Annotated in this window: 56 protein-coding genes and 1 pseudogene (2 of these 57 running past the window's edge); 33 read left to right on the top strand and 24 right to left on the bottom strand. The window is 72.2% G+C overall.

The genetic code is table 11. The features are described 5' to 3' along the window. A protein-coding gene (locus ACZ573_RS14635; protein WP_471303566.1) for a phosphatase PAP2 family protein crosses the window boundary here: on the bottom strand, window positions 1-452 show its 5' portion. 310 nt of this gene lie to the left of the window's left edge; 452 of the gene's 762 nt are visible here — the first part of the coding sequence; the start codon lies at window positions 450-452; the stop codon falls past the left edge of the window. A gap of 133 nt (window positions 453-585) precedes the next feature. Then, a complete protein-coding gene (locus tag ACZ573_RS14630) occupies window positions 586-1,536 on the bottom strand; it encodes an alpha/beta hydrolase fold domain-containing protein (protein WP_471303564.1) in 951 nt (316 codons plus the stop codon). 253 nt (window positions 1,537-1,789) lie between these two features. Between ACZ573_RS14630 and ACZ573_RS14625 the strand changes: the two genes are divergently transcribed. The 8 genes and pseudogenes from ACZ573_RS14625 (at window position 1,790) to ACZ573_RS14590 (ending at window position 10,876) form a co-directional block, all read left to right on the top strand. Continuing rightward, window positions 1,790-2,233, top strand: coding sequence for an ATP-binding protein (locus ACZ573_RS14625; protein ID WP_471303561.1), 444 nt, complete (start codon window positions 1,790-1,792; stop codon window positions 2,231-2,233). Between the two features lie 169 nt (window positions 2,234-2,402). Beyond that, a pseudogene (locus ACZ573_RS14620) lies at window positions 2,403-4,028 on the top strand (AMP-binding protein); the annotation flags it as partial. A 33-nt stretch (window positions 4,029-4,061) separates the two neighbouring features. Then, window positions 4,062-4,541, top strand: coding sequence for an acyl-CoA thioesterase (locus ACZ573_RS14615; protein WP_471304088.1), 480 nt, complete (start codon window positions 4,062-4,064; stop codon window positions 4,539-4,541). Then, the gene (locus ACZ573_RS14610) at window positions 4,523-6,826 is read left to right on the top strand and encodes an oxidoreductase (RefSeq protein ID WP_471303559.1); all 2,304 of its coding nucleotides are present in this window, start codon (window positions 4,523-4,525) and stop codon (window positions 6,824-6,826) included. The genes ACZ573_RS14615 and ACZ573_RS14610 overlap by 19 nt, the downstream gene beginning before the upstream one ends. A 19-nt stretch (window positions 6,827-6,845) precedes the next feature. Next, entirely contained in the window at window positions 6,846-7,886 is a 1,041-nt protein-coding gene (locus ACZ573_RS14605; RefSeq protein WP_471303555.1) for a carbon-nitrogen hydrolase family protein, read from the top strand. Further along, the gene (locus tag ACZ573_RS14600; protein WP_471303552.1) at window positions 7,883-8,995 is read left to right on the top strand and encodes a cupin domain-containing protein; all 1,113 of its coding nucleotides are present in this window, start codon (window positions 7,883-7,885) and stop codon (window positions 8,993-8,995) included. Before ACZ573_RS14605 ends, ACZ573_RS14600 begins: the two co-directional genes overlap by 4 nt. A 170-nt stretch (window positions 8,996-9,165) precedes the next feature. Then, window positions 9,166-10,071: a fumarylacetoacetate hydrolase family protein gene (locus tag ACZ573_RS14595; RefSeq protein WP_471303550.1), complete on the top strand. Its 906-nt coding sequence runs from the start codon at window positions 9,166-9,168 to the stop codon at window positions 10,069-10,071. 79 nt (window positions 10,072-10,150) lie between these two features. Beyond that, window positions 10,151-10,876 carry a maleate cis-trans isomerase family protein gene (locus ACZ573_RS14590; RefSeq protein WP_471304086.1) on the top strand — a complete coding sequence of 242 codons (726 nt, stop codon included), beginning with the start codon at window positions 10,151-10,153 and terminating at the stop codon, window positions 10,874-10,876. 69 nt (window positions 10,877-10,945) lie between these two features. Here the strand turns inward: ACZ573_RS14590 and ACZ573_RS14585 are convergent, their stop codons facing one another. From ACZ573_RS14585 to ACZ573_RS14570, 4 genes are all read right to left on the bottom strand, one after another. Then, complete coding sequence (locus ACZ573_RS14585) at window positions 10,946-12,001, bottom strand: alcohol dehydrogenase catalytic domain-containing protein (protein ID WP_471303547.1); 1,056 nt, start codon at window positions 11,999-12,001, stop codon at window positions 10,946-10,948. Between the two features lie 42 nt (window positions 12,002-12,043). Then, a complete protein-coding gene (locus tag ACZ573_RS14580) occupies window positions 12,044-12,898 on the bottom strand; it encodes a DMT family transporter (RefSeq protein ID WP_471303544.1) in 855 nt (284 codons plus the stop codon). Between the two features lie 110 nt (window positions 12,899-13,008). After that, on the bottom strand, window positions 13,009-13,806 hold the full coding sequence (locus ACZ573_RS14575; protein ID WP_471303541.1) for an ATP-grasp domain-containing protein: 798 nt from the start codon (window positions 13,804-13,806) through the stop codon (window positions 13,009-13,011). After that, entirely contained in the window at window positions 13,803-14,708 is a 906-nt protein-coding gene (locus tag ACZ573_RS14570; RefSeq protein ID WP_471303538.1) for an ATP-grasp domain-containing protein, read from the bottom strand. Before ACZ573_RS14570 ends, ACZ573_RS14575 begins: the two co-directional genes overlap by 4 nt. A gap of 354 nt (window positions 14,709-15,062) precedes the next feature. On the opposite strand from ACZ573_RS14570, the gene ACZ573_RS14565 reads away from it, so the two are divergent. Beyond that, entirely contained in the window at window positions 15,063-15,794 is a 732-nt protein-coding gene (locus ACZ573_RS14565) for a DUF7873 family protein (protein WP_471303536.1), read from the top strand. A gap of 460 nt (window positions 15,795-16,254) precedes the next feature. Here ACZ573_RS14565 and ACZ573_RS14560 read toward each other — a convergent pair whose 3' ends face one another. The 3 genes from ACZ573_RS14560 to ACZ573_RS14550 all read right to left on the bottom strand — a co-directional run bounded on the left by ACZ573_RS14560 (window position 16,255) and on the right by ACZ573_RS14550 (window position 18,673). Beyond that, the gene (locus ACZ573_RS14560; RefSeq protein ID WP_471303534.1) at window positions 16,255-16,980 is read right to left on the bottom strand and encodes an anti-sigma factor family protein; all 726 of its coding nucleotides are present in this window, start codon (window positions 16,978-16,980) and stop codon (window positions 16,255-16,257) included. Next, a complete protein-coding gene (locus ACZ573_RS14555; protein WP_030725819.1) occupies window positions 16,977-17,588 on the bottom strand; it encodes a sigma-70 family RNA polymerase sigma factor in 612 nt (203 codons plus the stop codon). The genes ACZ573_RS14560 and ACZ573_RS14555 overlap by 4 nt, the downstream gene beginning before the upstream one ends. Before the next feature lie 83 nt (window positions 17,589-17,671). Then, window positions 17,672-18,673 carry a DUF1996 domain-containing protein gene (locus ACZ573_RS14550; protein WP_471303531.1) on the bottom strand — a complete coding sequence of 334 codons (1,002 nt, stop codon included), beginning with the start codon at window positions 18,671-18,673 and terminating at the stop codon, window positions 17,672-17,674. 148 nt (window positions 18,674-18,821) lie between these two features. On the opposite strand from ACZ573_RS14550, the gene ACZ573_RS14545 reads away from it, so the two are divergent. The 4 genes from ACZ573_RS14545 (at window position 18,822) to ACZ573_RS14530 (ending at window position 26,128) form a co-directional block, all read left to right on the top strand. Next, window positions 18,822-19,811, top strand: coding sequence for a phosphotransferase family protein (locus ACZ573_RS14545; RefSeq protein WP_471303529.1), 990 nt, complete (start codon window positions 18,822-18,824; stop codon window positions 19,809-19,811). Window positions 19,812-20,174: 363 nt separating this feature from the next. Further along, window positions 20,175-20,924 (top strand): DUF1838 family protein, encoded by a 750-nt coding sequence (locus ACZ573_RS14540; protein ID WP_471303527.1) that lies wholly within the window; start codon window positions 20,175-20,177, stop codon window positions 20,922-20,924. A gap of 448 nt (window positions 20,925-21,372) precedes the next feature. Beyond that, window positions 21,373-23,142 carry a S8 family peptidase gene (locus ACZ573_RS14535; protein WP_471304081.1) on the top strand — a complete coding sequence of 590 codons (1,770 nt, stop codon included), beginning with the start codon at window positions 21,373-21,375 and terminating at the stop codon, window positions 23,140-23,142. A gap of 217 nt (window positions 23,143-23,359) precedes the next feature. Then, window positions 23,360-26,128, top strand: coding sequence for a helix-turn-helix transcriptional regulator (locus ACZ573_RS14530; protein WP_471303524.1), 2,769 nt, complete (start codon window positions 23,360-23,362; stop codon window positions 26,126-26,128). Between the two features lie 11 nt (window positions 26,129-26,139). On the opposite strand, the gene ACZ573_RS14525 is transcribed toward ACZ573_RS14530, so the two are convergent. From ACZ573_RS14525 to ACZ573_RS14515, 3 genes are all read right to left on the bottom strand, one after another. After that, window positions 26,140-27,054, bottom strand: a complete 915-nt coding sequence (locus ACZ573_RS14525; protein WP_471303522.1) for a glycoside hydrolase family 19 protein — start codon at window positions 27,052-27,054, stop codon at window positions 26,140-26,142. 145 nt (window positions 27,055-27,199) lie between these two features. Next, on the bottom strand, window positions 27,200-27,613 hold the full coding sequence (locus tag ACZ573_RS14520) for a rodlin (protein ID WP_471303519.1): 414 nt from the start codon (window positions 27,611-27,613) through the stop codon (window positions 27,200-27,202). A gap of 167 nt (window positions 27,614-27,780) precedes the next feature. Continuing rightward, window positions 27,781-27,972, bottom strand: a complete 192-nt coding sequence (locus ACZ573_RS14515; RefSeq protein WP_030384532.1) for a DUF5302 domain-containing protein — start codon at window positions 27,970-27,972, stop codon at window positions 27,781-27,783. 208 nt (window positions 27,973-28,180) lie between these two features. Here ACZ573_RS14515 and ACZ573_RS14510 point away from each other — a divergent pair, with 208 nt between their 5' ends. Beyond that, window positions 28,181-29,542 (top strand): FAD-dependent oxidoreductase, encoded by a 1,362-nt coding sequence (locus ACZ573_RS14510; protein ID WP_471303518.1) that lies wholly within the window; start codon window positions 28,181-28,183, stop codon window positions 29,540-29,542. A 50-nt stretch (window positions 29,543-29,592) separates the two neighbouring features. On the opposite strand, the gene ACZ573_RS14505 is transcribed toward ACZ573_RS14510, so the two are convergent. Together ACZ573_RS14505 and ACZ573_RS14500 are read right to left on the bottom strand one after the other, a co-directional pair. Further along, window positions 29,593-30,111, bottom strand: a complete 519-nt coding sequence (locus ACZ573_RS14505; RefSeq protein WP_471303516.1) for a mycothiol transferase — start codon at window positions 30,109-30,111, stop codon at window positions 29,593-29,595. A gap of 98 nt (window positions 30,112-30,209) precedes the next feature. Further along, window positions 30,210-31,730 (bottom strand): MFS transporter, encoded by a 1,521-nt coding sequence (locus ACZ573_RS14500; protein ID WP_471303513.1) that lies wholly within the window; start codon window positions 31,728-31,730, stop codon window positions 30,210-30,212. A gap of 154 nt (window positions 31,731-31,884) precedes the next feature. On the opposite strand from ACZ573_RS14500, the gene ACZ573_RS14495 reads away from it, so the two are divergent. From ACZ573_RS14495 to ACZ573_RS14485, 3 genes are read left to right on the top strand one after another with little or no spacing between them, the layout of a single operon-like run. Further along, window positions 31,885-32,325 (top strand): MarR family winged helix-turn-helix transcriptional regulator, encoded by a 441-nt coding sequence (locus ACZ573_RS14495; RefSeq protein WP_382540663.1) that lies wholly within the window; start codon window positions 31,885-31,887, stop codon window positions 32,323-32,325. Between the two features lie 15 nt (window positions 32,326-32,340). Beyond that, entirely contained in the window at window positions 32,341-32,712 is a 372-nt protein-coding gene (locus tag ACZ573_RS14490; RefSeq protein WP_471303511.1) for a DUF4180 domain-containing protein, read from the top strand. Then, entirely contained in the window at window positions 32,709-33,308 is a 600-nt protein-coding gene (locus ACZ573_RS14485; protein ID WP_471303508.1) for a HutD/Ves family protein, read from the top strand. Before ACZ573_RS14490 ends, ACZ573_RS14485 begins: the two co-directional genes overlap by 4 nt. Here ACZ573_RS14485 and ACZ573_RS14480 read toward each other — a convergent pair. Then, window positions 33,305-35,179: a galactose oxidase-like domain-containing protein gene (locus tag ACZ573_RS14480; RefSeq protein ID WP_471303506.1), complete on the bottom strand. Its 1,875-nt coding sequence runs from the start codon at window positions 35,177-35,179 to the stop codon at window positions 33,305-33,307. The genes ACZ573_RS14485 and ACZ573_RS14480 overlap by 4 nt on opposite strands. A 302-nt stretch (window positions 35,180-35,481) precedes the next feature. On the opposite strand from ACZ573_RS14480, the gene ACZ573_RS14475 reads away from it, so the two are divergent. Continuing rightward, on the top strand, window positions 35,482-36,105 hold the full coding sequence (locus ACZ573_RS14475; RefSeq protein WP_471304079.1) for a DUF4360 domain-containing protein: 624 nt from the start codon (window positions 35,482-35,484) through the stop codon (window positions 36,103-36,105). Between the two features lie 85 nt (window positions 36,106-36,190). Here the strand turns inward: ACZ573_RS14475 and ACZ573_RS14470 are convergent, their stop codons facing one another. Then, window positions 36,191-37,249, bottom strand: coding sequence for a LacI family DNA-binding transcriptional regulator (locus tag ACZ573_RS14470; RefSeq protein ID WP_471303503.1), 1,059 nt, complete (start codon window positions 37,247-37,249; stop codon window positions 36,191-36,193). A gap of 89 nt (window positions 37,250-37,338) precedes the next feature. Continuing rightward, window positions 37,339-37,767, bottom strand: a complete 429-nt coding sequence (locus ACZ573_RS14465) for a MarR family winged helix-turn-helix transcriptional regulator (RefSeq protein ID WP_471303501.1) — start codon at window positions 37,765-37,767, stop codon at window positions 37,339-37,341. A 128-nt stretch (window positions 37,768-37,895) separates the two neighbouring features. On the opposite strand from ACZ573_RS14465, the gene ACZ573_RS14460 reads away from it, so the two are divergent. Beyond that, window positions 37,896-38,780: an MBL fold metallo-hydrolase gene (locus ACZ573_RS14460; RefSeq protein WP_471303499.1), complete on the top strand. Its 885-nt coding sequence runs from the start codon at window positions 37,896-37,898 to the stop codon at window positions 38,778-38,780. 19 nt (window positions 38,781-38,799) lie between these two features. Here ACZ573_RS14460 and ACZ573_RS14455 read toward each other — a convergent pair whose 3' ends face one another. The 4 genes from ACZ573_RS14455 to ACZ573_RS14440 form a co-directional block, all read right to left on the bottom strand. Then, a complete protein-coding gene (locus tag ACZ573_RS14455; protein ID WP_471303496.1) occupies window positions 38,800-39,636 on the bottom strand; it encodes a class II glutamine amidotransferase in 837 nt (278 codons plus the stop codon). Between the two features lie 89 nt (window positions 39,637-39,725). Then, a complete protein-coding gene (locus ACZ573_RS14450; protein ID WP_471303494.1) occupies window positions 39,726-40,250 on the bottom strand; it encodes a pyridoxamine 5'-phosphate oxidase family protein in 525 nt (174 codons plus the stop codon). Between the two features lie 135 nt (window positions 40,251-40,385). Beyond that, window positions 40,386-41,816 (bottom strand): glycoside hydrolase family 16 protein, encoded by a 1,431-nt coding sequence (locus tag ACZ573_RS14445; protein WP_471303491.1) that lies wholly within the window; start codon window positions 41,814-41,816, stop codon window positions 40,386-40,388. A 261-nt stretch (window positions 41,817-42,077) separates the two neighbouring features. Next, window positions 42,078-42,296: a hypothetical protein gene (locus tag ACZ573_RS14440; RefSeq protein ID WP_382540634.1), complete on the bottom strand. Its 219-nt coding sequence runs from the start codon at window positions 42,294-42,296 to the stop codon at window positions 42,078-42,080. 221 nt (window positions 42,297-42,517) lie between these two features. On the opposite strand from ACZ573_RS14440, the gene ACZ573_RS14435 reads away from it, so the two are divergent. Continuing rightward, entirely contained in the window at window positions 42,518-42,727 is a 210-nt protein-coding gene (locus ACZ573_RS14435; protein WP_471303489.1) for an acyl-CoA carboxylase epsilon subunit, read from the top strand. Window positions 42,728-42,777: 50 nt separating this feature from the next. On the opposite strand, the gene ACZ573_RS14430 is transcribed toward ACZ573_RS14435, so the two are convergent. Then, window positions 42,778-44,409, bottom strand: a complete 1,632-nt coding sequence (locus tag ACZ573_RS14430; RefSeq protein WP_471303486.1) for an FAD-dependent oxidoreductase — start codon at window positions 44,407-44,409, stop codon at window positions 42,778-42,780. A gap of 276 nt (window positions 44,410-44,685) precedes the next feature. Here ACZ573_RS14430 and ACZ573_RS14425 point away from each other — a divergent pair, with 276 nt between their 5' ends. The 10 genes from ACZ573_RS14425 to ACZ573_RS14380 all read left to right on the top strand — a co-directional run bounded on the left by ACZ573_RS14425 (window position 44,686) and on the right by ACZ573_RS14380 (window position 52,397). Further along, window positions 44,686-45,783, top strand: a complete 1,098-nt coding sequence (locus ACZ573_RS14425; RefSeq protein ID WP_471303484.1) for a SchA/CurD-like domain-containing protein — start codon at window positions 44,686-44,688, stop codon at window positions 45,781-45,783. Window positions 45,784-45,872: 89 nt separating this feature from the next. Beyond that, the gene (locus ACZ573_RS14420; RefSeq protein ID WP_053629578.1) at window positions 45,873-46,316 is read left to right on the top strand and encodes a cupin domain-containing protein; all 444 of its coding nucleotides are present in this window, start codon (window positions 45,873-45,875) and stop codon (window positions 46,314-46,316) included. Beyond that, complete coding sequence (locus ACZ573_RS14415; protein WP_327387297.1) at window positions 46,313-47,584, top strand: beta-ketoacyl-[acyl-carrier-protein] synthase family protein; 1,272 nt, start codon at window positions 46,313-46,315, stop codon at window positions 47,582-47,584. The genes ACZ573_RS14420 and ACZ573_RS14415 overlap by 4 nt, the downstream gene beginning before the upstream one ends. After that, a complete protein-coding gene (locus ACZ573_RS14410; protein WP_471303480.1) occupies window positions 47,581-48,807 on the top strand; it encodes a beta-ketoacyl synthase N-terminal-like domain-containing protein in 1,227 nt (408 codons plus the stop codon). Before ACZ573_RS14415 ends, ACZ573_RS14410 begins: the two co-directional genes overlap by 4 nt. Window positions 48,808-48,825: 18 nt before the next feature. Further along, window positions 48,826-49,080 carry an acyl carrier protein gene (locus tag ACZ573_RS14405; RefSeq protein WP_471303478.1) on the top strand — a complete coding sequence of 85 codons (255 nt, stop codon included), beginning with the start codon at window positions 48,826-48,828 and terminating at the stop codon, window positions 49,078-49,080. 1 nt (window position 49,081) lies between these two features. Then, on the top strand, window positions 49,082-49,561 hold the full coding sequence (locus ACZ573_RS14400) for an SRPBCC family protein (protein ID WP_471303476.1): 480 nt from the start codon (window positions 49,082-49,084) through the stop codon (window positions 49,559-49,561). A 20-nt stretch (window positions 49,562-49,581) separates the two neighbouring features. Further along, window positions 49,582-49,923 carry a TcmI family type II polyketide cyclase gene (locus tag ACZ573_RS14395; protein WP_471303472.1) on the top strand — a complete coding sequence of 114 codons (342 nt, stop codon included), beginning with the start codon at window positions 49,582-49,584 and terminating at the stop codon, window positions 49,921-49,923. 159 nt (window positions 49,924-50,082) lie between these two features. Further along, on the top strand, window positions 50,083-50,715 hold the full coding sequence (locus ACZ573_RS14390) for an NADPH-dependent FMN reductase (protein WP_471304076.1): 633 nt from the start codon (window positions 50,083-50,085) through the stop codon (window positions 50,713-50,715). Between the two features lie 66 nt (window positions 50,716-50,781). After that, window positions 50,782-51,699, top strand: a complete 918-nt coding sequence (locus tag ACZ573_RS14385) for a MurR/RpiR family transcriptional regulator (protein ID WP_471303471.1) — start codon at window positions 50,782-50,784, stop codon at window positions 51,697-51,699. A 311-nt stretch (window positions 51,700-52,010) separates the two neighbouring features. Continuing rightward, window positions 52,011-52,397, top strand: coding sequence for a hypothetical protein (locus ACZ573_RS14380; protein ID WP_030725700.1), 387 nt, complete (start codon window positions 52,011-52,013; stop codon window positions 52,395-52,397). Window positions 52,398-52,408: 11 nt separating this feature from the next. On the opposite strand, the gene ACZ573_RS14375 is transcribed toward ACZ573_RS14380, so the two are convergent. Both ACZ573_RS14375 and ACZ573_RS14370 read right to left on the bottom strand, forming a co-directional pair. Then, window positions 52,409-52,792 (bottom strand): toxin Doc, encoded by a 384-nt coding sequence (locus ACZ573_RS14375; RefSeq protein WP_471303468.1) that lies wholly within the window; start codon window positions 52,790-52,792, stop codon window positions 52,409-52,411. A 68-nt stretch (window positions 52,793-52,860) separates the two neighbouring features. After that, window positions 52,861-53,718, bottom strand: a complete 858-nt coding sequence (locus ACZ573_RS14370) for a S1 family peptidase (RefSeq protein WP_471303466.1) — start codon at window positions 53,716-53,718, stop codon at window positions 52,861-52,863. A 229-nt stretch (window positions 53,719-53,947) separates the two neighbouring features. On the opposite strand from ACZ573_RS14370, the gene ACZ573_RS14365 reads away from it, so the two are divergent. The 3 genes from ACZ573_RS14365 to ACZ573_RS14355 all read left to right on the top strand — a co-directional run. Next, window positions 53,948-54,454, top strand: coding sequence for a hypothetical protein (locus ACZ573_RS14365; RefSeq protein ID WP_471303463.1), 507 nt, complete (start codon window positions 53,948-53,950; stop codon window positions 54,452-54,454). 36 nt (window positions 54,455-54,490) lie between these two features. Further along, window positions 54,491-54,739, top strand: a complete 249-nt coding sequence (locus tag ACZ573_RS14360) for a hypothetical protein (RefSeq protein ID WP_471303461.1) — start codon at window positions 54,491-54,493, stop codon at window positions 54,737-54,739. Window positions 54,740-54,905: 166 nt separating this feature from the next. Then, window positions 54,906-55,164: the 5' end (the start) of a DUF6461 domain-containing protein gene (locus ACZ573_RS14355; protein WP_471303458.1), read on the top strand. Its footprint extends 389 nt past the window's final position; 259 of the gene's 648 nt are visible here — the first part of the coding sequence; its start codon is at window positions 54,906-54,908; its stop codon lies beyond the right edge, outside the window.

The following is a 55,164-nucleotide window of genomic DNA, read 5'->3' as shown; positions in this document are numbered from 1 at the left end:
CGGACCAGCGGGTCGGCCGGGCGAGGCCGGTCCACCAGGTGCTTGAGGCCCTGGACGACCAGCATGTTGCCGCCGAGGCCGGCCGCGAGCAGGAAGACGGCCGAGACCCAGCGCCTGCGGAGGAGCAGCAGGGCCAGCAGGGAGAGCGGGAGGAGGGACCCGACCGGCCCGCCGAACAGGTCCAGGGCCGTGGCGGCGGCCTGGTACGGCCCTTCGTGCGGGCCGCCCATCCATATCAGCCACCGGTCGTCCAGCCCCTGGAAGGGCGGATGCGCGACGTCGGCGCGGACGACGAGTGCGGGTGCCACCGCCGCGCCCAGGAGCAGGAGACCCGCGAGGAGGACGCCGCGGCCGTGCGGCGCCCCGGTCTCGGGGTGCCGGCCGCTCCCACCGGATCGGTGGGGTCCGCGGGGTCTGCCGTGCGGGGCGGTGGTGGTCGGGTTGCCGGACATGGCTGCCTCTCGTGACCGCGGCGGGGGCCCGCGGCCGGGTGTGCTGTGAAGGGAACGCGGGGGCGCGGCCGTGGCCGCGCCCCCGCGGCGGAACAGGCGTGCGGGACCGGCACCGTCGGACTGACCGGCGCCGTCAGGCTCCCGCGCCGAGGTGCCGGGCCAGGAAGGCCACGCCCCCCTCGACGATGGCGGGGATGTCGGAGGAGCCGAGGAAGATGTGGTCGGCGCCCTCCACGGGCTGCAGGGTGACCTCGCCCCCGGCGCTCTTCAGGGCCGCGGCGAGGGCCTCGCTCTGGCTGTACGGGACCAGGCCGTCGTGCGTCCCGTGCACCAGCAGGAACGGCGGCGGATTCGATCCCTCCGCGTACGTCACCGGGCTCGCGGCCCGCGCCAGATCCGGCCGCTCGGCGACGGTGGCGCCGAGCAGGGCCTCGTAGGGATCGGGGAACTCCGTACCGGGCATCGCCGGCATGGGGTGATCGGCCAGGGTGACGAGGTCGCAGACGCCGTACCAGTCGACGACGGCGCGGACCCCGCTCTCGCCGGAGCCGACGCCCTCCGTGCCCTCAAGCGCCGCGCCCTGCGGGCTGTCGGGGCCGACGAGGCCGGCGAGGGCGGCCAGGTGACCGCCCGCGGACTCGCCCCAGACGCCGATCCGGTCCGGGTCGATGCCGAGGTCGCCGGCGAACGCGCGGACGTAGCGGATCGCGGCCTTCACATCGTGCAGCTGAGCCGGGAAAGGCGCTTCGAGGCTGTGCCGGTAGTCGACGGAGACGAGTGCGAGCCCGGCCGCCAGTACCGCCCCGTGCAGCAGGTCGGCGGGGACGGTCGGTGGCGGGTAGCGGCGGTCGCCGTCCAGCCAGCCGCCGCCGTGGATCCAGACGATCGCCGGGAACGGGCCCTCGCCGGCGGGCACCTGGACGTCGAGCAGCCGGGGGCGGTAGCCGGGCGTGGTCGCGTAGGTGATCCCGTCGAAGCGGCGGACGCCGTCCGCGCCCGTCACGGGCGGTACGGGGGACCGGTACGGCGGGGGTGGCCAGGTCATGTCGGCGATGTCGATCTCGGCGGGAGGAGATTGCGTCATTGCGGCCCTTCCAATGTCGGCGGTGTCCCGGTGGAGCGGTTGCTGTGTGGCGGGTGGGGCGGACGCAGGCTTCGCGCCGTTTGTCCGGAATGCTTGCGCGAGCCACCGGGGGCGGCGTAGCGTGTTACACGTGTAATCAAGGACTCTAGCGACGCGTTTCCGCTGACCACAAGCCCAGAAACGATCCAGATTCGGGATCAGTTACACGAGCTACAGCAGTGGCGGCGCCGCCTTCCCCCTCCGGGAGCACCTCATGCTCACCATCGCCGACACCCCTGCGGTTCCCGCGGTCCGCAGCTTCGTCCACTGGGTCTCCGCCCCCGTCGCCGCGAGTGTTCCGCAGGTCAGGTCCCGGGTGCGCGCCACCCTCGACGCCTGGCGGGTCCCCGCCCACGTCATGGACGCCCTGTTGCTTGCCGTCAGTGAACTCGTCGGGAACGTGGTCCGGCATGCCGGCGGCGCCGGGCGGATGCGGGTGGCCGTCGCGGAGGGGGGTGGCTGGCTCCGGCTGGAGGTCGCCGACCGGGGTGCCGGTCTGCCGCGGCTGCCCGCGCCCCGGTCGGAGGTCGACCCCGAGTCCGAGGACGGGCGCGGGCTGCTCATGGTGCAGCTGCTGACCGCCGAACTGGGCGGTGAACTCTCCGTCGTGGCCCATGAGTCCGGCAAGGCGGTCCGGGTGCGCGTCCCTGCCCCCTGAGCCCCGTCGCGGGCGCCCGGAAGCCGCCCGGAAGCCGCCCGGAATGCGTCCGGAAGGCGTCCTGGGAGGCCCCGCATCCCGCTCGATATAGCGAGATGTTGACGGACGCTAAATATTCGACATACGGTGCACCCATCTCCCCGCTGCTCCCTGATCGAGGTGCCGCCCCATGGAGCTCTCCCCTTCCGCGTACGCCGATTCCTTCTGTCGTGATCGGCTTCCGCCCTTCCCTCTCTGGCCCGAACTCCACTTCGAACTACCGGAGTTGGAGTACCCGGACCGGCTCAACTGCGCCCAGCGCCTGCTCGACGATGCCGTCGAACGGCACGGCCCCGACCGCCCCTGTCTGCTCACCCCGACCGAGCGCTGGAGCTACGGCGAACTGCAGCACCGCGCCAACCAGGTCGCCCAGGTCCTCACCGAGGACTTCGGCCTCCGGCCCGGCAACCGCGTCCTGCTGCGCGGCCCCAACAACCCCTGGCTCGTCGCCGCCTGGTTCGGCGTCCTGAAGGCCGGCGGGGTCGCGGTCACCACCATGCCGCTGCTGCGCGCCGGAGAACTCGCCGAGCTCACCGACATCAGCCGGCCCTCGCTCGCCCTGTGCGACCACCGCTACGCCGACGAGCTCGACCCGGGCCGCCGCCCCGGTCTGCCCGACCTGCCGGTCCTCACCTACGGGGGTCCGGCGCCGGAGGACCTGGCCGCGCGCTGCGCCGCCAAGGACGGCCGGTTCACCACCGTGGTCACGGCCGCGGACGACGTGGCGCTGATCGCCTTCACCTCCGGCACCACCGGCCGCCCGAAGGCGACCCTGCACTTCCACCGCGACGTCCTGGCCAACGCCGACACGTTCTCCCGGCACGTCCTCAAACCCCGCCCGGACGACGTCTTCACCGGCACACCGCCGCTCGCCTTCACCTTCGGGCTCGGCGGGCTGGTGGTCTTCCCCCTCCACGCCGGGGCCGCGACCCTGCTGATCGAGCAGGCCGCCCCGCTGCAGCTGGCCGACCTCGTCGCGGAGCACGGTGTGACCGTGCTGTTCACCGCGCCCACGGCCTACCGCGCGATCATGGAGGCGGGGGCGGTGGACCGGCTGGCCGGGCTGCGCCGCTGCGTGTCCGCCGGCGAACCGCTCCCCGCCGCGGTGTGGCACGAGTTCCACGCCGCCACCGGCCTGCGCATCATCGACGGCATCGGCGCCACCGAGATGCTGCACGTCTTCATCTCCGCGGCCGACGAGGACATCCGGCCCGGATCCACCGGCCGCCCCGTTCCGGGCTACCGCGCCGCCGTGGTCGACGAGAACGGCGACCCCGTCCCCGACGGGCAGCCCGGCCTCCTCGCGGTCACCGGTCCCACCGGATGCCGCTACCTGGAGGACCCGCGCCAGGCCTCGTACGTCAGGAACGGCTGGAACATCACCGGCGACACCTACATCCGCGACGCGGAGGGCTACTTCTGGTACGTCGCGCGCAGCGACGACATGATCGTCTCCTCCGGTTACAACATCGCGGGCCCCGAGGTCGAGAAGGCCCTCCTCACCCACCCGCACGTCGAGGAGTGCGCGGTCGTCGGGGCCCCCGACGCCCGGCGCGGCATGCTCGTGAAGGCCTACGTCGTCCTGGGCGCCGGTGTCCCGGCCGACGGGGCCACCGTCCGCGAACTCCAGACCCACGTCAAGCAGACCATCGCCCCGTACAAGTATCCGCGTGCCGTCGAGTTCGTCACCGCGCTCCCGCGCACCGGAACCGGCAAGCTCCGGCGCGGTGAACTGCGGGAACGCGCCCGCACCGAAGCCGCCCCCGCGCCCGGCCCCACCCCCGACGCGGTGCCCGTCCCGGCTCCCGCCGAGCCGGCCCGCATCGTGGTCGAACGCCGCGTCGAGTGGACCGACACCGACGCCGCCGGCCACTACCACCACTCCACCGTCGTGCGCTGGGTCGAGGCGGCCGAGGCCGTCCTGCTCGACCGCCTGGGCCTCTCCCACCTGTTCGGCAGCACGCCCCGGGTCCACTTCGAGGCCGACTACCGGGCCCGCCTCTGGTTCGGGGAAGCCGTGCGCACCGAACTCAAGGTCACCAAGGTCGGCACGGCCTCCCTGCACTACGCCTTCACCGTACGGGGCGCGCAGGGCGGCGACGCGGCCACCGGCCGCATGGTCATCGCCCACTCCGCCGCCCACGCCACCGGGTCGACCCCGTGGCCCGCCGAGGTACGGGACCTGCTCGGCACGGCGGGACTCCAGCAACCGGAACTACTCACCACCGCACCATCGGCAGGAGGCACGCCGTGCGCGTCGCAGTCATAGGAGGAGGGCCCGGCGGACTGTACTTCGCCGCCCTCACCAAGCAGCTCTCCCCGCACTGGGAGGTCACCGTCTGGGAACGCAACGCCCCCGACGACACCTTCGGCTTCGGGGTCGTCTTCTCCGACGAGACGCTCGACGGCATCGCCCAGGCCGACCGCGAGATCTACGAGGCGATGTCGGCCGAGTTCGCCCGCTGGGCCGACATCGACGTCCGCCACCGGGGGAGCACCCTCACCTCGGGCGGCCACGGCTTCGCCGCCCTCGGCCGCCGGCACCTCCTGCGGATCCTCCAGCAGCGCTGCGCCGACCTGGAGGTGGACGTCCGCTACCGCACCCAGTCCCCGCCCGCGGCCGAACTCGCCGCCGACTACGACCTGGTGGTGGCGTGCGACGGCGTACGGTCGGCCACCCGCGCCGCCTACGCCGACACCTTCGCCCCCGACCTCGACGAGCGCTCCGGCCGCTACATGTGGCTCGGCACGGACAAGGTCTTCGAGGCCTTCACCTTCATCGTCGACGAGCAGGACTTCGGCACCCTCCAGGTACACGCCTACCCCTACGACGCCACCCGCTCCACCTTCATCGTGGAGATGACGGAGGACGCGTGGCGGCGCGCCGGCTTCGAGGAGTTCGCCGGCCGCGACCATCCGCCCGGCACCAGCGACGAGGCCAGCATCCGGCGCTGCGAGGAACTCCTCGCGGGCCACCTCGACGGCCACCGCCTCATCCCCAACAACTCCAAGTGGCTGCGCTTCACCACGGTCCGCAACAAGACCTGGCGGCACGAGAACGTCGTCCTGCTCGGCGACGCCGCCCACACCGCGCACTTCTCCATCGGCTCCGGCACCAAGCTCGCCATGGAGGACGCCCTCGTACTGGCAGCCAGCCTCCACGAGCACCCGGACGTGCCGACCGCCCTCGCCGCCTACGAGGACGAGCGCAGGCCCGTGGTGGAATCCACCCAGCGCGCGGCCCAGGCCAGCCTGGAGTGGTTCGAGCACATCGACCGGTACACCGGCCAGGACCCGCACCAGTTCGCGTTCAACCTCCTCACCCGCAGCCGACGTGTCACCTACGACAACCTGCGCGTGCGGGACGAGGGCTTCACCACCGCGGTCAACCGCTCCTCGGCCGTGCCGCCGATGTTCCGCTCCTACCAGCTGGGCGGACTGCTGCTGCGCAACCGGGTCGTCGTACCGCCCACCGCCCTGCACACCGCGCGCGACGGGGTTCCCGGCGACTTCGACCTCGTCCACCTCAGCACGCAGGCCATCGGCGGCGCCGGGCTGGTCCTCGCCGGAATGACGGCCGTCAGCGCCGACGGCCGGGCCACCCCCGGCTGCCCCGGACTGTGGAACGACGAACAGGAGGCGGCCTGGCGGCGCCTCACCGACTTCGTCCACGGCCAGACCGACACCTGCCTCGGCATCCAGCTCACCCACGCCGGCCGCCGCGCGGCCACCCACGGCGGCGGGCAGCCGGTCGCCGCCTCGGCGCTGCCCTGGGACGAGGGCGGTCCGGTGCCGCGCGCGGCCGACCGGGCCGACATGGACGCACTCGTACGGGACTTCGTGGCCGCGGCCGCGCGGGCCGACCGGGCGGGCTTCGACGCCCTGGAACTCCAGTACGGGCACGGGCACCTGCTGTCGGGCTTCCTGTCCCCGCTGACCAACCTGCGCACCGACGAGTACGGCGGCGATCTGGACGGCCGGCTGCGGCTCCCCCTCGAAGTGCTGCGCGCCGTAAGGGAGGTGTGGCCGGCCGGCAAGGCGCTCCTCGTACGGATCTCCGCCGCCGACTGGGCCGAGGGCGGCACCACCGAGGCCGACGCGGTCGCCATCGCCCGCGCGCTCGCCGAGGCCGGCGCCGACGGGATCGACGTCTCCACCGGCGAGGTCGTCGCCCACGAGAAGCCCCGCTACGGCCGCAGCTACCAGACTCCGTACGCCGACCTCATCCGCAACGCCACCGGGCTCCCCACCATCGCCGTCGGCGCGATCTCCACGTACGACGACGTGAACTCGATCATCCTGGCCGGCCGGGCGGACCTGTGCGGCGTCGGCCGCGCCCAGCTCCACGACCCGCTGTGGACCCTGCACGCCGCGGCCGCCCAGGGCTACCAGGGGCCGGCCGCGCCCTGGGCACGCGCCTGGCGGGCGGGCAGCGGGCGGCCCCCGTCGGCGCGGACCGACCGGATCCCGCCGCGCCTCGAACTCCTGCGGCAGCCCGCCGGGTCCGTCCACCGCCGCTGGCTGCCCCGCGCAGCCGTAACCGCCCACCGATGAGCCGGAGGTGTCCACGCACATGAACAGGGACCATCTGCCCCGCTTCACGGCGGCGGCCGTCCAGGCCGCGCCCGTCTACCTCGATCCCGCCGCCACCGTCGACAAGGCCGTCGCCCTGATCGCCGAGGCCGCGGCGGGCGGCGCCGAACTCGTCGTCTTCCCCGAGGTGTTCGTCCCCGGCTACCCCTACTGGAACTGGACGATGAACCCGGTCCAGGGCTCGCCCTGGTTCGAGCGGCTCCAGCGCGCCTCCGTCGACATTCCGGGCCCGCACGTCGACACCCTGCGCGCGGCGGCCCGCCGGCACGGCGTCGTCCTCGTCATCGGGGTCAACGAGCGGGCCGCGCACAGCCTCGGCGTCCTCTACAACACCCTGCTCACCATCGGACCCGACGGCGAACTCCTCGGCGTGCACCGCAAGCTGGTGCCGACCTGGGCCGAGAAGCTCACCTGGACCGGAGGCGACGGCAGCTCGCTGGTCGTCCACGACACCCCCGTCGGCCCGCTCGGCGCGCTGGCCTGCGGCGAGAACACCAATACCCTGGCCCGCTTCGCGCTCCTCGCGCAGGGCGAACTCGTCCACGCCTCCTGCTACATCGCCCTGCCCGTCGCCCCCGCCGACTACGACATGGCCGACGCGATCGCCGTCCGTACCGCCGCCCACAGCTTCGAGGGCAAGGTCTTCTCCGTCGTGGCCTGTTCCACCATCTCCCCGGAGATCGCGGACGCCCTCGCCGGCGACGACGAGGAGCTGCGGAAGCAGTTCACGCGCCCGCGCAGCGCCCTGTCCGGGATCTTCGGCCCCGACGGCCGCCCGGTCACCGAGCCCCTCGTCGACGAGGAGGGCATCGTCTACGGGGAGATCGACCTCGCCCGGTGCATCCAGCCCAAGCAGATGCACGACATCGTCGGCCACTACAACCGCTTCGACGTCTTCCGCCTCGAGGTGGACAACCGCCCCAGGCCGCCGGTCACCTTCACCGCGCCCACCGCGCCCACCGAGGCGTTCACCGCTCCCGCCGCTCCCGCCGCTCCCGCCGCTCCCGAGGAGGACGTATGACCATCGAGCAGGACGACACCATGCTCGGCCGTTCCCGGGTGTCCGACACCCCCGAACTCACCGCGTACTACGAGGAGCTCGGCATCCTCGACGCCGGCGCGCTGTGGACCGTCGCCAACGACATCGAGCCCTGGTACCCGCAGCCCCGGTCCGTGCCCGTGCTGTGGCGTTACGCGGACCTGCGCCCCCTGGTCCACAAGGCCCTCGGCCTCGTCAAGGGCGACGACGCCGGCCGCCGCGTCGTCATGCTCGTCAACCCGGGCCGCAAGGACGTCAGCGCCGCCGCCGGACTCCTCTACACCGGGCTCCAGATCATGGGCCCCGGCGAGGCCATGACCGCCCACCGCCACCAGGCGGCGGCCCTGCGCTTCGTCCACGAGGGCACCGGCGCCTGGACGATCGTCGACGGCCAGAAGCTGAAGGTCGGCCCCCGCGACTTCGCCATCACCCCCAACGGCACCTGGCACGAGCACGGCAACGACGCCGACGACGCCCCCGTCATCTGGCAGGACGGTCTCGACATCCCCCTGGTCAACGCCCTGGACGCCGGGTTCTACGAGGTCCACCCCGAGCTCTACCAGCCCCCCGGAAAGGTCATCAACTCCTCGGTCCTGACCTACGCGGCGAACCTGCTGCCGTACGGGGTGGAGAAGTGGACCCGGCCCTACTCGCCGCTGCTCGCCTATCCCTGGGAGCCCACGTACGAGGCCCTGCGGGGCCTCGCCAAGGCGAGCGAGGGCTCCCCGTACGACGGGGTCATCGCCGAGTACACCAACCCGGTCACGGGCGGCCCGGTCATGCCCACCATGGGCGCGCACATGCAGCTGCTGCGCCCCGGCCAGGCCACCCTCGCCCACCGTCACACCGGCTCGGTGATCTACACGGCGGCCAAGGGCCACGGCGTCTCGGTGATCGCCGGACAGCGCTTCGAGTGGAAGCAGGGCGACATCTTCTGCGTCCCCTCCTGGGCCTGGCACGAGCACCACAACCTCGACGAGTCCGAGGACGCCTGCCTCTTCTCCTTCAACGACTTCCCCGTCATGCGCTCCCTCGGCTTCCACCGGGAAGAGGCGTACGCCGACAACGGCGGCCACCAGCCCACCACCTGAACCGCTCCGCCGTACCGGACGCCGCCGGCCCTGACACCGGCCCCGGCACGGCGGAGCACCGGCCGGGTGCGACGCACCGCACCTCCCGGACCGGGTCGGTGGCGGCACCGGCCGAGTGCCGCCACCGACCCACCCCCGCGAGCCCTCCCCCTCATTCGCAAGGAGCCCCCATGCGGTTGGTCAGCTACACCCTCGACGATGCTTCCGTGCGTCTCGGCGCGCAGGTCGACGACCTCGTCGTGGACCTCACCACCCTGGCCCGGCGGGCCGGCGTGCACCTGCCCCCGGACCTGCTGTCCCTCATCCGGGCCGGCGCTGCCGCCCAGGAGGCCGCGCGCGGACTGCTGGCCGCCGGACCCGCGGCCTGGCCCGCCGAGGCCGTCCACCGCCTCGAAGACGTGACCCTGCGCGCACCCCTGCGCCCCGGCAAGATCATCGGCGTCGGACTCAACTACATCGAGCACGTCGAGGAGTCCAGCCGCAGCCTCGACACCGACAAGGACCTGCCGCCGCGCCCCGTCCTCTTCGGCAAGCCCGCCACCGCCGTCACCGGCCCCGGAGCGCCGATCCTGCACAACGCCGACCTGACCACCCAGCTGGACTGGGAGTGCGAACTCGCCGTCGTCATCGGCCGCCCCGCCTTCCGGGTGAGCGAGGAGGAGGCGTACGACCACATCTTCGGCTTCAGCATCGTCAACGACATCAGCGCCCGCGACCAGCGCCGCTCCGGCCAGTGGTTCTTCTCCAAGGGCCAGGATTCCTACGCCCCCTTCGGCCCGGCGGTCGTCACCCGCGACGCGATCCCCGACCCGATGGCCCTCGACCTCTCGCTGCGCGTCAACGGCGTCACCAAGCAGAAGTCGAACACCCGGCACATGCTCTTCCCCATCGCCCGCCTCATCGCCGACATCAGCTCCGGCATGACCCTGGAGCCCGGCGACGTCATCGCCACGGGCTCACCGTCCGGCGTCGGCGCCGGCATGGTCCCGCCCGAGTTCCTGCGCCCCGGTGACACCGTCGAGGCCACCGTCGAAGGCATCGGCACCCTGACCAACCCCGTCGTCGACGCCCGCTGACCCTCCCCGGCAAGAAGGAGTACCCGTGTCACCCCGCACGTACCGCATCGGCCAGATCGTGCCGAGTTCCAACGTCACCATGGAGACGGAGGTCCCGGCCATCCTCCGGGCCCGCCAGGCCGTCGCACCCGACGAGCGCTTCACCTTCCACTCCAGCCGGATGCGCATGACCCATGTGACGCCGGAGCAGCTGAGGGCCATGGACGCCGACTCCGACCGCTGCGCCGTGGAACTCTCCGACGCCCGGGTCGACGTACTGGGCTACGCCTGCCTGGTCGCCATCATGAGCATGGGCCTCGGCTACCACCGCACCTCTGAGCAGCGCCTGCACGCGCGGACCGCCGAGAACGGCGCGCCCGCCCCGGTCGTCACCAGCGCCGGAGCCCTCGTCCACGGGCTGCACACCATCGGCGCCCGGAAGATCGTGCTGCTGGCCCCCTACATGCGCCCGCTCACACGGACCGTCGTGGACTACCTGACGCACGAGGGCATCGAGGTCCTCGACCACCAGGCCCTCGAAATCCCCGACAACCTCGACGTCGCCGCCCACGACCCCGCCCGGCTGCCGGGTCTCGCGCGGGCACTGGACTACGCCGACGCCGACGCGGTCGTGCTGTCGGCGTGCGTGCAGATGCCCTCGCTCGGCGCCATCGAGGAGGCCGAGCAGCTCCTGGGCAAGCCGGTGGTGTCCGCGGCGGTCTGCACGGCCCACCAGATGCTCCGGGCCCTGGACCTGGACGCGGTGGCCCCGGGCGCGGGCCAGCTGCTGTCGGGCAAGTACGCGCGAACCCCGCTGGCGGGGTAGCCGGTACGGCGCGGGAGCTCCGGCCGCGAGGCCGGCGCTCCCCGGCCACCCGGTCCGGGCGACCGCGGCTCAGCCCCGGCCACCCGATCCCGGGAGGATGATCGTGACCCCGCGCCCGGCCGCCGTGCCCATGGCGGCCAGGGCCGCCGGGGCCGCGTCGAGCGGGATCGTCGAGGTGACCAGCAGGTCCGGCCGCAGCACCCCGCCCCGGACCATCTCCATCATCGGCGGGTAGGCGTGCGCCGCCATGCCGTGGCTCCCGAGGACCTCCAGCTCCCAGCCGATCACCCGGTCCATCGGCAGGGCCGCCGCGCCGGCCGCCGCGGGCAGCAGTCCCACCTGCACGTGCCGCCCGCGCCGGCGAAGCCCGGCCACCGAGGACGCCGCCGTCTCCGGTGATCCCAGCGCGTCGAGCGACAGGTGCGCGCCCCCGCCGGTCGCCTCCCGGACGGCCTGCGCGGTGTCGGCGCCCTCCCGGGCGTCCACGCAGTGCACGGCGCCGAACGTCCGCGCCAGATCCAGCGCCCCCGGCGCCGTGTCCACGGCGACCACCCGGGCCCCGGCCGCCGCCGCGATCACCACGGCGGAGAGCCCCACCCCACCGCAGCCGTAGACGGACACCCACTCGCCCGCCGTCACCCGGCCCCGCGCCACCACCGCCCGGAACGCCGTCGCGAAGCGGCAGCCGAGACCGGCCGCCGTCGCGTACGAGAGCTCCTCGGGCACGGCCACCAGATTCACGTCGGCGTGGTCCAGGGCCACGTACTCGGCGAAGGACCCCCAGTGCGTGAACCCGGGCTGCGTCTGCCGCGCGCACACCTGGTGGTCACCGGCCGCGCAGTCGGCGCAGCTCCCGCAGGCGCACACGAACGGCGCCGTGACGCGGTCGCCGGGCCGCCAGTTCATGACGCCGGTCCCCACGGCCTCGACCACACCCGCGAGTTCGTGCCCGGGGACGTGCGGCAGCACGATGTCCGGATCGTGCCCCATCCAGCCGTGCCAGTCGCTGCGGCACAGCCCGGTGGCCTCCACCCGCACCACCACCCCGCCCGCCGGCACAACCGGCTCCGCCACCTCCCGTACCTCGGCCTGCTCGCCGTACCGCTCGAAGACCACCGCTCGCATGGATCCCGCCCTCCGCTCGACCGACCGTCACGCTACCCGGCCTCAGGGCGCGCCCTCCCCGGCCCGGGCCAGCGCCAGGACACCCGCGCAGATCAAGCCGATGCCCAGCAGCTGGGGGAGCAGCCACCAGCCCGACCGCAGGTGTTCCTCGTACAGCACCACCCCCAGCGCGATGCTGATGCTCGCGTCGCCGAGGGTCAGCGCGGGCTGCGAGGCGACCAGCGGGCCGCCCTGCATGGCGTGTTCCAGCAGGAGCAGGGCGCAGATGCCGCTCGCCCCGAAGGCGTACGTCTCCCAGGTGGTCAGGAAGGCGACGAAGCCGTCGTCGTCGAGGACGTGTACCGCGGACTTCATCAGCGCTGCGGTGAGCGCGTAACAGACGGCGGTGGCGGCGCCGAGGCAGCCGGCCCGGGCGCGGCCGGGCGGGAGCCGCAGCCCGGCCACGGCCAGGGCGGCCACGACGACCGCGCTCGCAGCCAGAGCCACCACCCAGCGCTCGGCCGGCACGTCCGTCCGGTTGCCCATGGGCGAGGCGGCCACGAGCGCGACCCCGAGCCCCGCCACCACCCCCGCCACGGCCAGCCACAGCGCCCGCGGCAGCCGCTGCCGGGACATCAGCGAGGCGATCAGCAGCGCGAGCGGCAGCTCCAGCACGAACAGCGGCTGTACGAGCGCCAGCGCGCCGGTGGCCAGCGCGAGAGCCTGCCCGGCCCCCGCCGCGATCACGGCCAGGATGCCGCCGATCCACAGCGGGCGCCGCAGCAGATCGAGGACCAGGCCGAGGCGGAAGCCGTCGCTCTGCGGCACGGTGAGCGCGGCGCGCCGCTGGAGCACGGTGGCGAGCGCGTTGCTGAACGCCGCGAACAGTGCGAAGAGGACCGGCAGGACGACGCCCATGCCCCGATCCTCACGGCGCCCGCCGCCCCTCCGTGCCACCACACCGGGCCACGGACGTCCTGCCCGGCGCATTCCCCCGTCCGGACCTGCCGGGCAGACCCAGGGGGTGCCTAGCCCCGCCCCGCGGCCCGCCGCAGGGCCAGTGCCGCGAGGGCCTCCGGGGCGCCGGCCTGGCCCCGGACCCCGGGGAAGGCGTTGATGTCCACGATCAGCGGTGTCCCGCCGCCGGTGTCGATGATGTCCACGCCGTAGACGTCCAGCGCGAACACCGCGCCCACCTCGCGCACCAGACCGGCCCAGCCGGACGGCAGTTCCGCCAGGGGCAGGGGACGGGTGGGGCCGCGGCCACCGGGGGAGAGCTCGGACCGGCGCAGGGCCGAGAAGACCTGGTCCCCTATGGCCCACAGCTTGTGGTCCCAGCCGCTGTTGGGCGCGTACTCCTGCACCACGACCGGCTCGTGCGGCCATTCCCTCGCCAGCTCCCGCAGGCGTGCGACGTCGTCGACGCGGGCGACGAGGTCGCCCCGGCGGCTGCGCCGGCTCTTGACCACCACGGGGGTGTCGAGCCGGGCCCCGGCCGCCCAGGCCCCGAGGGAGTCGTGCGTACGGGTCGCGGCGAAGGGCAGCCCGGCCCGCAGGGCGAGCTCGGCCATCTCCGTACGGTCCTGGCACAGCGCGGTGGCCGAGGCGGAGTTCACCACGGCCGCCCCCCGCCGTTCCAGATAGCGGGCGAGCCCCAGCGCGTGCGGTGTCCGCGACTTCAGCAGGTACACCTCGGCGAGCGGCAGCGGCACGTCCCCGAGGGTGAGCGGATCGAGGGCCTCGACCGCGTGTTCCGGGGCCAGCAAGGCCGTCGTGTCCGCCAGCAGCGGGTGCCCCGGATCCGGGGTGATCAGGCCGATCTTCACGCGCCGTCGCCCCCCACGGCCGAGACCTGCGCCGGGATCGACAGGGGCAGCGGGTACGGCTGCGCCATGGGCGCCGGCGGCTGCGCGGAACCGCCCGCCCGTGCCAGCTCCAGGACCGCCCGGGCCACCCGCGCGGCAGCGTCGGGCACTTGACGGAAGCTCGGGAAGTCGTTCACGTCGACGACCACCGGCCCGTCCGGGCCCAGCAGCACGTCCACCCCGTACAGGTCCAGCCCGTAGACCGCCCCCACCTGCGCGGCGATCGCCGCCACCTCGGCCGACAGCGGCACGCGGCGCTCCCGCACCGAGGGGTCCGGGTGCAGCGGCGAGCACCGCTCGGTTGCGAACAGCTCCCCGCCGACCGCGTACACCTTGATGTCCGTCCCCGAGTTGGGCACGTACGGCTGGGCGATGAGCAGCCCCTCGCCCGCGAGCACGGGCAGCAGCGACTCCAGCCGCTCCGGCGAGGACACCAGGTGCACGGCCCGCCCGGAACTGCCGTCGGCGGGCTTGACGACGAGCGGGTACTCCGCCGCCGGGATCTCCCTGAGCAGCTCGGGGCGGGCCACGGCGTACGTCGGCGGCAGCGGGAGCCCCCGGCCGCGCCCGAGGGCGGCGGCCAGCGCCTTGTCCCGTACGCCGCGGATCGACCGGGCGTCGTTGACGGTGGTCGTCCCGGCCGCGGCGGCGGCTTCGAGCAGGGTCAGACCCGGGCCGCCGGACACCGTCTTGAGGACCCAGGCGTCGTGCGCGCCCGCGTCCACCACCTCGGTCATGCGCAGGAGCGAGCCGCCCGGCCGTACGACGTCCACGCTGTGCCCCCACGCCGTCAGCTGCCGGATCACCTCGTTCGGCATGCCGTCGTGGCGGTAGTGCTCCTCCACCAGGAAGCAGAGCCTCATGGACCTTCCCCATATTCCCCGGACGTCCGCCGATACCGTCCGGCGAGTCATGACGTCACAGGATGTCATGGACCGCAATGTGATGATCGGTCCGGCTGTGGGCTTCCTTGTTGCGCTGCCCGCTTCGGATCAGCGGGGGAGGGGCCGGGGCATGGATGACCGGTGGGACAGGGCTGCTGCACGGGCTCGTATGGAACACGATCGCACCGCGGGACGTGCTGATACGGCTGCTCGGCCTGGCTGGTCGGGGAACCGGGCGGCTCGTGGCAGGTGATCGACATCCTGCAGACCGGCCGGCTCACGGTGCCGGAAATCCCGGTGAATGATCGGACAATCGGCTGCTAGGTTGATCACGTGCCGAAGCTGAATCAGATCATCGCAGTGGAAAAGGGCGTCAAGTCCAAGTCCCTCCAGGAGCTCACCCAGGCTCACCACGACGTCCAGAAGCCCGCCCTGCTGGCCGGAATCTCCCGGACCTACCAGCCCAAGGACGAGGAGGGCGAGCAACTGCCGCCCGAGTCCACCCGGGTGCAGGTCAAGGCCGAGGACGTACTGCGGGCGACGGCGGGGACCCTGACGCGGCTGTTCGACGTGACGGCCACCAAGGACTGGGCCAACCGCACCGCGGCCGCCGATGTCGTCGTGGACGGGACGGTCCTGCTGGCGCAGGTGCCCGTGCCGTACCTGCTCTTCCTGGAGAAGCAGCTCACCGACATGCACACCTTCGTCCGGAAGCTGCCGGTGCTGGACGCCTCCGAATCCTGGAACCTGGACCCGTCCACGGACTCCTGGAAGACGGACCCGGTGCGCACCATCCGTACCAAGAAGGTGCCGCGCAACCACGTGAAGGCCGAGGCCACCGAGAAGCACCCGGCGCAGGTCGAGGTGTACTACGAGGACGTTCCGGTCGGGTACTGGACGACCGTGAAGTTCTCCGGTGCGCTGCCCGCCCGCCGGGTCAACGAGCTGCTCGACCGCGTGGAAAAGCTCCAGCAGGCCGTCAAGTTCGCCCGCGAGGAGGCCAACAGCGCCGAGGTCACCGACCAGCGGGTCGGCGACGCGGTGTTCGGCTACTTGTTCAAGTAGCCCCTAAGACTCCCTCTGTATGTCTGCAGGGGGTGCGCGAGAGCGCAAGCTGAAACTGATGTTGAAGCTGAACGAGGGTGTCAGTTGGGGGTTCGAATCCCTCCCCCGGCATTACGAGCCGGGGTGGCCCAAGCTGGTAGAGGCGGCCCTTCAATCTCAGATTATCGCTCCAGTCTCAGTATTCGCCGCCGAACACCGGATCGACCGAGCGTGGACGATCATCGATGGATAGGGGTTCAAGTCCCTTCTGCGCCTCTCCTCGTGGCGCGGTAGTTCAAAGGTAGAACACGTCGATCTCAGAATGATCCGCGACTCTTAAACGTGCCGGTGTGCGCAATTGGGTGGCACACAGGAGCCCGGGAGCTGGATATGCTCCCGGGCTCCGTCACGTTCCCGTCCCGACCGGTCCGTCCCGACCGGTCCGGTCCGGTCCGACCGGACCGGACCGGGGGCGGGACGGTCAGACCGGTACGGACACGAACGTCCGGCCCGACTCGTTCTCGACCAGGATCGCCTTCACGTCCGCCGGGTCCACGGCCGCCGAACCGTCCAGCGACGCGCCCTTGGCCTCGCCGTTCTCCTGGCTGCCCGTGACCCAGCCGGCGGCGGTGGTGCGCGTCCCGTTCCTGGAGACCACGACCAGCCGGCACCGCTCGCCCGGCGGCACTCCCGTGACCGCCGCGTGCACCCGCACCCACTTGGTGGCGGGCGTCATCTGTACGGTCATCCGCGCACCCGTGGCCTTGTCGGTCGCGGAGAGCACCTTGGTCCCGGCGGGCGGCGGGGAAGGGTTCGCCGTGGCCGTCGGGGACGGCGGCACAGGCAGCGCGACGGCGTCCGAATCACCCGTACCCAGCTGGGTACCGGCCCAGAACACGGCGGCCAGCGAGGCCGCCACCGCCAGTCCCGCGAACCCCGCCCGCCGGCGCGCATCCCCGGCCCGCTCACCGCGCATCTGCCGCAGGGTGCGCTGGAGCAGCAGGTCACCGCCATGCGGCGGTCCGTCGAGGAACGCCTCGTCGGGCACCTCGCCCAGAGCCGCCTCCATCTCGCGCAACGCGGCCACCTCCTCCCGGCACTGCACGCATCCGCTCGTGTGTTCCTCGACCCGGCGGATCTCCTCGGCGTCCAGGACACCGAGTACGTAGGGGCCGAGCAGTTCCTCCTCGTGCCTCTGCCGGTTCATGCCACCACCTCACGCAGTCCGGCGGGCTGCTGGGGCGGCCTGCCCGATCGCTTTCCTTCTCTGGAACCGATGTCCCTGAATCCGTCGCTCTTGAAGACGTCGCGCAGCGCCTTGAGGGCGTAGTGCGAACGAGATTTGACCGTACCCGCCGGGATGCCGAGGCTGTCGGCCGCCTCCGCGACGCTGAGCTGTCGGTAGTACAACTCCTTCAGGACGTCGCGGTGTTCCGGCGACAGCTGATCGAGGGCCCCCAGGACCGTCATGCTGTCCACCACGGAATCGGCGTGGTCCGCCTCCACCGGGGGAGCGGACGAGGCTCCCGAGACCTCGGGCGGCCGGGCGGCCTTGGCCCGGTAGCGGTCGGTGATGATGTTGCGGGCCACCGTGAGCAGCCAGCCGCGCACCGAGCCCTTTCCGTTGACCAGCACCTCGGAGTGGCGCCAGGCCCGGATCAGCGTCTCCTGTACGACATCCTCGGCGGCGGCACGGTCTCCGGTCAGCCGGGTGGCGTACGCGAGCAGGGCGTGACCGTGCTCCTCGTACACCGACTTGATCAGTGCCTCATCGGTCGAGCCCCGCCGAGTGCGGGGCCACAGTGGTCCGGCCATCTCACCCTCTCCGTCTTCCTCGCATATGTGGTGCGGTCGGAACACGCCACCAGGGCGGATTCGGTTCACGTGACCTGCGTCACTCAGGTCCGGCAGTCGCGGCCCGCGTTGATGCAGTCGACGATCGCGGCCATCTGCCGGTCGGTCATCGCGTTCACGAACATCGCGTGATCGGTCTTCGGGCTGTGCCGCTGCTCGGGGAAGGAGTCGAGGGCCACGTTCAGCCCCGGGGGGATCTCGTAGGCGAGCAAGACGCGCAGTTCCGGCACCGGGAAGGTGTCCTTCGGGCAGACACCGTTCGCGGCGGTGAAGAGCAGGTGCGAACGGTGCGTGACGCCGACGGTGTCGAGGCCGTTCCAGCAGCTCGGGAAGACCAGGGTGCGGGTGACGCGCTCGCCCGCGGGGCAGCGCGGGTACCGGGTGGTGGCCCGGTCCGGGGAGCCCGAACACCCCCAGCGGGCCCGGACGTCGGCCTCGCTGTCCGCCGTGTACGCGACGGCGTCGCCGGTCATCGCGCGCAGGAAGCGCGGCATCGCCACCACCTTGCTCACGGGGTTGCCGCGGAACTCCACCAGGACCGAGGTCTCCGGCACGATCTCGCCGACGTTCCCGTGCCCCGCCGAGTCCTCGTGCGGGCGCGTGCCCGGGCGGTCGGGGCGGCGCAGGACGGGCCAGTAGTACGTGGACCGGTCGCCGCCCCTGCAGCTCGTGCCGGCCGCGGCCAGCGAGGTCTCCGTCGACAGCGCGTCGGTGGAGAGGTTCCCCACGTAGGCGTGCGTGTGATGGGCGCCGCCCAGCAGCCCGGGCGAGACCACGAGGTTGTCCTCGTTGTAGTGGCCCTCCTCGTTGCGGCCGCAATCCACCACCACCGAACCGGCGGATCCCTCGGACCCGGGGGCGGGAGCGGCTGCCGGGAGGGGCGGGACGTCACGTATGTCCACGTAGTCGGACGCGGCCGGCCTCCGCCCGTCCGCCGTCCCGGCGTGCGGACCGGCCGCCCGCGACGCCCCCAGTACCGCTGCGATCAGCCCGCCGCCCAGGACCAGGCAGACGGCGAGAGTGAGCAGCCGGTGTTCGTTCCCCATGCCGGTCACGGTTGCCGGTGGCGCCCCCGCCGTCAACTGGTCATCCGTATGACGGGCACGGCGCCGCGATTCGTACGTTCCGGTGTGGGCCGGCCGTACGCCCGGGGAGGTGAGGCCAAGGTTTCACCGTGCCGGATAGTCTGCCTCCATGGGTTCGGGCGAGGGGGAGGGGGCCGAGGACATGGGCGCGGATCTCGGGGGTGAGGGCTGGGGTGCCACGCGCTCCTGGGTGGAGAAGGAGCTGCCCGGGGCGGAACGCATCGAGCGGGCCGTGCGGCTGCGCGGCGGCTGGACCTCGGAGATGCGGCGCCTGGACCTGGGCGGCCCGGACGGTCGGCGCTCGCTCGTCCTGCGGTCCTTCGTCAAGCCCTTCTTCGTCCGGCACGCGGAGGGCCTGCTGACCCGCGAAGCGGCGATCCTGCGCCTGCTCGGTGACACGGACGTACCCGCGGCCACGCTGGTGGCGGTGGACGCGACCGCGCAGTACTGCGACCACCCCTCCCTGCTGATGTCCCTGCTGCCGGGAACGGTCCGCCTGGACGACCGGAACGCCGACGGCCGCGCCGAACTGCTGGCCCGCCAGCTGGTGCGTATCCATCAGCTGCCGACAGCCGCGCACCAGCGGCCCCGCACCTATCAGGCCTGGGCCTCCCCCGAACGCGTGACGCCGCCCGCGGCCACCGAGCGCCCCGGGCTCTGGCAGCGCGCCGTCGACGTCATCCGCCGGGATCCGCCGGATTACCGAGGCCGCTTCCTGCACCGGGACTTCCATCCCGGGAACGTCCTCTTCACGGGTGCGGACGCGGATCTCCGGATCAGTGGCGTCGTCGACTGGGTGGAGACCTCCTGGGGGCCCGCCGACCTGGACGTGGCGCACTGCTCGACGGCCCTCGCCCTGCTGCACGGGGTTCCCGCGGGGATGAGCTTCGCGGACCGCTATGCCGGCGCGGGAGGAACCCTGGCCGAGGACCGCGGCGCCCACCTGTACTGGCGCCTCCTGGACGCGCTGGGCTTCGCTCCGGACGCGGAGAAGGTCGGCGTCCCCTGGCGTGAGCTGGGCCGCGCCGATCTGACGGCCCGTGTCCTGACCCAGAGACTGGAGGGCTACCTCCACGCCCTCTTCGAGAGGTATGCCTGAATCCTCACCGCCCGACCGGACTACCTGCCGGGAAGATGCCTGATTCCGGCACATGTCCGGCCTCCGTGGCTACGATCGGCCGATGATGACCTCCGTGACGCTCGGAGCCGCCGCCACACCGACCGCTTCCGCTCTCGTCATCCGGCCCTGGTGCGTCCACCAGGTGGACGACCTCGCGTCCTGCCGTGTCGCGGCCAAGTGCGGCTACACGTACGACAGGACGCTGGCGTCCGCGCCCCCGCCTACCCCCTCGACGGCCATCTGCACGTGCGTCGCGCAGCAGCCTGACACGTCGCCGGCGGGGCCGAGGTTGTCCGTGGGGCTGCTTGTCCGGCCGTGCGGCGACCGCTCACAGTGGGGCGTATGACATCAGAGCTGACACCCGCCGAGCTCCTGCACGCATTCGCCCGCACCCGCGCCTCGCTCGACGGCGCCGAGGTCACCTACTGGTGGACCGGGGACGTCCACTCCTGGGCCCCCGGCGAGCCCTACCGGCGACTCTTCGGCTTCGAAGGGCTCAACGTCGCACGCCTCGTGGCGGACGAGGAGCTCGGCGGCTACCAGCTCCTGTCCAGGGAGGCCGCGTTCTACCTCGACCCCGGGACCCGGGAGATCCTGGAGACCTGGCAGGACAAGCCCGTCGTCCACGTCTGGAACGATCCGGCCGACCAGAAGTGGCGGCCCTTCCCGGTCCCCCTGACGGAACTGGGCGACCAGGTCTGCTTCAGCCTGGAGATCCCGCTGGCCTACCCCTCGCCCCTGCCGGTCGCGCAGTACCCCGCCCACTCGGCCGACGACACCTACCGCGCCCTGGAGCTCTTCCAGTTCTTCGCGCCCGCGACCGCCCTGACCACCGACGCGGTGAGCGTCCCCGCCACGATGTCCTGGACCCGGATGTCCCCGTGGCTGCCCTGGATGGAACAGGGGCAGCGCCCCGGCGGCCTCACCTTCCACTGCCGCGGCCGCAAGCTGGACTCGTACGGGCAGGTCCCGGAGCGCACCCGCGCGTACGTCGCCGAGCACCACCCCGAATTCGCCCACGCGCCGGAGAAGTGGAGCGAGCCGAACGAGACCAGCTGGACGTACTTCCGCAGGCTTTTCCCGCCGCGGTAGCGACGGTTCCGTTCCCGCTCCCGGTTCCGCGCAGCCATCGCGCGGACGGCGAACATGCCTGGTCAGCGCCCCTGCCGAGGGACCCCTGGGGGGAGCCGCAGGGGGCGGACAAGGGTTTTCCCCGTATCGAGTTCATCCCCGTGTTGCCTACTGTCTGCCCACCGGCGATCTTCCCCTGACCCTACGGCACACACGCCAACCCCACATGGCGTGAAGGCCGCACCGGTCGGGGGGAGAGCCGGGACCGCCGTTGCCCGGCCCCGCCGTTGCGGCTCGGGCGACGTGGCGCGCGGCGGAGGCCGGGGCGAGCTCGACCAACTCGCTCCCGGTCCCGCGGCCGCCGGAACCTCCCACACTGCACTGACCGGCCGCTCCGGCATGCCCGGAAACGGCCCTCGAAGGGGAACACGTGCACGCTTCAAGACGTCGGCTCATATCCGTGGTGGCCATGTCCGTCACCCTGCTCGCCGGCTCCGCCACCGCCACCGCCTCGGTGGCCGCGGCCGTCGAGAACCCCGGCGCGGCACCGGCGGCCACGGTCGCCCCGACCGCGCCGGTCGAGAACCTCATCGTCGGATACAAGTCCTCGGCCACCGAGGCCAGCTCGAACAGCGCGGCGGCCGACGACGCCGCCGCCAAGGGCAAGAAGGCCGGCAAGAAGGCGAAGTTCGACCGCCGCCTCGGCACCGGAGCCGCACTCGTCAACCTCGGCGGAACCGTCGCCCCGGCGGCCGCGGCCGACGTGATCGCCCAGTTCCGCGCCGACCCGGACGTCGCCTACGTGGAGCCGGACACCCGCGCCTACGCCATGGCCGTCACCCCGAACGACACCGAGTACGCCAAGCAGTGGGACCTCTTCGAGCCCACCGCCGGCATGAACGTCCCCGGTGCCTGGGACAAGACCACGGGCTCCGGCGTCACCGTGGCCGTGATCGACACCGGCTACGTCGCCCACTCGGACGTCGCCCCGAACATCGTCGCCGGCTACGACTTCATCTCCACCGCCTCCGAGGCCCGCGACGGCAACGGCCGTGACAGCAACCCGGCCGACGAGGGCGACTGGAACGCCACCGACGGCGAGTGCGGCACCGGCTCCAAGGCCAGCACCTCCTCCTGGCACGGCACCCACGTCGCAGGCACCATCGCCGCGGCCACCAACAACTCCAAGGGTGTCGCCGGCATCGCCTACGGCGCGAAGATCCAGCCCGTCCGCGTGCTCGGCAAGTGCGGCGGTGCCACCTCGGACATCGTCGACGCCATCACCTGGGCGTCCGGCGGCTCCGTCGCGGGCGTCCCGGCCAACGCCACCCCGGCCAAGGTCATCAACATGAGCCTCGGTGGCTCGGGCACCTGCGGCACCAGCTACCAGAACGCCATCAACGCCGCCGTCGCCCGCGGTACGACCGTCGTCGTCGCCGCCGGCAACAGCAACGCCAACGCGTCCGGCTTCTCGCCCGCCAGCTGCAACAACGTGATCAACGTGGCGTCGACCAACCGCGCCGGCGACCGCTCGTACTACTCGAACTACGGCTCGATCATCGACATCGCCGCCCCGGGCGGTGAGACCCGCCGCGCCACCGACACGCCCGGCACCGTCACCACCCCCGAGAACGCGATCCTCTCCACCCTGAACGCCGGCACCACCACCCCCGGTGCCGAGATCTACAAGCCCTACCAGGGCACCAGCATGGCCGCCCCGCACATCGCGGGCCTGGCCGCCCTGCTGAAGTCGGCGAACACCTCGCTGACCCCGGCCCAGATCGAGTCGGCGATCAAGACCAACGCCCGCCCGCTGGCCGGTACCTGCACCGGTGGCTGCGGCGCCGGCCTCGCCGACGCGGCCGCGACCGTCGCCGCCGTGACCTCGACCCCGCCCACCTCGGGCTTCGAGAACACCACGGACTTCGCCATCGGCGACAACACGACCGTGGAGAGCCCGATCACCGTCAGCGGTGTCACCGGCAACGCCCCGGCCACCCTCAAGGTGGGCGTGAACATCGTCCACAGCTACATCGGTGACCTCAAGGTCGACCTCGTCGCCCCCGACGGCAGCGTCTACAACCTGCACAACCGCTCCGGCGGCAGCACGGCCAACATCAACCAGGTCTACACCGTGAACGCCTCCTCCGAGGTCGCGAACGGCACCTGGAAGCTGCGGGTCAACGACAACGCCGGCGGCGACACCGGCAAGATCGACTCCTGGAACCTGACCTTCTGATCTGATCAGGAGCCAACTCGGCCTGACGGTCCGATAGTACGGACCAAAGCACGCCCGCGGACCTGCTGATACACCTCGTATCGGCAGGTCCGACGGGTTTTCCCGGCACGAGACTGATTTCTGCGTCACAATCCGTGTCCGCCCGCCACTCGACCTCGTATTGTCGCCTCTCACAGGAAGGGCACCGGAGCTGGGACCGAGAGGCTGGTGGCTGTGCGTGGTGGCGGCGACGGGGCACGCTGACACAAGTGTCGGACACGGAGAACTGATCAAGGCGGTCGACCGCGCGCTGACCACGCACGGCCGGGCGCTCCTGACCGGACCGGCTGGCGCGGGCAAGACCGAGGTGGTGCGCGCCGTCGCGGCCGCGGCCGAATCGCGCCGCGAGACCGTGCTGCGCCTCGCCCCCGAGGCCGCCGACCAATGGATACCCGAGGCGTCCGCCGCCGCCCTCCTCGCCTCCGTACCCGCCGGCGCCCTGGAACAGCTCTCCGGCCCCCAGCGCACCGCCATCGCCCTCCTGCGCCGCGAGGCCGACGCCCCCCGGGCCGGCCGCGACCACATCGCCCTGCGCCTCGCCGTGGTCGAGGTGCTGCGGAGGCTCGCCGACCGCGACCCCGTCCTGCTCGTCCTCGACAACGCCCAGTGGCTCGACGCCGAGAGCACCGACCTGCTCCGCTTCGCCCTGCGCCTCACCCCGCCCCGCGTACGGGTCCTGGTCGCCGAATGCGTCCAGGGCGGGGTCCCGGTGGGCGAACCCCTCTGTGGCCCCGGCGTCCCCGCCATCCGGGTGCCCCCGCTGGGCGCCGACGAGGTCGCCGAACTCCTCGTCCGCCACGGCCTCCCGGCCCGCCTCGCCGGCCGGATCCACCAGGCCAGCGGCGGCAACCCGCGCCTCGCCCTCGCCCTCGGCCACTCCCTCGCCGAAGCCGCCGAGGCCCGCGACAGCAGCGCCCACCACGCCGACGCCCTGCCCGTCTCCGGACAGGCCCGGGAGGTGGCCCGCCGGCTCCTCGCCGCAGCCCCCGCCCAGGCCCGCCGGACCCTGCTGCTCGCCGCCCTCGCCACCCGCCCCACCATCTCCCTGCTGCGCCGCGCCGGCCGCCCCGACGCCGAGGCCGAGCTGGCCGAGGCGGAACGGGCCGCGCTGGTCAGGGTGGGCGAGGACGGCTCCGTGGAGTTCACCGCCGGCGCCCTGCCCACCGCGCTCGCCGCCGACGCCGGCTGGCCCGAACGCGCCGCCGGACACGCGGCCCTGGCTGCCGCCGTCGACGATCCCGTCCAGGCCGTACGCCACCGCGCGCTGGCCGTGGACACCCCGGACCAGTGGCTCGCCGAGGAGATCACCGAAGCCGCCGCGGCCTGCCGCCGCCGGGGCCAGCGCGCCCTCGCCGCCGAACTGGGCCTGCTCGCCGCCGAACGGACGCCGTCCTGGCTGGCCGGCGAGGAACTAGCCCGCCTGGTCGCGGCCGCCGAGGACGCCGGCTGGTCCGGCCGCGCCGACCTCGCCCGCCGCGCCACCGGGGCCGTCCTGGCCCGCGACGCCTCGCCCGCCGACCGCGTACGGGCCCGGCTCGCGGTGATCGACGCCGCCGGGCAGGCCCTGGGCGCCCTCGACGAGACCATCGCGTACGCCATGGACGAGGCCGCCGGGGACCCCTCGCTCCAGGCCGCCGTCCAGCTGCGGATCGCCTGGAAGCACAACCTCAGCGACGGCGACCCGGTCCGCTCCCGCGACGCCGCGGCCCGCGCCGGCGCGCTCGCCGCACTCGGCGGCGACCAGGTCGCCGAGGCCATGGCCCTGACCGTACGGGCCCGCATGGGCCGCATCCTCGGCGACCCGGGCGCCGAGGCGATCCTGGCCGAGGCCCTCGCCCTGCCCGCCCCCGAGGTGCCCCTCGGCATGCGCAACGCACCCCAGTACCTCGCCGTCCGGCACGCCCTCTTCGACGACGGCCTCGACGACGCCCGCCGCCAGCTGATGGTCCTGCTGCCCGCCGTCCAGCGCACCGGCTCCGCCGAGGACGTCTTCGAGGTCCTGCGCAGCCTCACCGAGGTCGAACTGCGCAGCGGCCGGTGCGAGGCCGCCTCCGCCCACGCCCGCCGGGCCCTGGAGCTCACGATCGACGCGGGCCTCTCGCCCGGCCCCGCCTGGTACGTCGCCGCGATGGCCGAGGCCATGGGCGGCAGCTTCGCCCGGGCCGCCGGCTACGCCCGGCGCGGCATCCAGGCCTCGCAGGAGGAGCACGACCAGGTCTTCCTCTCCCGCAGCCTGCACGCGCTCGGCCTCGTCGAACTCGCCACGGGAGAAGCGGCGAAGGCCGTCGCCACCCTGCGCCGTGTCGCCGAACTGGAGGCCGCCCAGCAGGTGGTGGACCCCTCGATCCTGCGCTGGCACGGGGAGCTCGCCGAGGCCCTGATCGCCGCCGACGCACCCGAGGAGGCGGCCCGGCTGCTGTCCTCCGTCCGCACGGTCGCCGTCGGCCTCGGCCGTACCGGGGTCGTCGCGGCGCTCGACCGGGCCCGCGGGCTGTGCCTGTCCGCCCAGGGCGACGCCGACGCGGCCGTACACCTGCTGGAGACCACCGCACAGCGCTTCGAGGCCCTGCGGCTGCCGCTGGAACGCGGCCGTACGCTGCTCGCCCTCGCCCGGGTGGAGCGCCGGCGACGCCGGCGCGCGCCGGCCCGCGCGGCGCTCCGGGCCGCGGCCGAGGTCTTCGACCGGGCCGGGGCCGCCCCCTGGACGGAGCTCGCCAGGGAACCGGCCCCCGGCGACGGCGCCGGTGCGCGGGTACCGGCGGCCGCGACCCTGACCGAGGCCGAGACCCGGCTCGCGCTGCTGGTCAGCCAGGGCGCCAGCAACCAGGAGGCGGCGGCGAAGCTGTTCCTCAGCGTCAAGACGGTGGAGGCCCGGCTGACCCGGATCTACCAGAAGCTCGACGTCCGCTCACGGGCCCAGCTGGCCACCGCGCTGCGCACGCGGTGACCGTCACAGCACTAGCAGCCGAGGTTGTTCCCGGGGGTCACCCCGAGCAGCTGCGTGAAGCTCTGGTACTTCGAGATGCGGCTCTGGACCTGGGCGGGGTTGCCGCCGTTGCACTCCAGGGAGCCGTTGATCGAGCGGATGGTCTCCCCGAAGCCCGCGCCGTTCACCATGGCGGCGTGGGCGGTCATGGTGCCCGGGCCGTTCTGGGTGTTCCAGTACCAGAGCGCCGTCTTCATGGCGACGGCCGGATCCTGCTCCACGAGGTACGGGTTGGCGAGCAGGTTGATGCCGAGGGCGTCACCGGCGGCCTTGTAGTTGAAGTTCCAGCTGAGCTGGATGGGCCCGCGGCCGTAGTAGGCGGCCTGCCCGGCGGGACAGCCGTACGGCTGTCCCGCGTCGCAGTAGTGGGGGTAGTTGGCGGTGTTCTGCTCCACGATGTGCACCAGTCCGCCCGTCTCGTGGGAGACGTTCGCGAGGAAGGCCGCGGCCTCGCGCCGCTTGGTGGTGTCGTCGCCGGTCTTGGCGAACCCGGGGTAGGCGGACAGCGCCGCGACCAGGCCGTTGTAGGTGTAGAAGGGGTTCCGGTTCGGGAACATCTGGTTGAACTGGGCCTCGGAGACCACGAATCCGGTGGGGGTGCCCGGATCCGGGTCCTGGCCCCCGCCACCGCAGGTGCCCTGGTCCGACCAGACGCCCCACTGGCCGGTGGTGCCGGGCGTCTCGCCCTGGGTCCACCACTTCGCCTGCCAGTTGTGGCCGCCGTACGAGGCGCTCATGCCGCCCGTGTAGACGGCGGAGGAGGTCCAGGCGCCGGCGCAGGGGGTCGCGGCGGCGGCGGGGGAGGAGGGGAGGGTGAGGGCGAGGCCGGCCGTGACGGCCGCGGCGGCGGTGAGTGCGAGGGCGCGGAGGCGAAGCGCACGTATCACGTAACTGCTCCTTCAGTGGGGGGACTTGCCGTGGGGGCAACGGTGCCCACTGAAGCGAAAATGGTCTGAACCTGTCAAGGTCTAGACCAAATGAAACGCGCCGGCACCACGCGTGACGCGTGACACCGGCGCGGTACCGAGCCGATCAGCTGCCTGCGGAGAGGTTTCCGGAGAGGATCGGGATGTTGCTGGCGATGTGCGAGAGGGCCTCGTCGCCCTTGGCCTGGGTGGAGTTCTCGGTGCACTGCTGGTTCTGCGGGCTGGCGAGAACGTTGATGTCCTGGACGCCGACGTTGGCGAGGACCGCGATCAGGGACTGGGCGTTGACCTTGGCCGGCAGGCCGATGCAGAGCTTGTTGAGCGAGCCCTGGACGGCGCCGAGCTGTGGGCTCATCTTGCCGTGGGTCTCCTGGTTGCCGTAGATCTGGGCCGAGCCGTTGCCGTTGACGGTGTTGACGCCGTTGTCGTTGCCGATCGCCATCGCCGGGGTGGCGACTGCGGCGCCCGCACCGAGCACGGCGGCGGTGGCGGCTGCGGTGGCCATGAACTTCTTGAACATGTGGGGATCCTTCTGTCGCACTGTCGCATGTGATGGCTGCCCTCGGCGGGACGTGCTGATCAACTGTCGACGGCGCTCAGGGTTATCCCCACTCACCCGAGTGGCCCAATGGCGGATCGAGCCACCCCCGGCCGCGGCGGCGGGGGCGAGCTCCTCGGGTCCGAGGGTCAGCCGGTCTTGCGGCGGACCTTCTTGTTCTTGCCACCGGGGCCGCTGCTGGCGCCCTGGACCTTCGCCCGGCTCTGGTGGGCCTGCTGGGACTGGGCGTTCGCGGCATTGCGGTCCAGAGCCTCGCGGAACTTGCGCTTGGCCGCGTCGGCCGGGGACTCGTCCTGCGGGGTGTCGGTTTCGTCAGCCATTTTGTCCTCCTGGGGTGATCAAGCGGTTTCAGTCTGTCAGGTGACGTCCCTGCTGACCAGCGAGTTCCCCTATGCTCCAAGGAGTGCTTGGGGAGGTCATAAGCTTTGATTATGAGGTCATAAAGAGACACCGGGTGCTGAGTTAGGTTTACCTTCGTTTAGGGTTCCCTTTGATCCACCTTGCCGTCGCTCGAAGGGAACCTCTGCCATGCCTCGCCCTCTGCGGGTAGCCATCGTCGGTGCCGGCCCGGCCGGTATCTACGCCGCCGACGCGCTGCTGAAGTCCGAGGCAGCCGTCGAGCCCGGTGTGTCCATCGACCTCTTCGAGCGGATGCCCGCGCCCTTCGGCCTGATCCGGTACGGCGTCGCCCCCGACCACCCCCGGATCAAGGGCATCATCACCGCCCTTCACCAGGTGCTCGACAAGCCGCAGGTGCGCCTCTTCGGAAACGTCGACTACCCGAACGACATCAGCCTCGACGAGCTGCAGTCCTTCTACGACGCCGTGATCTTCTCCACCGGTGCCACGGCCGACCGCGCGCTGACCATCCCGGGCGTCGAGCTGGACGGCTCCTACGGCGCCGCCGACTTCGTCTCCTGGTACGACGGCCACCCGGACGTCCCGCGCACCTGGCCGCTGGAGGCCGAGAAGGTCGCCGTGCTCGGCGTCGGCAACGTCGCCCTCGACGTCGCGCGCATCCTCGCCAAGACGGCCGACGAGCTGCTTGCGACCGAGATCCCCGCGAACGTCTACGACGGGCTCAAGGCGAACAAGGCCCTCGAGGTGCACGTCTTCGGCCGCCGCGGACCGGCCCAGGCCAAGTTCAGCCCCATGGAGCTCCGGGAGCTGGACCACTCGCCCAACATCGAGGTCATCGTCAACCCCGAGGACATCGACTACGACGAGGGCTCCATAGCCACGCGCCGCGCCAACAAGCAGGCCGACATGGTCGCCAAGACCCTGGAGAACTGGGCGATCCGCGACATCGGTGAGCGCCCGCACAAACTGTTCCTGCACTTCTTCGAGTCGCCCGCCGAGATCCTCGGCGAGGACGGCAAGGTCGTCGGGCTGCGCACCGAGCGCACCGAGCTGGACGGTACCGGCAACGTCAAGGGCACCGGCAACTTCACCGACTGGGACATCCAGTCCGTCTACCGGGCCGTGGGCTACCTCTCCGACGAGCTGCCCAAGCTGCCCTGGGACGTCGAGTCCGGCACAGTCCCGGACGAGGGCGGCCGCGTGATCGAGGCGGGCAGCCATCTGCGGTCGACGTACGTCACCGGATGGATCCGGCGCGGCCCGGTCGGCCTGATCGGCCACACCAAGGGCGACGCGAACGAGACCGTCGCGAACCTGCTCGCCGACCACGCGGAGGGCCGCCTGAGCGAGCCGGCCGCCCCGGCGCCGGAGGCCGTCGAGGCCTTCCTCGCCGAGCGCAGCGTCCGCTACACGACGTGGGAGGGCTGGTACAAGCTGGACGCCGCCGAGAAGGCTCTCGGCGAGCCCCAGGGGCGCGAGCGGGTGAAGATCGTCGAGCGCGAGGACATGCTCGAAGCGAGCGGAGCGTAACGCGAGAGGGCCGGGGCCCGGACGGGGTCCCGGCCCCTCGTACAGGCCCTTCAGGCGCCCCGTTCCCGCTCCAGCACGCCGCGTACGAAGGCGGCCTGCCCGGCGTGCTGCAGGTCGTCGCCCAGCACGCTGACCAGCCGCACCCCGAGGGTGACCGGCGGATCCCAGCGTTCGTCGACGACCCGGTCCAGGTCGGTGGCGGCGAGCCCGTGGACGAACCGCGCGGTCCGCTCGTGCACCGCGTCGAAGTACCCCAGCAGCAGCTCGCCCGAGTCCACCCGGACGGTGTAGACGTCCCGCGACGAGTGCCCGTACCCGGTCGCTCCGGCGGGCAGTGGGAGCGCGAACCGGTCCGACCAGCCCTCGGAGTCCCAGACCTGCTCGGTGCCGGCCGCGTCCGCGATGTGGTCGTCCTGGATCCGGGTCAGGTGCCAGATCAGCCAGGTGACCGAGTTCGCCGCCGGGTCCACGCGCGCGTTCAGCAGTTCCGGCGGGACCCCTTCCACGACCTCGTGCACGATCTCCCGGATGCGTCCGAAACTGTCGGCGATGACGTCCGTAGCCTTCATGCACCCACCATGCAAGGCCCGGGGGCCCGACCACCGCGAGCGACACGCGTAGGTCGGGCCGCCGGGCCGGTGGGTCGGGTGACGGGAGGGGCGACCGGTCAGCGGGTGACGTCGGCCTTCTCGGCCTTCTCGGCCTGCTCCGTCTTCCCGGTCGCCGCCGCGGGCTGCCCGGCGGCCGCCGCCACGGTGCCCTGCCCGCTCCGCAGACCGATCCAGCTGATCAACGCGACCAGCGCGAAGGCCACCGCACCGATCCCGAAGGTGAGGGTGAACCCGGACTCGGCGGGCAGCGGGGGGACCCCCGCCGGCAGGTGCTCGATGGTCTTGGAGGCCAGGATCGTGGTGACGACGGCGCTGCCGATCGCACTGCCCGTGGAGCGGGAGATCGAGTTGATGCCGTTGGCGATGCCGCTCTGGTGGTGCGGGACGCTGGACATGATCACGGCGGGCATGGCGGCGTAGCCGAAGCTGACGGCCGCACCGACGACGAGCCCGGCGCCGATCACCGAGAGGCTGTGCTGGTGGTCCAGGACCAGCCAGGCGAAGCCGGCCGCGCCGAGGGCCGCGGCCAGGGCCAGCGCCGTACGCGGACCTCGGTGGCGCACGATCTGGCCGCCCACGGGCGAGGCGAGCAGCGAGACGATGGCGCCGGGCAGCAGGAACTGCACGGAGGCCCGCAGGATGGACGCGTCGAAGCCGTAGCCGGTGAGGGCCTCGGGCATCTGGACGAGGTACGAGACGCCCAGGAAGTTCGCGAACATGCCGAAGCCGACGAGGACGCCGGCCAGGTTGGCCATGAGCACGGGGCGGTGGACGAACATCTTCATGTCGACGAGCGGCTCGCGGACCTTGCGCTCGACGAGCACCCAGACGGCTGCCATGACGGCGGCGCCGGCGAAGCTGCCCAGCGTACGGGCGGAGCCCCAGCCCCATTCGTGGCCCTGGGAGATCGGCAGCAGGAGCAGCAGCAGCGCGATGCCGAGGGTCAGCGCGCCGAGGAAGTCGGTGCGCCCGCCGGTCTTGTGGCGGGTCGCGGGGACGAGGAACACCACGGCGAGCAGGGCGAGGAGCGCGAAGCCGGTCGCCATCCAGAAGGCGTTGCGGTAGTCCGCGCCGGAGCCTGAGGTGAGCAGGCCGGTCGCGACGAGCGCGAGCCCGCTGCCGAACGCGAGCGTGCCGCTGACCAGGGCCATCGCGCCCGGCAGCTTCTGCGGCCGGACCTCTTCGCGCAGGACCGACAGGGCCAGCGGGAAGATCGCGGTGGCGGCTCCCTGGAGCACCCGGCCCAGGATCAGCAGCGGCAGAGAGGACGCCAGTGCGGCGATGACGGAGCCGGCGACCATGACGCCGAGCACGGCGACCAGGGTGGGCTTCTTGCCGTGCTGGTCACCGAACCGGCCCAGCAGCGGGGTGAAGACCGCGGCTGACAGCAGGGTGGCGGTGGTCACCCAGCTCACGTTGGCCGTGGTGGTGCCGAGGTCCTCACGGATGAGGCCGAGGATCGGGACCGGCAGGGTCTGCATCATCGACACGACCATGGCGGCCAGGCTCAGGGCGAAGACGATGACCGTCTCGTTCCGGTGCCCGGGGGCCGGGGTGGCGGGGGAGGGGGTGCTCATGGCTGGGGTGAACCTTCTTCGTGTTTCGGAGCTGAAGAGCTTCGGAACGCAGATGTTTGACCTTCTCAAGTAACTCGACCGACGGTAGACGTCGATAGTTAAGGTGGTCAAGTAAACAATTGATAATGTGAAGCATCCTGAGTACGCTCCAGGTATGAGCGACACCGCCACGCAGACCCCCACCAAGCTCCAGCTGCTGGAGCTGCTCGCCGCGATCGGCACCGCCCAATGGCGCGAGTTCGCGGCCGCCGCGGCCCAGCACGGCCTGACCTCGACCCAGGCCCGGGTCCTCGCCCAGCTCGACGGCCCCGTGCCCATGCGCGGCCTCGCCACCCTGCTGGTGTGCGACGCCTCCAACGTCACCGGCATCGTCGACCGGCTGGAGGCCCGCGAGCTGGTGCGCCGGGAGCCGGACCCCGCCGACCGCCGCGTCAAGAACGTCGTCGCGACGGACGCGGGCCGCGACGTCATCCGCCGCGTGCGCGAGGAGATGCAGGCCATGCACGGCGCGCTGGACACCCTCGACGAGGCCGAGAGCGCGACGCTCTACGCCCTGCTGGGCCGCCTGCGCCCCTCGATGGAGAAGGGCGCCTGAAGTAGCCTCGGCCCCATGAGTACTTTGCAGACGATCAACGACGTGTCCGTGCTGATGTGTGAGGCGGAGGGCGAGGTCATCGCCGGTGAACGCGAGGCACTCGACTGCATCGGCGACGCCGGCTACCGGGGTGCCCGGTGGGTCGTCATCCCCGCCGGGCGGTTCGACGACGCGTTCTTCCGGCTGAGCACCCGCGTCGCCGGCGCGATCATCCAGAAGTTCGTCCAGTACCGGGTCGGGATCGTCGTCCTGGGCGACATCTCGCGCCACACGGAGGCCAGTCCGGCGCTGCGCGACTTCGTCCGCGAGTGCAACCGCGGGACGCAGACGTGGTTTCTCGCCGATGTCGCGGAGCTGGGCGAGCGGCTGGCCGGTCCGGCGGCGTGAGCGGAGCCGGCGCGCTGTGCGTCCTGCGGGCGGCCGACCGGACCGCCACCGTCTGGAAGAACGGCGGGGGAGTCACCCGGGAGATCGCGGCCTGGCCCGAAGGCGCGGGCATGGACGGCTTCGGCTGGCGGGTGAGCCTGGCCGAGGTCGCCGCCGACGGGCCGTTCTCGGCCTTCCCCGGCATCGGGCGCACCCTGACCCTCGCCGAGGGCGCGGGCATGGACCTCACCGTGGGGGGCGTACGCCGGCTCGTGGACGAGCGGTTCGCGCCACAGGACTTCCCCGGGGACGAGCCGACCGACTGCCGGCTGCTCTCCGGCCCCGTCGTGAACTTCAACGTGATGTACCGCCGCGACGCGGTGGAGGCGCGGACCGCCGTCGTGCGGGGCGCGCTCGACCTCGCGGTCCCGCCGGGCGGGACGCTGCTGGTGGCCGCGCTGGAGGGACCGGCGGTACTCGAACGGGCCGGTGACCGCGCGGAGCTGCTCCCGTACGACGCGGCCCTGCTGACCGGACCGCTCGACTGCCGGGTCCGTACGGCCGGGCGCGCGGCCGTCGTACGGTTCGCCCCGGCCCCGGCCGCGGACCAGCTCTAGCGGATGCCGTTGCGGGTGCCCAGCTTGATCCACTTCGCGGTGCTGGGCACGCCCTTCGCGTCGAGCAGGAAGAGCATGTAGTACCCGGGCGGGGCGTCGGCCGCGCCCGGCGGCGTGCGGAGCCCGATCGTGGAGCCGTGGACGCCGGTGATCCGCAGGTCCAGGTGGCGCTGGCTGGTGTTGACCGAGTGGGTGACGGTGGTCGGTGCCAGCAGCACGGCGCGCCTGACGTCCTTGGCCGTCGAGCTCGTGACCTGGAAGGCCGTGTCGTGGCCGAGGTCGCCCGCCGGGGCCCGGTCGAGCGCCGGCCGGGCGCCCCGGTGCAGGTAGGCGGGCTCGTAGAGCTCGATGCTGCCGTCCATCCCGTCCTTGATGTCGGGATCGTTGGCGATCTGCTGGAGCTCGTCCCCGGTGACCATCATCCGGCCGTCCGGCAGGACCAGGGCGTTGGAGTGGTAGCCGCGGGGCAGCCGCTGGGCCGGACCCAGCTTCCAGTGGCCGCGCGCGTCGCGCAGTTCGATCTGCCGGTACTTCAGGTCGGCTTTCGGGTTGAAGGGCCCGTTGCCGTAGTTCCGGGTGTCCAGGGCGCCGTTCACCGTGATCAGGGTCCCGTCGGGCAGGATCAGGGTCCCGTCCTGGGTGCGGCCGAAGGCCCTCGGCTCCTCGATGCTCCAGCGGCCGCCGGACAGCCGGTACGTGAGCGGGTCGCGCGGGTCGCCGCCGAGCACCAGCACCGAGTCCGGGCCCCGGAAGCCGGCCGGCAGCGGCACCGCCGAACCGTAGCCCCGGAAGTCGGCGGGCCGCCGGGGCAGGTCGGTGCGGGTGTCCTTGACCGGGTCGAACAGCCACTGCTGGTCGGCGTCGCGGCCGAGCCCGTAGATCTTCCCGTCGCGCAGCGAGAAGAGGTGCGGATAGTCGTTGCGGAAGGGGGCCTGTGACCGGAGCCGCTCCGCGGGCACGTTCGCCGGGATGTCGTACGAACGCCAGGGCACGGGCCGCCCGAGCGCGGGGAAGCGCTCCACCACCGGAGTGGGTGTGCCCGTACCGCGCTCGGACTGGCCGGACATGATGATCTGCCGGCCGTCCGGCCCGGTCACCACCGAGGGGTACCAGCGGCCCACGGCCATGTCGCGGTTGCGGAACCACTTTTCGGTCCACGGGTCGAACACGAAGGACAGCTTGGCGCCGCTGCCGCCCTTCCCGCCGACGTTGCCGCCGAACACCCCCACCATGCCGTTGGGGAGGTAGGAGTGACCGGCGCAGAAGAACGGCGCCGGGCGCGGGGCGTAGGCGCCGTCGGGCATCAGCACCACCGGGGGCGGCACGTTCTTGAAGGCCTTGGCTCCGGTCCCCCGGGCGGGGTCCCAGAGGTAGGCGCGGCCCGCGTTGGTCCGGCCGACGGTGTTGGTGGGTCCGGTCTCCTTGGTGGGATCGGCTTCCACGCGTTCGAAGGAGAAGAGCAGCACCTTGCCCGTCGGCAGCTGGGCCACGTGGACGCCGAAGTCGGGGGAGGGGAAGAACCGGGTGAACCGGCCGAACCGGGCTGCGTCGAACTTCGCGTTGCCCTTGCGCTGGGACTCCTCCAGCGAGGCGAGGCTCGACGTGCGCTTGGACTGCGGATAGCCCTGATTGCCCTTGGCCGCCTCGCGCAGCCGTGCGTGCGCGCGGGCGTGCTCCTCGCCGAGTACCGCGGCCTCGTCGCCGGTGTGGTGGGCCGCGGCGAAGGCCGGGGCGGGTCCCGCCAGGGCGACGGCCAGGGCGGTGGCGAGCGCCAGTACCGACAGGACGGCGGGGCGTGACCGCGGTGCGCGGGACGGGCGTCGCGCGCGGGAGGGGCGTGCTGCCCGGGACGGGCGTGCTGCGCGGGACATGGGACTCCTCACCGCAGGAGGGCCCGGCACCCGGCGCCCAGGCCGGCCCCAGAACCCGCTGATTGCCTGAAGGACCTCGCTGATATTAGGACGAATCGGAACGAGCGAACGGTGCGACTCGGTGCTCCGCGCCCGCCTGGGGCCATCCGGCCGAGGGGTTTGGGCAAATTTATCGTTTCTGCGGTGATGGGCTTCCGCCATCGAGGTGAGACCACGTGCCCGTCGGCCGGCCCGGAACGCCGCGGACCGCTATCCATGGCGATGTGATCAAGCCCCTCCGCACCGGATTCACCGCAGCCGCCATGACCGCGACGCTCGTCGCGCTCACCCCCGCCGCCGGGGCCTCGCCCTCGGCGACCTCGGCCCCCACCGACCAGGTCACCGTGGACGTCGCCACCGTGAACGGATCGGGCTGCCGTCCAGGCAGCGCCGCCGTCGCCGTGTCGCCGGACAACACGGCCTTCACCGTCACCTACAGCGAATACGTGGCCCAGGCCGGCGGCGGCGCTCCCGCCGTCGAGGGCCGCAAGAACTGTCTCCTCTCCCTCGACGTCCACGTCCCCCAGGGGTACACCTACGCCGTGGCCAAGGCCGACTACCGCGGCTTCGGCAGCCTCGCGCCGGGCGCGGTCGGCACGCAGAAGGCCAGCTACTACTTCCAGGGCATGAGCCAGACCGCGTACCGGACCCACAAGTTCAACGGCGAGCTCGACGACAACTGGCAGGCGACCGACACCACGGGCATCGAGGCCCTGGTCTTCGCGCCCTGCGGTGAGCAGCGCAACTTCAACATCAACACCGAGCTGCGGGCCGAAGTGGGCACCTCGGACCCGTCGCAGACCAGCTTCATGGCGCTCGACTCGACGGACGGCAGCATCAACAGCGTCTACCACTTCTCCTGGAAGCAGTGCCCGGTCCGGCGCTGATCCCGGGAGCGCCCGCTCCCCGTTCCCAGGGGTGTCCGCAGGGGCCCGCCGTCCGGTGGGCCCATGCGGCGTGTCCGGTGCCGGGTCAGGCCGACGCGCGCCGCACCAGTGCCGTGGCGGTGATGACCGGATCGGGTGCGGTCCGCCGCCCGTCCGGACCGCCGTTCAGGCGGTGCATCAGCAGCCGCGCCATCAGGCGGCCCATGCCCTCGATGTCCTGGCGTACGGTCGTCAGCGGCGGGTCGGCGCTCTCCGCCACCGGTTCGGCGTCGTCGAAGCCGACCAGCGCCACGTCCCCGGGCACCGTCCGGCCGCTCTCCCGCAGCACGCGCAGGGCGCCCGTCGCCATCAGGTCGTTCCCGGCGAAGACGGCGTCGATACCGGCGTCCCGGTCCAGCAGTTCCGCCATCGCGCGGGCCCCGCCCGCCGGGGTGAAGTCCCCTTCGGCGAACAGTTCCGGGCCGGCGGCCGCCAGCGCGTCCCGGTAGCCGCTCAGCCGGTCGGCCGCCGAGGTCTGGTCGAGCGGGCCGGCGATGTGCGCGATCCGCCTCCGGCCCTGCGCCAGCAGATAGCGCACGGCCTCCCGCGCGCCCCCGCGGTTGTCGGCGTCGACATAGACCACGCCCTCGCCCGCACTCTCGCCGTCCCCGGTCCCTGTGGTCCAGCCGGGCCGGCCACCGTAGACCGTGGGCATGCCGATGCGGCGGGTGATGGCGGGCAGCGGGTCGTCGGTGTGCAGGGAGAAGGCGAGGGCCCCGTCGACGTGACCGCCCGCCAGGTAGCGCTCGATCCGGTCGTAGTCGCCGCGGTCCTCGACCAGGAGCAGGACGAGCTGGGCGTCGTGCGCGGTCAGCTCCTTGGCGATGCCGCGGACCTGGCGCGAGAAGAAGGGGTCCGAGAAGATCCGGATCTCCGGCTCGGCGATGATCACCGCGACGGCCCCGGTGCGCCGGGTGACGAGCGTGCGGGCCGCGTGGTTGGGGACGTAGCCCAGCACGCGGATCGCCGTACGCACCCGGTCCACCAGATGGGCGCGGACCCCGTCGCCGCCGTTGACCACGCGGGACGCGGTGGCCCGGGACACCCCGGCGTGCGCCGCGACGGCCTCCAGGGTGGGGCGGCTGCCGGGACGCGGCTCGGTCACGGATGCTCCTCCACGGTGTCCACGGACGGTGGCCTCGACGGGCAGCGGGGTAACCGGTGATCCCCTCCGGTCGCTGCCCCGTAGGCGGGTTACGGCCGGGTGGCGGCCCGCTCCAGCAGGCCCCGCAGGACGCGCTGTTCCTCCGGGGCGAGGCCGGACAGCGGGGAGTCCACGGCGAGGAGCGCGAGGAGGCGCTCGCGCAGTGCGGTGCCCTCGGCGGTGAGGACGAGCTGCTTCGCGCGGCGGTCGGTGGGGTGCGGATGCCGCCCGATCAGGCTCTGCTTCTCCAGCTTGTCGACGACGAAGGTGGTGTTGGAGGGCTCGCAGCTCATGCGTTCGGCGAGCTCGCGCATGGTCATCGGGCCGCTCATCTCCCGCAGCGCCGCCGCCTGCGACGCGGTGAGGCCCAGGGTGGCGGCGCGCTCGCGTACGTGCTCGGCGATCCGCTGGGCCAGTCCGTTCACCAGGCCGCACAGCTGTCGCTCGGCGATGGCCTGCTGCTCCGGGGGCGTCGTCATACCACCACCCTAGCAAGTCCGTGAAGCCAACATATTTACAACTTGAATGATTCGAGCTTGATGCTTATGGTGGCGTCGTCGCCGCAGCGAACCGCGGCGGCCTGATGGCAACTCACAGGAGAGACCCCATGGCTGACGTGACGGTGGCTCAGGACGTACGACTGCGCCGTCCGGCGGGAATCCGCTCGATATGGCTGGGCGACACCAAGGTGTCGTACGTACCGGACGGTGACGTCCGGCTCCGGCCGCTCCGGCTGCTCCAGGACAGCACCGACGAGGTGTGGGCCGCGCATCCGGAATACCTGGACCCCGAGGGCCACCTGGTGGGGAGCGTCGGCGGACTGCTCGTGGAGCACGGCGGCCGCGCGCTGCTGATCGACGCGGGCTTCGGCCCGCAGACGTACGAGGCCCCGGAGGGCCCGCTCGCCACGATCCAGGGCGGCGCGCTCGTACGCAGTCTGGCCGCACTCGGCCGCAGCCCCGAGGACGTCGAGGCGGTGGCCTTCACCCACCTCCACGCCGACCACCTCGGGTGGGCCTGCCACCTTGCGCCCGGCGCGGACCGGCCGGTGTTCGCCCACGCCGAGTACCTGATATCCGAGCCCGAATGGGAGCGGCGCGACCTTCTGGAGGCCCAGGGCATGGCCGAGCAGGCCGCGGCCCTGGCACCGCGCGTACGCACGGTCACCGACGGTCAGGAGGTCTTCCCCGGCGTGCACGTCCGGATCACCCCCGGCCACACCGTCGGTCACGCCGAGTACGTCATCACCGGCGGCGGGCGCAGGCTGATCGCCTTCGGGGACGCCGTGCACTCGCCCCTCCAGATCGACCACCCCGAGTGGTCCTCGGGCTTCGACCACGACGGCGCCCTCACCGCCGGCCACCGCCACCGCCTCGTCGCCGAGCTGGCGGAGCCCGGCACCATCGGCTTCGGCGTCCACTTCGCCGACGTCGTCTTCGGACACGTCCGGCAGGACGGGGAGGGCCCGGCCTGGCGCCCCCTGGACGCGTGATCCGCAGGCCGGGCGGCGGTCAGAATTCGGGGACGAAGGGGAGGTAGTCCGTGTCGGGACCCGAGGGGATCACCGCATAACTGCTCTCGGGGAGTTCGTTCCACACGCCGTGCAGGTCTCCGAGCGGCTCGGACACCACGAGGCGGGTCTCGTCCGAGACCTCCCTCAGGTACGGCACCTCCGGGTGCAGATGCCGGACGGTCTCGGCCCGGGAACTGTAGAACAGCGTGCGGGACTTTCCCTGGCTGGAGTAGCGGAAGGCCCAGACGTGCACGCCGTCACTCACCGCCACCGTCATCTGGAGCGGTTCCGCTACGCCGTGCTCCTTGCCCAGCCGCTCCACGAACCCCGCCATCCTGGCCACCGCACCCGGGGCGTCCTGGTCGAGACCGAACGTGACCGCCAGGTAGAACATCACCTCGGAATCGGTGGATCCCTCGATGGACGGGAAGAGCGCGGGGTCGACGGCCATGCACAGATCGCGCTGCAGCCGGTGGAAGTCCGCGATCGCGCCGTTGTGCATCCACAGCCAGCGTCCGTGGCGGAACGGGTGACAGTTGGACTGCTGGACGGCCGACCCCGTCGAGGCCCGGACGTGCGCGAAGAACAGCGGCGAGCGGACGTGCGCGGCGAGCTCCTGCAGATTGCGGCTGCTCCACGCCGGGCCGACGTCCCGGAACACCGCCGGGGTGCCGTCGCCGTCCGCGCTGTACCAGCCGATGCCGAAACCGTCGCCATTGGTCGGTTCGGCGCCCATCTTGGCCCGGAGGCTCTGGTTGATCAGCGAGTGCTCAGGGCGGTAGAGCACGGTGTCGAGGAGCATGGGCGAACCCGAGTAGGCGAGCCAGCGACACATGCGCACCATCCCCTTCGCGACCTGCTCCGAGCCTAACCCCGCCGAGGTCGGGGTTCTCGCGGGACGGGCCGTCCGCGGGCGGCCGCGGGTCAGGAGAAGAGCCAGCGCGTCTGGCTGTAGCCGCCCTTGCCGAAACCGAAGGCGGTGCCCGGGCGGACCGAGAAGACCAAGGCCTCGCCCGCGTCGGGATTCACGAACACGCCGTCCCCCACCTCGAAATGCCACTCGGCGCCGTACTTCGCCTCCCAGGCGGCGGCGAGCCGGCGCAGCCTGCCGGGATCCGTGACCCGGGCCGCCACACCCTCCACGACCAGGTCGAATCCCTCGTGGAGGGTGTTGGTGCCGGTGGTGAGGACGACGTGTGCGTTGCCGCGGAGGTTCTTGGCCTTGCGCTCCTCGGGCCCGGTGCAGAAGTGCAGCGCGCCGTCCGCCCAGACACCGATCAGCGGGGTCACGTGCGGCCGCGCGTCGGGGCGCACGGTCGTCAGCCAGTACAGCTCGGCCGCGGCCAGCCGGGTGACGGCCTCCCGCCAGGGCACGGCCGTCGCCCGCGCGTCGCTGTACCGCGGGTCCAGCTCGGCGCGGGGTTCCTCGCGGGGTTCCTCGTCGGGCATGGCTGTCCTCCTGGTGCGGTCTGCGGTCTGCGGCTGCGGTCAGGCACCAGCCTGTCCCGCTGTGCCCCGGCCGTCCACCGGGGCCGCGCCCGGCGCCGTCCGCGCGGAGTCCCGCGGGGACGGCGCCGTCGCGTATCAATGGCCGAAGTCGAACCAGTTGACGTTCACGAAGTCGGCGGGCTGGCCGCTGGTGAAGGTCAGGTAGACGTCGTGCGTGCCCGTGACCGCCGTGATGTTCGCCGGCACCGTACGCCAGCTCTGCCAGCCGCCGGTGGACGCGACCGAGAAGCTCCCGACCGGAGCCGAGGCCGGGTTGTCGATCCGTACCTCGACCAGCCCGCTGACCCCGCCGGCCGCCCCGCTTGCCACGCGCCCGTAGAACTGCCCGGCCGGGGCGGAGCCGAAGTCGACCCCCCGGAACAGTGCCCAGTCGCCGTTGCCGATCGCCGCGAGGTTCTGGCCGCCGCCGCTGTCGGTGGTGCTCTCCTTGGCCGTGCCCGACTGGCCGTCGTAGGACTCGGCCTGGATCGGCGTGTACGCGTCGCGGTGCCCGGGCGGTGTCGTCGGCGGGGTGGTGGGCGGTGTCGTCGGGGGAGTGGTGGGCGGTGTGGTGCCGCCGGTGGACCGGAGGACGGACACGTAGTCGACGACCATCGCGTGTCCGGGCTGGGTGCCCGCGTCGGGGCCGCCGCCGAAGGCGTCCGGGAAGCCGCCGCCCATGGCGACGTTCAGGATGATGAAGTAGCCGTGGTTCGTGGCGTCGGTCCAGGTCTTCGCATCGACCTGATCGGCCCTCACCGTATGGAAGTTGAACCCGTCGACGTAGAAGCGCATCTCCTCGACCGCGGTCGAGCGGTCCCACTCGGCGGCGTACGTGTGGAAGCCCGCCTGGCAGCTGGCGCCAGGGCAGACGCGCTGGCCGCCGATCCCGGAGGTCTCGTTGCAGGGGCCGCCCGGACTCGTGCCGCAATGCACGGTCGCCCAGACGTTGTTGAGGCCCTGGACGTTCTCCAGGATGTCGATCTCGCCGATGCCGGGCCAGTTCCACCAGTTGCCCCGGTAGGGGGCGCCGAGCATCCAGAAGGCCGGCCAGTAGCCCTTGGCGGCCGGGCCCGTCACGTTCGGCATCTGGATCCGGGCCTCCGACCGGAGCTTGCCGCCCGCCGGGGGCTCGAAGTCGGCCCGCCGGGTCTCGACGCGGCCGGACGTCCAGTTGCCCGCGGCGTCCCGGCGCGGGGTGATGCGCAGGTTGCCGGTGCCGTCGAGGGAGACGTTGGAGGGGTCGGCGGTCATCGTCTCGATCTCGCCGGTACCGAAGTGGGCGGGTCCGCCGGGGTAGGAGGTGCCGGTGGTGTACTGCCAGTCGGCGGTGTTCACCCCGGACCCCGCGGGTCCGTCGAAGTCGTCGAGGAACACCCGGGACCAGCCCGCCGGTACGGGGGGAGCCGCGGCGTTCGCGGGCAGGACCGCGCCCGCGGCGGCTGCCGCGACCACGGCGATCGTGCTGAGCGCGGCTAAGACGGATCGCCGGACCGTCGGCCGCTTCCTGCCGGATATCTCGTGCATGGGTGCCCTCTCTGAAGCGCGCCGAGGCGCGGTGCGGGGGGAAGGGTCAGCGGGTCGGGCGGCTTGAGAGCGCTCTCAAGCCGCGCCGCTGGACACTGTCCTCCGCACCCTCACGGGCCGTCAAGAGATTGAGCTGGCAAAGCATTTGGGAGCAGGGTGAGTTCAATCAATGAACGCGAGGGTGCCGGCCTGGGTCCCGTACCGCCGCCGGTCGACGGCCGGCGGCGGGGCGCTCACCCGTACGGACCAACCCGCCGTACGTCACACCGGCGGACCGAGCACCTCCTCGGCGCCGGGCAGGTCATGGACGGAGGCCGCCGTCCCGGTCAGCGGCAGCAGGCCGGACAGCGGGCACGGCACGGGCATCTCGTGGTCGACCTCCCACTGCCCGACCGTGTTCCCGCCCGCGTGGTCCATGGTGCAGACGGCGTACAGGTTGCCGGCGCACCCCCGGCAGAGCAGGGGCCGGTGGCCGGTCACCACGGCCGGTCCGGAGTGCCGCGCACGGCACGCTCTTGTAGCGTCGGTCGCGACAGGATTCCAGGTGATCCCACCGGAGTCCGCAGGCCGGTTCGCTCACGCGGAACACGTCCCGCCGGCGCGCCGAGCCACCCGTGTGCCGCCCGCGCCGGAGCCGAGCCGGTCCGCCCCTCGCGAAGCGACCGGGCGCACGCGCAGCCCCCGTGAGAGAGGCCGTGCCGATGTCGAAGGATGTCCCGATAGCGAGCCTGCTGCGTGTGGAGAGGGGCGTCGCCGCCCCTGAGGAACTGGCCGCGATCGCGGTCGTCGTCGCGTGTTACGCCCAACGGACCTCCGGCGGCGGCGACACGGCCGGAGGTGCCGGGCCCGGCCGCCGGCGAACCGCCGTACCGGCCGTCGGCTGCTGGGCAGGTTGCTGGGCCTGCCGCTGAACCGCTTCCGCCGGCCGCACGCACGGCCGGCGGAAACGGGGACGAGGTGGTCACGCCCGGCGCAGCACCGTCGAGAGGACCTCGCGCAGCGTCGCCGGGGCATCGGCCACGGCTCCCTCCGAGCGCCAGGCCACGAACCCGTCCGGCCGTACGAGCACGGCGCCCTCGGCGCTCATCGCGTGCACCTCGGTCCAGTCGGAGCGCCCCTCCTGGACCAGGTCCGCACCCGGCCCGGAGCCGATGGTGTAGGCGTCCAGGCGCATCGACAGCTGCCCGGCCACCTGTTGCGCGGCCGCCTGCCACGGCGTCCCCGCACCGCTGAGCAGCACGAAGGAGCGCTCGTAGAGGTCCAGGGTGGAGATCCGCTCACCTGACCGGGTCACCCACAGGTGCGGGGCCCGGGTCCCGGTGTCGCCGACCAGCCGCAGGGTCTCCGGGATGACGGGCCGTCCGGCATCGCCGCCGACGAGCGCGCCCTTCGGGTAGCAGTAGCCCATGGCGGTGGTGAGGACCCCGCTGCCCGGCCCGCCGCCCATGGTGGGCGGCGGCGCGTACCCCGGGTGGCTGTGTTCCGCCGAACGGGCCGACGCCCGCTCGCTGGTGGCTCTGGCCACCGGCAGCCGCTCGTCCTCGTAGGTCTCGAGCAGTCCGATGCCGGCCGAGCCGTCCAGTACCGCGGCGATCTTCCACGCCAGGTTGTGCGCGTCCTGGATGCCCGTGTTGGAGCCGAACGCCCCCGTGGGGGACATCTCGTGGGCCGCGTCCCCGGCCAGGAACACCCGTCCGGACGAATACCGCTGCGCCACCCGTTCGGCCGCGTGCCACGGGGCCTTGCCGCCGATCTGCACGTCCAGGTCGGGTACGCCGATCGCGTCGCGGATCTGGTCCACGCACCGCTCGTCGGTGAAGTCCTCCAGCGTCTCGCCCTGCTCCGGGTGCCACGGGGCGTGGAAGACCCACTGGGTCTTGTTGTCGACGGGCAGCAGCGCCCCGTCCGCACCCGGGCGGATCAGGTAGCAGACGATGAAGCGCAGGTCGCCCAGCACCTCGACGAGCTTCTCCGAGCGGAACGTGACGCTCACGTTGTGGAACAGCTCGCCGTTACCCGTCTGGGGGATCCGCAGCTGTTCCCTGACGGGACTGCGCGGCCCGTCCGCGGCGATCAGGAAATCGGCGCGCACGGTGATGTGCTCGCCCGTCTCCCGGTCCTTCACCACGGCGTTCACCCCTGTGGCGTCCTGGTCGAAGCTCATCAGCTCGGTGGAGAACCGCACGTCCGCGCCCATCTCGCGGCTCTGTTCGGCCAGCACCGGCTCGATGTTGTTCTGGCTGCACAGACACCAGCCGGTCGGACTGAACCGGGCCAGCGCCCCGGCCGGATCGATCGACTTGACCAGCCAGTTGTGGTCGCCGTCGGTCAGCGACCTGGCCTGCAGAATGCCCTGATTTCCCTCCAGTACGGACGCCGCCCGGCGGATCGCGCGCTCCGCCCCTGCCGTGCGGAACAGCTCCATCGTCCGGGCGTTGATGCCACGGCCCCGCGGGTGTGCGGAGGTGCCGGAGTGCTTCTCGACGAGCAGGTGCCTCACTCCGTGGCGGCTCAGGAAAAGCGAGGTGGACAGGCCCACGAGGGAGCCGCCCACGACGAGAACCGGTACGCGAACATCGGCGTTGTCTTCCATCAGCTGCGGGCTCCTGTTTTCTGTGTGGGGGAGTGGACTCTTTATGCCCCCGATCCGGGATGAGGCCCAGTCGATTCGCCGGTTGTCACCCGCTTGATCCGGACATGTAGCGGTACGTCCCCACCCGGATGACGATGAGCGACAGCGGCTCCCCCTGAGACGCGCCGGCCTGCCGTTCCCCACCAGAGGCGGCCGCCGGCCCGGGCGGACGCCACCGGTGACGGACGAGGGGTCCGTATGCGATGGATCTCCACCCCCTCATGAAGGAGTGAGTAGATGACAACCACCCTGTCCGAACGGGTGTCGCAGTCAGCCTTCGACGGCTCCATGCTCCGGGTCGTCCTGCTGATGGACCTCCACGAGGGGACCCAGCAGCAGTTCTTCGAGGCGTACGAACAGCTCCGCCACGACATCGCGTCGGTTCCGGGCCACATCAGCGATCAGCTGTGCCAGTCCTTCGAGAATCCCTCCCAATGGCTCATCACCAGCGAGTGGGAAAGTGCCCCGCAGTACCTCGCATGGGTCAACAGCGAGCACCACGCCGAACAGGTGAAGCCGCTCGGCGCGTGCGCCCGTGCCATGCGCCCGCTCAAGTTCACCGTCCTGCGGGAGACCGGCCGCGGCTACGGCCAGGAGTCCCGCCCGGCCACGGCACGCCTGCAGAAGACCCCCCGGCTGGGCGCCGGCATCGTGCGCCACGCCCTCACCTTCACCGTCAAGCCGGGGAGCGAGAAGGACGTCGCGTCCATCCTCTCCAGCTACGCCTCCCCGGCGGCCCGGGTCGACGACCACACCCGCCTGTGCCGCACGTCCCTGTTCATGCACGGCAACCGGGTCGTACGGACGGTCGAGGTCCAGGGCGACCTGATGGCGGCCCTGCGGCACGTCTCCGAGCAGCCCGAGGTGCGCGCCGTCGAGGAGGCCATCAACCCCTACCTCGAACAGGACCGGAACCTGAACGACCCGGAGTCCGCGCGCATGTTCTTCATGCGGGCGGCGCTCCCGGCGGTACACCACATCGCCGCACCCGAGGCCGAGTCCGCAGAGGTCAAGCGGCACGCGCTCTTCTACCCGGCCAAGCCGGGCTGCGGCGCGGCGCTCGCCAAGTTCCTGGCCCGGCAGGACGAGGCGGCCGCACACCACCCGGCCAGCCCCGTTCGGAGCAGCAGCATCTTCCAGCGTGACGACATCGTCGTCCGGCTCATCGACGTCCGCGGCCCGCTCGACGCCGAGCCCGACACCACGTTCGGCGTCTCGGGACCGCGCAAGGCGGCGGTGCTCGACCGGCTGACGGCCCGGGCCGGCAGGCGGGTCCGCACCCCCGGCCACACCATGGACCTGATCACGGACCGCCGGGCACCCGCGGATTCCTGATCCTCCCCGGCCCCTGGCCCACCCCCCGTTCCACCCCCGATCCCGCCCCATCCGCACCAGGCTCTCCCCACACGCAGGAGGAACCCGCCATGACCCAACAGCGCCCACGCATCGTGGACCTCAGCGAGACGCCCCCCAACCGCCGGCGCGGCGGAGACCTGCGGGCGGTGCTCACCCCGACCTCGGTGGGTTCCACCAGCGGCTTCATGGGCCTGGCGATCATGGCTCCCGGGGAGTCGATCGCGGAGCACTACCACCCGTACTCCGAGGAGTTCGTGTACGTGGTCAGCGGCCGGCTGGAGGTCGACCTCGACGGCGAGGCCCACCCGCTGCGCACCGACCAGGGACTCCTGGTTCCGCTCAACACGCGCCACCGCTTCCGGAACGTGGGGGACACCGAGGCCCGCATGGTCTTCCACCTCGGCCCGCTGGCCCCGCGCCCCGAGCTCGGCCACGTGGACACCGAGCAGGCCCCGCACCCGGAGGGCACCGCGTGGGAGCAGCCCCCGGACCGTACCGGAGCGGTCTCGTGACCCGCCGGCGGGTGGCCGTCACCGGAGTCGGTGTCGTCGCGCCCGGCGGGATCGGCGTCCGCGACTTCTGGGACCTGCTCTCCAACGGCCGTACGGCGACCCGCGGGATCAGCCTCTTCGACCCGGCCGGGTTCCGCTCCCGGATAGCCGCCGAGGTCGACTTCGACCCCGCCGCGCACGGCCTCGAACCCGGCGAGGCGGACCGGGCCGACCGCTACATCCAGTTCGCCCTGGTGGCCGCCCGGGAGGCGGTGAAGGACGCGGGCCTCGACCTCACCACGGACGAGGCCTGGCGGACCGGAGTCTCCCTCGGCACGGCCGTCGGCGGCACCACCCGGCTGGAGCACGACTACGTGGCCGTCAGCCAGTCCGGATCCTGGTGGGACGTGGACCACAAGCGGGCCGGCCCGTTCCTGCACCGGGCGTTCACCCCCGCCACCCTCGCCTCCGCCGTCGCGGAGCAGACGGGTGCGCGGGGCCCGGTCCAGACGGTCTCCACCGGCTGCACCTCGGGACTCGACGCCATCGGGTACGCCGTCCACTCCATCGCCGAGGGCCGGATGGACGTCTGCATCGCGGGCGCCTCCGACTCACCCATATCGCCGATCACCGTGGCCTGCTTCGACGCCATCAAGGCGACCTCGCCGAACAACGACGACCCGGCCCACGCCTCCCGGCCGTTCGACGCCGACCGGGACGGGTTCGTCCTCGGCGAAGGCGGAGCCGTCCTCGTACTCGAAGAGCTGGAACACGCCCGCGCCCGCGGTGCGACCGTCTACTGCGAGATCGGCGGCTACGCCACCTTCGGCAACGCCCACCACATGACCGGGCTGACCGCCGAGGGCCTGGAGATGGCCCGGGCCATCGAAACCGCCCTCGCCGAGGCGGGCGTCGCCGCCGACGAGATCGACTACGTCAACGCCCACGGCTCCGGCACCAAGCAGAACGACCGCCACGAGACCGCGGCGGTCAAGCGGGTCCTGGGCGACCACGCCTACAAGACGCCGATGACCTCCATCAAATCCATGGTGGGGCACTCCCTCGGCGCGATCGGCGCCATCGAACTCGCGGCCTGCGTACTCGCCATGACCCACCAGGTGGTACCGCCGACGGCGAACTACGAGACGCCCGACCCCGAGTGCGACCTGGACTACGTACCCCGCGTCGCCCGCGGCCGCAAGCTGCGCAGCGTGCTCTCGGTGGGCAGCGGCTTCGGCGGATTCCAGTCCGCCGTGGTCATGACCCGGCCGAAGGAGGAGGTCTCGTGACCAGCCGTACGGTCATCACGGGCATCGGAGTCGTCGCGCCCAACGGCGTGGGCGCCGACGCCTTCTGGAAGGCGACCCAGTCCGGACTCAGCGTCCTGGACCGGGTCACCAGGGCGGGCTGCGAGCACCTCCCGCTGCGCGTCGCGGGCGAGGTCCGGGGCTTCGACCCCGGCGCCATGGTCGAGGACCGCTTCCTCGTCCAGACCGACCGCTTCACCCACCACGCGCTGGCCGCGGCCGATCTCGCTCTGGAGGACGCCCGGCTCGGCCGGGCCGACTACGAGGGCGACCCCTTCTCCGTGGGCGTCGTCACCGCCGCCGGATCCGGCGGCGGTGAGTTCGGCCAGCGCGAGCTCCAGCACCTCTGGGAGCAGGGGCCGCGCTTCGTGGGCCCGTACCAGTCGATCGCCTGGTTCTACGCGGCGAGCACCGGCCAGATCTCCATCCGGCGCGGGCTGAAGGGCCCTTGCGGGGTCGTGGCCAGTGACGAGGCGGGCGGGCTGGACGCCTTCGCGCACGCCGTCCGCGGGATCCGCCAGGGCAGCCGGGCCATGCTGGCCGGGGCGACGGAGGCACCGCTGGCGCCGTACTCCATCGTCTGCCAGCTGGAGTACGAGGGGCTGAGCACGGGGGAGGACCCCGAGCGCGCCTACCGGCCCTTCACCGACAAGGCCTGCGGATTCGTCCCCGCCGAGGGCGGCGCGATGTTCGTCGTCGAGGACGAGGACGAGGCCCGCCGCCGCGGCGCCACCGTACGGGCGGTCCTGGCCGGCCACGCCGCGACCTTCACCGGCACCCGGCGACGGGACACCGCGGGCGAGGGGCTGGCCCACGCCATCCGCGGCGCCCTGCGGGAAGCCGGCTGCGCGCCCGAGGAGATCGACGTGGTCTTCGCCGACGCCCTCGGGACCCCGGAGGCCGACGCGGCCGAGGCCGCCGCCATCGCCGACGCCCTCGGCGCGTACGGGCGGAAGGTGCCGGTCACGGCGCCCAAGTCCGGTACCGGCAGGGCGTACTGCGCGGCGCCCGCCCTCGACACCGCGGCTGCGGTCCTGGCCCTGGAGCACGGCATCGTCCCGCCGACCCCGAACGTCTACGACGTGTGCCACGACCTCGACGTGGTGACCGGCAGCGCCCGCACGGCGGAACTGCGCACCGCGCTGGTGCTCAGCCGCGGCCGGATGGGGTCGAACTCCGCGCTCGTCGTCCGCAAGGGCTCGTAGGAAGAAGGGAGAACCAAGATGTCCGACCGGCTGACCCTGGAGGAACTGGCGGCCCTCATGAAGAAGGCCGGCATCACCGTCGAACCCACCGAGCTGGCGAGCCGCCCGCACTCCGCGTTCGACGAGTACGGCCTCGATTCGCTGGGCCTGCTCGGGATCGTCGGCGAACTGGAGAACCGGCGGGGGCGGGCGCTGCCCACCCACGCCGACCGCTGCAAGACCCCCGGGGAATTCCTCGACCTCGTCAACCACAGTCTGATGACCGGAGCCTGACATGGCAGGACACACCGAGAACGAGATCACCGTCAACGCCCCCGTGGACCTCGTATGGGAGATGACCAACGATCTCCCCAGCTGGCCGCAGCTGTTCAGCGAGTACGCCTCCCTCGAAATCATCGAGGAGAAGGGCGACACCACCCGCTTCCGCCTGACCATGCACCCCGACGAGAACGGCAAGGTGTGGAGCTGGGTCTCGGAGCGGACCGTCGACCGCAAGGGCCTCACGGTCCGTGCCCGGCGCGTGGAGACCGGCCCGTTCGCACACATGGACATCCACTGGCAGTACTTCAAGGTGCCCGGTGGCACCCGGATGAAGTGGACCCAGGACTTCGCGATGAAGCCGGACGCCCCGGTCGACGACGCGTGGATGACCGACAACATCAACCGCAACTCCCCGATCCAGATGGCGCTCATCCGGGACAAGATCGAGAAGCGCCAGCGCGAGGGCCGTGCCCCCGCCGTCAGCCGAGTCTGAGACGAAAGGCAAGCACCCGGATGAACCAGACGCACCGCGCTCTCATCGTCGCCCGGATGGCGCCGGGATCGGCGCCCGACATCGCCGAGCTCTTCGCGGGCTCGGACGCGGGTGAACTCCCGCACCTGGTAGGGGTCACCCGCCGCAGCCTGTTCCAGTTCGGCGACGTCTACCTGCACCTGATCGAGTCGGACCGGCCGCCCGGCCCGGCCATCGCGAAGGTCACCGAGCACCCGGAGTTCCGGGACCTCAGCGACCGGCTGACCGCCTACATCAGCCCGCACAACCCGGACACCTGGCGCAGTCCGAAGGACGCCATGGCCCACGAGTTCTACCGGTGGGAGAACCCCGGCGCGAAGTGACCCGCGGCCCGGACGGGACCCGCACACCGAAGTGTGCGGGTCCCGCCGCGTGTGGCCGACCGCAAGAGAGCAGGAGGAGACGGCATGAACCCGACCGACACCGACCACTTCCCGGCGGATCCGGGCCGTCCGCACGACGGCGATCCGGCCCGTGCCTCCCTGCACGTGCTCGTCCTGTCCGGTTCCTCCCGCACCGGATCGGTCAACGCCCGCCTCGGCACCCTGGCCGCTGCCCTGGTGTCCCGGGCCGGCGCCACCGCGGAGGCCGCCACGCTCGGCGACTTCCCGATGCCCCCGTACGACGGCGACGCGGAGGCCGACGAGGGACTGCCCGAAGGAGCCCTGGACCTGCGCGCGCGGATCGACGCCGCGCAGGCGCTGATCATCGCCTCCCCCGAGTACAACGCCTCCGTACCGGGCGTGCTCAAGAACGCCATCGACTGGGTCTCGCGCTACCGCCCGCAGCCCTTCAAGGACAAGCAGACCCTCCTGGTGTCGGCCTCGCCCTCGATGGTCGGCGGCAACCGGGGGCTCTGGGCCCTGCGCGTACCGCTGGAACACCTCGGCGCGCGGGTCTACCCGGACATGTTCAGCCTGGCGGGCGCGCACCAGGCGTTCACCGAGGACGGCGCCCTCACCGACCCGGGCCTCGGCGAGCGCCTCACCAGTACGATCGGCTCCTTCCTCGACCTCGTCGAGGCCGACACCCGCTACCTGTGCCTGCAGCGCCGCTGGTACGAGTTCCTGGGCGACCGCACCGACGCCCCCGTGACCTCGCGCGCCCAGGACTGATCATCATCGGCCACAGGGGGTGAGCTATGTTGGAGCGCGAGTGACATGAGTTAGGGAGGCCCTCGAGTGTCATCGGGGCAGCAGGCACGCGCACAAGCGGCTGCGATCACACCAGGGGGACAGTCGTCCGAAGAGGTCCGTCCTCCGGCCGACCGGCTCCTCGCGCTCTTCGACGGACGCCGCCTGTCACCGGGCCAGCGCCGCATCGCCCAGTACCTGATCGACCACCTCACCGAGGCCGCGTTCCTCTCGATCACCGAACTGGCCGAGCGGGTGGGCGTGAGCCAGCCCTCCGTGACCCGCTTCGCCGCCTCCCTCGGCTTCAGCGGCTACCCCGCCCTGCGTGACGTGCTGCAGCCGATCGCGCTCAGCGCCGTCGCCGGTGCCGCGGACACCCGCGCGCAGATCCGCCGCAACGAGCTGCAGGAAGCCGTCGACGCCGAGATCGAGAACCTGGAGAACGTGCGCAGGCTGCTCGCCGACACCGACCAGGTGCTGGACATCGGCCGCGAGCTGGCCGCCTCCGTGCCCCTGACCATCCTGGGCCTGCGCATCTCGGTCTCGCTCGCGGAGTACTTCGCGTACGCGGCCCGGCGCATCCACCCCGACGTCCGCCTGGTGACCCGCGGCGGCAGCGTCGCCTTCGACGCGCTGCTGCAGTCCAGGGCGGCCGGCGGGACCTGGGTGCTCGCCTTCGCCATGCCGCGGCACGCCAAGGAGACCCTGGCCGCCGTCCGCGCCGCCCGCAGCACGGGGCTGCGTGTGGTCCTGATCACGGACCCCACCCTGGGGCCGCTGGTGGACGAGGCGGACGTGGCCCTGACGGCCGGGACCGGATCCCGGCTGGTTTTCGACTCGTACGCGGCGCCCGGGATGCTGTCCGCGGCTCTGTTGCAGGCGATGGCCGACGCGGACCCGGAGCGGACCCAGGCCCGTCTGGAGAGCTACGAGCACGTGGCCGACCAGCACGGCTTCTTCCTCTAGCCCGTTCCGGCCCGGTTCACCAGGTGATATTCAGTCCCCGGGGTGCATGAAATTTTTCATACTCTTGCTTACTCGACGGTATATATGTTTACTGACGACGGCGCTCCGGATCCACCAGATGCCAAGGAGGACCCCCATGTCCTCCCGAACGTACTCGCGGTACGACGAACCTCCTCAGGTCGCGACCGCGTGTCGGGTCCAGGCTTTCGGATCCCCGCAGAGCGCCCATGGCGGCCTCGGTCAACCCCTGGGCCGAGGCCGCCCCCCAGAACGTCTCGATCAGAGTTCGACACCACTCGGAAGTGACGAGAATGCCTCAGACGGCCACGTTTACCCTCAGCCCTGACTGGCCCATGCAGGTCAAGGCACCCGGTACGCACGACTGGGAGCGCACGGCCACACGCTGGCTGCGGGATCTGCTCCCGGCCCGCTACGGCGGCTACCTGACGCTCACCCGCCACCACGCCCTCCTGGCCCGGCACGTCCAGCTCCAGCTGCAGCACGAGATGCGCGCGGTGCGGGCGGCCCTGCAGACCAGCCGCGCCGAGCTGCCCACCATGGGCATCGCCGAGTCGGTCATCGAGAACTCGATCAGGATGTACGCCGTCGAGCTGGAGCAGCTGGGACGGCTCGCCCGCGGCGCGCGCCTCGTGTCCGACGCGCTCCTCGTCGGCACCCCCGCCCAGCGCAGGCGCTGAAACCGCGGCGCCTACACCGTCTGGGTCGGCTGCCAGGAGCGGAGCCGGGCGGCCACGTCGAAGACGGTGGCGCGCAGCATGCGGATGTCGGTGATGAGGTCGCGCCATTGCTCGTACGTGGCGTCCACCGCCTTGCCGGAGGCCTCGATGTACGCGACGGCGACCCCGTAGGCGAAGTACTCGTTGGAGTCGGGGAGCGGCCGGAGCAGCACGATCGCGTCGAGCAGGGCGGCCGCCCGCCAGAAGGCGTCGGGGTCGTCCACTTCCAGGCTGGGCGTGTTCACCCGGTGCCGGGCCACGGCGGCGACCAGGGCGGAGTGGTCGGCCACCGCCACGTCCTTGAACAGCGCCTCCTGCCGCTCCAGCAGCCAGCGGTGATCGATGTGCAGTTCCACGCCTTTGAGTATCCCCGCCCGGGGCCCGGCCGTGGGGCTTTTCCGGTCGGGCGGGGACGCACGCGGGATTACGGCTTGGGGAGCACGCAGCCGGGGCGGTTCAGGTCAATCTTGTTTCCGGGCGCTATGCAGGGGACGATGATGTACGTCTGCTGGGCGTAGTTGATGCCCTGGCGGACCGTCACGTTGCCGTTCTGGTCGACCTCGCACGGGTTGTTGTCCGTGCAGCGGGCGCCGTCCTCGTTGCCCGTGTTGTTGACGGCGACGACCTTGCCGGTCGCCGTGTCCACCACCGGTGACCCGGAGGTGCCGCCGATGGTGTTGCAGGCGGAGGTGTAGCGGACCGAGTCCTTCCAGGTCCAGGCGCCCTCCTTGAGGCGGTAGGCGAAGCCGTCCACGTTGCAGGTGTAGATCCGCTTCCAGTAGCCCGAGACCACCTTGATCGCCGAGCCCTGGGCCGGGCGTGCGCCGTCGAGCGTCAGCGCGGTGATGCCGTACTGGCTCTGGATCTGGGCGTAGGTCCGGGTCAGCTGGTAGACCGAGATGTCGGTGTCGGTCATAGTGGCGTACGCGATCTTGCTCGCGCGGAGCGTGCCGACCTTCGACCCGGCCGAGTTGAGCAGCGAGAACGAGCGGCTGGACGGGCGGTCCTTGATGACCTCGCCGGCCGCCGGGAAGCCCGACTCCAGGCAGTGCCCGTTGGAAAGCACCAGCGCGAGGTCGTCCGGCTGGGAGCCGGGCGCGCGGACGACGGATCCGGAACAGTTGCTGAGGGCCACGGTGCCCGCGAAGTTGACCGCGACGGCGGTGGCTTCGGAGGCGGCGGGCGGGGTGGTGGTGGGTGCGGTGGGCGCGGCCACGGCGGGGGTGACCGCCGCTCCCAGCAGGAGCAGGGAGAGTAAGGCGCCGGTGAGAGGCTTGTTCATGTGGGGGTTCCCCTCTGATGACAATGCGACCGAAGATCCTCCGGTTGTCATGTGCATTGTTGGGATCCCGGCCGCAAGTCGCAAGACCGCGTGGCGAGTTGACGCGGGTGCCGGGGGAGGGGTCCCGGACGGCCCCGAGTGCACCGATAACGGTCCGCGCACGGGTGTTCCGCACCGGTGGCTTTGCCTCCTACGGTCGGTGCAGCACAGTTCCGGACCAGGAGGCAACGTGAAGCGCGAGATCGACATCGACCAGCTGGTGACGGCGATGAAGGCGGTCGACGAGGCGGGGCGGCTCTTCGAGGAGGCGCGCGCCGTGTACGAGGCGCGCGGCCTCAAGAGGATCAGCGACGACTTCAAGGTGGCGGGCGGCTCGGTCCAGACGCTCCAGGGCGCCGAGGAGATGGCCCTCGGGGCCCGCAAGTACCTCGCCGAGCTCGCACTGATCGCCGGCTACGCGGCCGCCGGCCTCGAGGAGCGTGCGGGAGAGAGACCGGAGACCGCCCGGGGCGGCTTCCCCGGCATCTCGGGCGGCGGTGCCCGCATGGGCCGCCCGCTGCTCGGTCCGACGCTGGAGGGACTGCGGCTGCTGCTGGCCGTCGACTTCTTCGAGCCCGCCTTCAAGACCGCGATCGAGGAAGTCGTACGGGCCGAGAAGGCCACCTACCCCGACCCCGCCACGTTCCGCATCCCCACGCGCGCCGGCCGTGCCGCCCCGGCCGGCCGCACTCCCTGAGGTGCCGGGCCGGGCCGGCGGGGCGAGGCTGGGGGTATGCATCACGCACCCGTCGTCGTACACCGGATCTTCCCGTCGGGGGGCCGGCAGGTGACCCTGCGGACCTCGAACGGAGAGGAGTCCCTGGGCCTGGCCCACTCGGACGAGGACGTCATCGAGTTCCTGCGCCGGGCCGGCATGCCGGACCCCGACGACGTGGTCCTCGGCGGCGCCGAGCTGCTGGACTGGGAGTGGGACACCCCCCACGTGTACGAGGCCGACCCGCCGACCGACGACCTCCCCTGAAGGTCGTCGCAGGCCGGAACGGAGTCCGACCTGCGGTGCCCCACCCTGCCGGGGGCGAGCCGGTGCGGCGCGGAGCGGTCCCACCCGGACTCATCGCCATGAACCGGCCCCGGCGGGGACTGGGGGTTGATCCCCGGTGTCGGTGGGTGGTGGCAGGATGCGCCGTATGACCTCAGCCACCGCAGCCGACTACGGCTGGATACGTTCCTCGTCCCTGTTCGCCTACGGACTGGAGGGCGGGTACACGCTGACGCTGGTGCGGGGGCTGTCGCCCGCGGAGCTGCTCGCAGTGGCGGGAGCCGAGCCACGAGAGACGTGTGACGGGTTCCACGAACTGATCCATGAGCACACGGAGATCCTGTCCGGGTACGAGAACTGGCCCGAGTCCTTTCTCGTGGGAGCGTTCACGGTGCCCGGTGAGGGAG

This window comes from Streptomyces sp. NPDC040545, assembly GCF_055595065.1.
This window is presented reverse-complemented; position numbering and strand designations above follow the sequence as displayed.

Excerpts from the sequence above, each read along its gene's own strand:
- ACZ573_RS14630 (WP_471303564.1), bottom strand. The coding sequence starts at position 1,536 with ATGACGCAATCTCCTCCCGCCGAGATCGACATCGCCGACATGACCTGG.
- ACZ573_RS14625 (WP_471303561.1), top strand. The coding sequence starts at position 1,790 with ATGCTCACCATCGCCGACACCCCTGCGGTTCCCGCGGTCCGCAGCTTC.
- ACZ573_RS14605 (WP_471303555.1), top strand. The coding sequence starts at position 6,846 with ATGAACAGGGACCATCTGCCCCGCTTCACGGCGGCGGCCGTCCAGGCC.
- ACZ573_RS14600 (WP_471303552.1), top strand. The coding sequence starts at position 7,883 with ATGACCATCGAGCAGGACGACACCATGCTCGGCCGTTCCCGGGTGTCC.
- ACZ573_RS14595 (WP_471303550.1), top strand. The coding sequence starts at position 9,166 with ATGCGGTTGGTCAGCTACACCCTCGACGATGCTTCCGTGCGTCTCGGC.
- ACZ573_RS14590 (WP_471304086.1), top strand. The coding sequence starts at position 10,151 with ATGGAGACGGAGGTCCCGGCCATCCTCCGGGCCCGCCAGGCCGTCGCA.
- ACZ573_RS14585 (WP_471303547.1), bottom strand. The coding sequence starts at position 12,001 with ATGCGAGCGGTGGTCTTCGAGCGGTACGGCGAGCAGGCCGAGGTACGG.
- ACZ573_RS14580 (WP_471303544.1), bottom strand. The coding sequence starts at position 12,898 with ATGGGCGTCGTCCTGCCGGTCCTCTTCGCACTGTTCGCGGCGTTCAGC.
- ACZ573_RS14570 (WP_471303538.1), bottom strand. The coding sequence starts at position 14,708 with ATGAGGCTCTGCTTCCTGGTGGAGGAGCACTACCGCCACGACGGCATG.
- ACZ573_RS14560 (WP_471303534.1), bottom strand. The coding sequence starts at position 16,980 with ATGAACCGGCAGAGGCACGAGGAGGAACTGCTCGGCCCCTACGTACTC.
- ACZ573_RS14555 (WP_030725819.1), bottom strand. The coding sequence starts at position 17,588 with ATGGCCGGACCACTGTGGCCCCGCACTCGGCGGGGCTCGACCGATGAG.
- ACZ573_RS14550 (WP_471303531.1), bottom strand. The coding sequence starts at position 18,673 with ATGGGGAACGAACACCGGCTGCTCACTCTCGCCGTCTGCCTGGTCCTG.
- ACZ573_RS14545 (WP_471303529.1), top strand. The coding sequence starts at position 18,822 with ATGGGTTCGGGCGAGGGGGAGGGGGCCGAGGACATGGGCGCGGATCTC.
- ACZ573_RS14540 (WP_471303527.1), top strand. The coding sequence starts at position 20,175 with ATGACATCAGAGCTGACACCCGCCGAGCTCCTGCACGCATTCGCCCGC.
- ACZ573_RS14535 (WP_471304081.1), top strand. The coding sequence starts at position 21,373 with ATGTCCGTCACCCTGCTCGCCGGCTCCGCCACCGCCACCGCCTCGGTG.
- ACZ573_RS14520 (WP_471303519.1), bottom strand. The coding sequence starts at position 27,613 with ATGTTCAAGAAGTTCATGGCCACCGCAGCCGCCACCGCCGCCGTGCTC.
- ACZ573_RS14515 (WP_030384532.1), bottom strand. The coding sequence starts at position 27,972 with ATGGCTGACGAAACCGACACCCCGCAGGACGAGTCCCCGGCCGACGCG.
- ACZ573_RS14510 (WP_471303518.1), top strand. The coding sequence starts at position 28,181 with ATGCCTCGCCCTCTGCGGGTAGCCATCGTCGGTGCCGGCCCGGCCGGT.
- ACZ573_RS14505 (WP_471303516.1), bottom strand. The coding sequence starts at position 30,111 with ATGAAGGCTACGGACGTCATCGCCGACAGTTTCGGACGCATCCGGGAG.
- ACZ573_RS14500 (WP_471303513.1), bottom strand. The coding sequence starts at position 31,730 with ATGAGCACCCCCTCCCCCGCCACCCCGGCCCCCGGGCACCGGAACGAG.
- ACZ573_RS14495 (WP_382540663.1), top strand. The coding sequence starts at position 31,885 with ATGAGCGACACCGCCACGCAGACCCCCACCAAGCTCCAGCTGCTGGAG.
- ACZ573_RS14490 (WP_471303511.1), top strand. The coding sequence starts at position 32,341 with ATGAGTACTTTGCAGACGATCAACGACGTGTCCGTGCTGATGTGTGAG.
- ACZ573_RS14480 (WP_471303506.1), bottom strand. The coding sequence starts at position 35,179 with ATGTCCCGCGCAGCACGCCCGTCCCGGGCAGCACGCCCCTCCCGCGCG.
- ACZ573_RS14475 (WP_471304079.1), top strand. The coding sequence starts at position 35,482 with ATGACCGCGACGCTCGTCGCGCTCACCCCCGCCGCCGGGGCCTCGCCC.
- ACZ573_RS14465 (WP_471303501.1), bottom strand. The coding sequence starts at position 37,767 with ATGACGACGCCCCCGGAGCAGCAGGCCATCGCCGAGCGACAGCTGTGC.
- ACZ573_RS14460 (WP_471303499.1), top strand. The coding sequence starts at position 37,896 with ATGGCTGACGTGACGGTGGCTCAGGACGTACGACTGCGCCGTCCGGCG.
- ACZ573_RS14455 (WP_471303496.1), bottom strand. The coding sequence starts at position 39,636 with ATGTGTCGCTGGCTCGCCTACTCGGGTTCGCCCATGCTCCTCGACACC.
- ACZ573_RS14450 (WP_471303494.1), bottom strand. The coding sequence starts at position 40,250 with ATGCCCGACGAGGAACCCCGCGAGGAACCCCGCGCCGAGCTGGACCCG.
- ACZ573_RS14445 (WP_471303491.1), bottom strand. The coding sequence starts at position 41,816 with ATGCACGAGATATCCGGCAGGAAGCGGCCGACGGTCCGGCGATCCGTC.
- ACZ573_RS14435 (WP_471303489.1), top strand. The coding sequence starts at position 42,518 with ATGTCGAAGGATGTCCCGATAGCGAGCCTGCTGCGTGTGGAGAGGGGC.
- ACZ573_RS14430 (WP_471303486.1), bottom strand. The coding sequence starts at position 44,409 with ATGGAAGACAACGCCGATGTTCGCGTACCGGTTCTCGTCGTGGGCGGC.
- ACZ573_RS14425 (WP_471303484.1), top strand. The coding sequence starts at position 44,686 with ATGACAACCACCCTGTCCGAACGGGTGTCGCAGTCAGCCTTCGACGGC.
- ACZ573_RS14420 (WP_053629578.1), top strand. The coding sequence starts at position 45,873 with ATGACCCAACAGCGCCCACGCATCGTGGACCTCAGCGAGACGCCCCCC.
- ACZ573_RS14405 (WP_471303478.1), top strand. The coding sequence starts at position 48,826 with ATGTCCGACCGGCTGACCCTGGAGGAACTGGCGGCCCTCATGAAGAAG.
- ACZ573_RS14400 (WP_471303476.1), top strand. The coding sequence starts at position 49,082 with ATGGCAGGACACACCGAGAACGAGATCACCGTCAACGCCCCCGTGGAC.
- ACZ573_RS14395 (WP_471303472.1), top strand. The coding sequence starts at position 49,582 with ATGAACCAGACGCACCGCGCTCTCATCGTCGCCCGGATGGCGCCGGGA.
- ACZ573_RS14380 (WP_030725700.1), top strand. The coding sequence starts at position 52,011 with ATGCCTCAGACGGCCACGTTTACCCTCAGCCCTGACTGGCCCATGCAG.
- ACZ573_RS14370 (WP_471303466.1), bottom strand. The coding sequence starts at position 53,718 with ATGAACAAGCCTCTCACCGGCGCCTTACTCTCCCTGCTCCTGCTGGGA.
- ACZ573_RS14360 (WP_471303461.1), top strand. The coding sequence starts at position 54,491 with ATGCATCACGCACCCGTCGTCGTACACCGGATCTTCCCGTCGGGGGGC.